This window comes from Manganibacter manganicus (genome assembly GCF_002075885.1).
In the GTDB taxonomy this organism is placed as follows: domain Bacteria; phylum Pseudomonadota; class Alphaproteobacteria; order Rhizobiales; family Rhizobiaceae; genus Mesorhizobium; species Mesorhizobium manganicum.
The window spans coordinates 1-57671 of sequence record NZ_MDET01000019.1; the positions used below are offsets into that span (position 1 = coordinate 1).

General features: G+C 60.6%; 49 protein-coding genes and 1 tRNA gene (1 of these 50 running past the window's edge). 27 read left to right on the top strand and 23 right to left on the bottom strand.

Going from position 1 to position 57671, the window contains the following annotated elements; all coding sequences use genetic code 11:
- A partial coding sequence (locus BFN67_RS12920; protein ID WP_139789142.1) for an ATP-binding protein occupies positions 1-466 on the top strand: 466 nt, incomplete at its 5' end.
- A 48-nt stretch (positions 467-514) separates the two neighbouring features.
- Here the strand turns inward: BFN67_RS12920 and BFN67_RS12925 are convergent.
- The 6 genes from BFN67_RS12925 to BFN67_RS12950 all read right to left on the bottom strand — a co-directional run bounded on the left by BFN67_RS12925 (position 515) and on the right by BFN67_RS12950 (position 7443).
- Positions 515-1159, bottom strand: a complete 645-nt coding sequence (locus tag BFN67_RS12925) for a Wzz/FepE/Etk N-terminal domain-containing protein (RefSeq protein ID WP_158083513.1) — start codon at positions 1157-1159, stop codon at positions 515-517.
- A 54-nt stretch (positions 1160-1213) separates the two neighbouring features.
- A complete protein-coding gene (locus tag BFN67_RS12930) occupies positions 1214-2536 on the bottom strand; it encodes a nucleotide sugar dehydrogenase (protein WP_280951332.1) in 1323 nt (440 codons plus the stop codon).
- A 165-nt stretch (positions 2537-2701) separates the two neighbouring features.
- Complete coding sequence (locus BFN67_RS12935) at positions 2702-4051, bottom strand: UDP-glucose dehydrogenase family protein (RefSeq protein WP_080919986.1); 1350 nt, start codon at positions 4049-4051, stop codon at positions 2702-2704.
- A gap of 13 nt (positions 4052-4064) precedes the next feature.
- The gene (locus BFN67_RS12940; RefSeq protein WP_080919987.1) at positions 4065-5207 is read right to left on the bottom strand and encodes a DegT/DnrJ/EryC1/StrS family aminotransferase; all 1143 of its coding nucleotides are present in this window, start codon (positions 5205-5207) and stop codon (positions 4065-4067) included.
- 100 nt (positions 5208-5307) lie between these two features.
- A complete protein-coding gene (locus tag BFN67_RS12945; RefSeq protein ID WP_080919988.1) occupies positions 5308-6231 on the bottom strand; it encodes a carbohydrate kinase family protein in 924 nt (307 codons plus the stop codon).
- Positions 6232-6267: 36 nt separating this feature from the next.
- Positions 6268-7443 carry an ROK family transcriptional regulator gene (locus tag BFN67_RS12950; RefSeq protein ID WP_425349781.1) on the bottom strand — a complete coding sequence of 392 codons (1176 nt, stop codon included), beginning with the start codon at positions 7441-7443 and terminating at the stop codon, positions 6268-6270.
- A gap of 250 nt (positions 7444-7693) precedes the next feature.
- Here BFN67_RS12950 and BFN67_RS12955 point away from each other — a divergent pair, with 250 nt between their 5' ends.
- The 10 genes from BFN67_RS12955 (at position 7694) to bglA (ending at position 23804) form a co-directional block, all read left to right on the top strand.
- Positions 7694-8722, top strand: a complete 1029-nt coding sequence (locus tag BFN67_RS12955) for a sugar ABC transporter substrate-binding protein (protein ID WP_080919990.1) — start codon at positions 7694-7696, stop codon at positions 8720-8722.
- A 297-nt stretch (positions 8723-9019) separates the two neighbouring features.
- Entirely contained in the window at positions 9020-10093 is a 1074-nt protein-coding gene (locus BFN67_RS12960) for an ABC transporter permease (RefSeq protein ID WP_080919991.1), read from the top strand.
- Positions 10090-10875 carry an ATP-binding cassette domain-containing protein gene (locus BFN67_RS12965; protein WP_080919992.1) on the top strand — a complete coding sequence of 262 codons (786 nt, stop codon included), beginning with the start codon at positions 10090-10092 and terminating at the stop codon, positions 10873-10875. Before BFN67_RS12960 ends, BFN67_RS12965 begins: the two co-directional genes overlap by 4 nt.
- Positions 10876-11010: 135 nt before the next feature.
- Complete coding sequence (locus BFN67_RS12970) at positions 11011-13470, top strand: glycogen/starch/alpha-glucan phosphorylase (RefSeq protein ID WP_080919993.1); 2460 nt, start codon at positions 11011-11013, stop codon at positions 13468-13470.
- Between the two features lie 50 nt (positions 13471-13520).
- Positions 13521-15734, top strand: coding sequence for a 1,4-alpha-glucan branching protein GlgB (gene glgB, locus BFN67_RS12975; RefSeq protein WP_080919994.1), 2214 nt, complete (start codon positions 13521-13523; stop codon positions 15732-15734).
- A 27-nt stretch (positions 15735-15761) separates the two neighbouring features.
- Positions 15762-17027: a glucose-1-phosphate adenylyltransferase gene (glgC, locus tag BFN67_RS12980; RefSeq protein WP_080919995.1), complete on the top strand. Its 1266-nt coding sequence runs from the start codon at positions 15762-15764 to the stop codon at positions 17025-17027.
- 5 nt (positions 17028-17032) lie between these two features.
- Entirely contained in the window at positions 17033-18484 is a 1452-nt protein-coding gene (glgA, locus tag BFN67_RS12985; protein WP_080919996.1) for a glycogen synthase GlgA, read from the top strand.
- A complete protein-coding gene (locus BFN67_RS12990) occupies positions 18481-20109 on the top strand; it encodes an alpha-D-glucose phosphate-specific phosphoglucomutase (RefSeq protein WP_080919997.1) in 1629 nt (542 codons plus the stop codon). Before glgA ends, BFN67_RS12990 begins: the two co-directional genes overlap by 4 nt.
- Before the next feature lie 52 nt (positions 20110-20161).
- A complete protein-coding gene (gene glgX, locus BFN67_RS12995; RefSeq protein ID WP_080919998.1) occupies positions 20162-22165 on the top strand; it encodes a glycogen debranching protein GlgX in 2004 nt (667 codons plus the stop codon).
- A complete protein-coding gene (gene bglA, locus BFN67_RS13000) occupies positions 22152-23804 on the top strand; it encodes a beta-galactosidase BglA (protein WP_080919999.1) in 1653 nt (550 codons plus the stop codon). The genes glgX and bglA overlap by 14 nt, the downstream gene beginning before the upstream one ends.
- Here the strand turns inward: bglA and BFN67_RS13005 are convergent.
- The 3 genes from BFN67_RS13005 to BFN67_RS13015 form a co-directional block, all read right to left on the bottom strand.
- On the bottom strand, positions 23764-25527 hold the full coding sequence (locus BFN67_RS13005; protein ID WP_080920000.1) for a TadG family pilus assembly protein: 1764 nt from the start codon (positions 25525-25527) through the stop codon (positions 23764-23766). The two genes, bglA and BFN67_RS13005, sit on opposite strands and share 41 nt — an antisense overlap.
- Positions 25527-25985, bottom strand: a complete 459-nt coding sequence (locus tag BFN67_RS13010) for a TadE/TadG family type IV pilus assembly protein (RefSeq protein WP_245295252.1) — start codon at positions 25983-25985, stop codon at positions 25527-25529. The genes BFN67_RS13005 and BFN67_RS13010 overlap by 1 nt, the downstream gene beginning before the upstream one ends.
- A gap of 480 nt (positions 25986-26465) precedes the next feature.
- Positions 26466-26542: transfer RNA gene (locus BFN67_RS13015), tRNA-Pro, on the bottom strand.
- A gap of 205 nt (positions 26543-26747) precedes the next feature.
- Here BFN67_RS13015 and BFN67_RS13020 point away from each other — a divergent pair.
- Positions 26748-28268 carry a phosphomannomutase/phosphoglucomutase gene (locus BFN67_RS13020; protein WP_080920001.1) on the top strand — a complete coding sequence of 507 codons (1521 nt, stop codon included), beginning with the start codon at positions 26748-26750 and terminating at the stop codon, positions 28266-28268.
- 15 nt (positions 28269-28283) lie between these two features.
- The gene (locus tag BFN67_RS13025) at positions 28284-30539 is read left to right on the top strand and encodes a mannose-1-phosphate guanylyltransferase/mannose-6-phosphate isomerase (RefSeq protein WP_080920002.1); all 2256 of its coding nucleotides are present in this window, start codon (positions 28284-28286) and stop codon (positions 30537-30539) included.
- 52 nt (positions 30540-30591) lie between these two features.
- Here BFN67_RS13025 and betB read toward each other — a convergent pair whose 3' ends face one another.
- Genes betB through betI form a run of 5 tightly spaced genes read right to left on the bottom strand, consistent with a single transcriptional unit; the run spans position 30592 to position 36504 of the window.
- Complete coding sequence (gene betB, locus BFN67_RS13030) at positions 30592-32055, bottom strand: betaine-aldehyde dehydrogenase (protein ID WP_080920049.1); 1464 nt, start codon at positions 32053-32055, stop codon at positions 30592-30594.
- Positions 32056-32089: 34 nt separating this feature from the next.
- Complete coding sequence (gene betA / locus BFN67_RS13035) at positions 32090-33751, bottom strand: choline dehydrogenase (RefSeq protein WP_080920003.1); 1662 nt, start codon at positions 33749-33751, stop codon at positions 32090-32092.
- Positions 33748-34386, bottom strand: coding sequence for a glutathione S-transferase family protein (locus BFN67_RS13040; protein WP_080920004.1), 639 nt, complete (start codon positions 34384-34386; stop codon positions 33748-33750). Before BFN67_RS13040 ends, betA begins: the two co-directional genes overlap by 4 nt.
- A 1-nt stretch (position 34387) precedes the next feature.
- Positions 34388-35917 carry a choline-sulfatase gene (gene betC / locus BFN67_RS13045; RefSeq protein ID WP_080920005.1) on the bottom strand — a complete coding sequence of 510 codons (1530 nt, stop codon included), beginning with the start codon at positions 35915-35917 and terminating at the stop codon, positions 34388-34390.
- Positions 35914-36504 (bottom strand): choline-binding transcriptional repressor BetI, encoded by a 591-nt coding sequence (betI, locus tag BFN67_RS13050; RefSeq protein ID WP_080920006.1) that lies wholly within the window; start codon positions 36502-36504, stop codon positions 35914-35916. The genes betC and betI overlap by 4 nt, the downstream gene beginning before the upstream one ends.
- A 184-nt stretch (positions 36505-36688) precedes the next feature.
- On the opposite strand from betI, the gene BFN67_RS13055 reads away from it, so the two are divergent.
- The 4 genes from BFN67_RS13055 (at position 36689) to greA (ending at position 39707) form a co-directional block, all read left to right on the top strand.
- Entirely contained in the window at positions 36689-37852 is a 1164-nt protein-coding gene (locus tag BFN67_RS13055; protein ID WP_080920007.1) for an acetyl-CoA acetyltransferase, read from the top strand.
- Between the two features lie 25 nt (positions 37853-37877).
- Entirely contained in the window at positions 37878-38891 is a 1014-nt protein-coding gene (locus BFN67_RS13060; RefSeq protein ID WP_080920008.1) for an asparaginase, read from the top strand.
- Between the two features lie 34 nt (positions 38892-38925).
- Positions 38926-39093 carry a hypothetical protein gene (locus BFN67_RS24350; RefSeq protein WP_158083514.1) on the top strand — a complete coding sequence of 56 codons (168 nt, stop codon included), beginning with the start codon at positions 38926-38928 and terminating at the stop codon, positions 39091-39093.
- A 140-nt stretch (positions 39094-39233) separates the two neighbouring features.
- Positions 39234-39707, top strand: a complete 474-nt coding sequence (greA, locus tag BFN67_RS13065) for a transcription elongation factor GreA (protein WP_080920009.1) — start codon at positions 39234-39236, stop codon at positions 39705-39707.
- Positions 39708-39895: 188 nt separating this feature from the next.
- On the opposite strand, the gene BFN67_RS13070 is transcribed toward greA, so the two are convergent.
- Positions 39896-40333 (bottom strand): MarR family winged helix-turn-helix transcriptional regulator, encoded by a 438-nt coding sequence (locus BFN67_RS13070; protein WP_080920010.1) that lies wholly within the window; start codon positions 40331-40333, stop codon positions 39896-39898.
- A gap of 124 nt (positions 40334-40457) precedes the next feature.
- On the opposite strand from BFN67_RS13070, the gene BFN67_RS13075 reads away from it, so the two are divergent.
- On the top strand, positions 40458-40880 hold the full coding sequence (locus BFN67_RS13075) for an organic hydroperoxide resistance protein (RefSeq protein ID WP_080920011.1): 423 nt from the start codon (positions 40458-40460) through the stop codon (positions 40878-40880).
- Positions 40881-40946: 66 nt separating this feature from the next.
- Entirely contained in the window at positions 40947-41438 is a 492-nt protein-coding gene (locus tag BFN67_RS13080) for a hypothetical protein (protein ID WP_080920012.1), read from the top strand.
- A gap of 84 nt (positions 41439-41522) precedes the next feature.
- On the opposite strand, the gene scpA is transcribed toward BFN67_RS13080, so the two are convergent.
- Positions 41523-43640 (bottom strand): methylmalonyl-CoA mutase, encoded by a 2118-nt coding sequence (gene scpA / locus BFN67_RS13085; RefSeq protein ID WP_080920013.1) that lies wholly within the window; start codon positions 43638-43640, stop codon positions 41523-41525.
- A complete protein-coding gene (locus tag BFN67_RS13090; RefSeq protein ID WP_080920014.1) occupies positions 43637-45121 on the bottom strand; it encodes a methylmalonyl-CoA mutase subunit beta in 1485 nt (494 codons plus the stop codon). Before BFN67_RS13090 ends, scpA begins: the two co-directional genes overlap by 4 nt.
- A 166-nt stretch (positions 45122-45287) precedes the next feature.
- On the opposite strand from BFN67_RS13090, the gene BFN67_RS13095 reads away from it, so the two are divergent.
- Entirely contained in the window at positions 45288-46793 is a 1506-nt protein-coding gene (locus BFN67_RS13095) for a helicase HerA-like C-terminal domain-containing protein (protein ID WP_080920050.1), read from the top strand.
- Positions 46794-46988: 195 nt separating this feature from the next.
- Here BFN67_RS13095 and BFN67_RS13100 read toward each other — a convergent pair whose 3' ends face one another.
- Both BFN67_RS13100 and BFN67_RS13105 read right to left on the bottom strand, forming a co-directional pair.
- Positions 46989-47777: a L,D-transpeptidase gene (locus BFN67_RS13100; RefSeq protein ID WP_080920015.1), complete on the bottom strand. Its 789-nt coding sequence runs from the start codon at positions 47775-47777 to the stop codon at positions 46989-46991.
- 273 nt (positions 47778-48050) lie between these two features.
- Positions 48051-48716 (bottom strand): haloacid dehalogenase type II, encoded by a 666-nt coding sequence (locus tag BFN67_RS13105; RefSeq protein ID WP_080920051.1) that lies wholly within the window; start codon positions 48714-48716, stop codon positions 48051-48053.
- 163 nt (positions 48717-48879) lie between these two features.
- Between BFN67_RS13105 and BFN67_RS13110 the strand changes: the two genes are divergently transcribed.
- The 4 genes from BFN67_RS13110 (at position 48880) to BFN67_RS13125 (ending at position 52116) form a co-directional block, all read left to right on the top strand.
- On the top strand, positions 48880-49764 hold the full coding sequence (locus BFN67_RS13110; protein WP_080920052.1) for a branched-chain amino acid aminotransferase: 885 nt from the start codon (positions 48880-48882) through the stop codon (positions 49762-49764).
- A gap of 102 nt (positions 49765-49866) precedes the next feature.
- A complete protein-coding gene (locus BFN67_RS13115) occupies positions 49867-50469 on the top strand; it encodes a superoxide dismutase (protein ID WP_080920016.1) in 603 nt (200 codons plus the stop codon).
- Positions 50470-50730: 261 nt separating this feature from the next.
- On the top strand, positions 50731-51168 hold the full coding sequence (locus BFN67_RS13120) for a c-type cytochrome (protein ID WP_080920053.1): 438 nt from the start codon (positions 50731-50733) through the stop codon (positions 51166-51168).
- A 9-nt stretch (positions 51169-51177) separates the two neighbouring features.
- Positions 51178-52116: a c-type cytochrome gene (locus BFN67_RS13125; RefSeq protein ID WP_080920017.1), complete on the top strand. Its 939-nt coding sequence runs from the start codon at positions 51178-51180 to the stop codon at positions 52114-52116.
- A gap of 60 nt (positions 52117-52176) precedes the next feature.
- Here BFN67_RS13125 and BFN67_RS13130 read toward each other — a convergent pair whose 3' ends face one another.
- Complete coding sequence (locus tag BFN67_RS13130) at positions 52177-54276, bottom strand: S9 family peptidase (protein ID WP_080920054.1); 2100 nt, start codon at positions 54274-54276, stop codon at positions 52177-52179.
- A gap of 463 nt (positions 54277-54739) precedes the next feature.
- Between BFN67_RS13130 and BFN67_RS13135 the strand changes: the two genes are divergently transcribed.
- Positions 54740-55165, top strand: coding sequence for a Ros/MucR family transcriptional regulator (locus BFN67_RS13135; RefSeq protein ID WP_080920018.1), 426 nt, complete (start codon positions 54740-54742; stop codon positions 55163-55165).
- A gap of 30 nt (positions 55166-55195) precedes the next feature.
- On the opposite strand, the gene BFN67_RS24875 is transcribed toward BFN67_RS13135, so the two are convergent.
- Positions 55196-55546, bottom strand: a complete 351-nt coding sequence (locus BFN67_RS24875; protein WP_245295253.1) for a cytoplasmic protein — start codon at positions 55544-55546, stop codon at positions 55196-55198.
- Positions 55547-55755: 209 nt separating this feature from the next.
- On the opposite strand from BFN67_RS24875, the gene BFN67_RS13145 reads away from it, so the two are divergent.
- Both BFN67_RS13145 and BFN67_RS13150 read left to right on the top strand, forming a co-directional pair.
- On the top strand, positions 55756-56172 hold the full coding sequence (locus BFN67_RS13145) for a helix-turn-helix domain-containing protein (RefSeq protein WP_245295254.1): 417 nt from the start codon (positions 55756-55758) through the stop codon (positions 56170-56172).
- An 8-nt stretch (positions 56173-56180) separates the two neighbouring features.
- Positions 56181-56969 (top strand): DUF6456 domain-containing protein, encoded by a 789-nt coding sequence (locus BFN67_RS13150; RefSeq protein ID WP_080920019.1) that lies wholly within the window; start codon positions 56181-56183, stop codon positions 56967-56969.
- A gap of 9 nt (positions 56970-56978) precedes the next feature.
- Here the strand turns inward: BFN67_RS13150 and BFN67_RS13155 are convergent, their stop codons facing one another.
- Positions 56979-57407 carry a SufE family protein gene (locus BFN67_RS13155; protein ID WP_080920057.1) on the bottom strand — a complete coding sequence of 143 codons (429 nt, stop codon included), beginning with the start codon at positions 57405-57407 and terminating at the stop codon, positions 56979-56981.
- A 144-nt stretch (positions 57408-57551) separates the two neighbouring features.
- A protein-coding gene (locus BFN67_RS13160; RefSeq protein WP_158083515.1) for a DUF5330 domain-containing protein crosses the window boundary here: on the bottom strand, positions 57552-57671 show its final stretch. 288 nt of this gene lie beyond the right edge of the window; only the last 120 of its 408 coding nucleotides appear in the window; its start codon lies off the right edge, out of view; the stop codon is at positions 57552-57554.

Sequence of the window (57671 nt, forward strand, 5' to 3'; positions counted from 1 at the left end):
ATGGATCGAGCGCCGCGAGAACGTCATCGCGCTCGGTCCCAGCGGCACGGGCAAGACCCATGTCGCGCTCGGCCTCGGCCTGGCGGCGTGTCAGAAGGGCCTTCCCGTCGGCTTCATTACCGCTGCCGCCCTGGTCAGCGAGATGATGGAGGCCCGCGACGAACGGCGTCTGCTACGCTTCCAGAAGCAGACGGCTGGCTACAAGCTCCTCATCATCGATGAGCTCGGCTTCGTGCCGCTCTCCAAGACCGGGGCAGAATTGCTGTTCGAGCTGATCTCGCAACGCTACGAGCGCGGTGCGACCCTGATCACCAGCAATCTTCCTTTTGACGAATGGACGGAAACGCTGGGGTCGGAACGCCTGACCGGCGCTCTGCTCGACCGCATCACCCACCACGTCAACATTCTCGAGATGAACGGCGATAGCTACCGTCTCGCTCAAAGCCGCGCCCGAAAGGCTGGCTGAAACCCTCACAAAAATCGCCGACGCCGCAAGCGGGAAACTCTGGTCGGGCTACGCCCTCCCGACGTTCCCCACTTGCGGCGCGAAGTGGCCTACTTTTGCGCCGCCCAATGGCCTGATTTTGCTCCGCCGTTGACACTTGAGGGATTGTGCAAGGTCGACACTCGCCTGTTTGAGGCTGGAGGATACGAAATTGCCGAGTGCCTCCCTGTTCTCGGCGCGTACCCGCATCGTGAAACCGGGATTCTTTTCGCTCGGATCTGCAAACACGATGCTGCGCACAAATGCCAGGGCATCGTCCTGTCCAGGCTGCGTACCTTTGCCAGTTTTCAGAATTTGGCTCTGTTCGGCGATCTCGAGCAGATGCGCCGGATTTTGCAGGTACCGGGTGAATTCTTTGAACAGATCGTCGCGGGAGTAGGGGAATGCCGCCTTTACGCCGGCATCCTGTTCGTTTTGATTTTCACCGGCAGAGGGGAGCGCGGTCGATGTCGCCAGTTCGATATAGCCCGCATATTGCGATTGCCTGAGCGGGAAGACAGTCGCAACCGATTCATAGCTGCGCGGGACGACGGCATACAGAATGATGCCGACAACCAGTGCGAATAGCATGGTAGCAAGAATCGTCCATCTTCCCTTCCACAGGACGGCTACAACCGCCAGAAGATCGATTTCCCGGTCGTTGGCACTTTCCAAACCGCGTTGCTCCAACTTGTTGAAATTATACTAAAAGGCGGTGGGGCCGGGAGATCAGGCCGATACGACATGCTCGTGTAGCGTGCGATATTTGCCGCGTGTGTCGATTACAAGGCGCGCGTGCTCAAGAATCATGTCGTATGGAAAGCTGGAATGATCGGTGAGCAGAACGACGCAGTCATATGACGCCAGGGTTTCTGGAGTAAGTTGCACCGACGTCATATCGAAGCGATGTTCACGCATCTTGGGAAAGACTGGAACATTCGGATCGCAGTAGTCGAGATGGGCCCCCTTGGCGCGCAGGAGTTCCATGACCATCACCGAGGGTGATTCCCGCATGTCATCGACATCGCGTTTGTAGGCAATGCCAAGAGCCAGCACACGGCTGCCTTTCAACGATTTGTTCCGCTGATTAAGGGCATCGATGACCTTTTCGAGGACCCATTGCGGCATATCGCGATTGATCTCGCCGGCCAATTCGATGAAATGGGTATTCAGACCATATTCCCGCGCCTTCCATGTCAGGTAGAAGGGATCGATCGGGATACAATGGCCGCCGAGACCGGGGCCGGGATAGTAAGGCGTGAAGCCGAAAGGCTTGGTCGCGGCTGCATCGATGACCTCGAAAATATCGATTCCCATCCTGTCGGCGATGATCTTCATCTCGTTGACCAGGCCGATATTGACGGCGCGTTGAATATTTTCCAGCAGTTTCGTCAGTTCGGCCGCGCGTGTCGAACTGACGGGGACGACCCTGTCGATAACCTGGCCATACAGCGCAAGCCCGACATCGAGACAAGGCTTGGTGTGACCGCCGCAGACTTTCGGAATGGTGCGCGTAGTAAAATCCTTATTGCCCGGATCCTCGCGCTCGGGAGAGTAGACGAGGAAGAAGTTTTTGCCGACCTCCAGGCCACGCGATTGCACGCGCGGCAAAAGCTCTTCTTCGGTCGTGCCGGGATAGGTTGTGCTTTCCAGCGAAAGCACCTGGCCCTCACGCAGATATGGAACGACGGAATCGACCGTGTCGATCACGAAGCTCAGGTCCGGTTCGCGATGTTTATTAAGCGGCGTCGGGACACACACGATAAGCGCATCGACCTCCGATGCGCGCGAGAAGTCCGTTGTCGGCTCAAAGCCGCTGTCGATTGCAGCGCCGATCCTGACGTCGGAAATATGATCGATATAGCTGCGCTTGCCAGCAAGTGCGTCAACTTTCGACTGGTCGATGTCAAAACCGATGACCTTGTAGCCGACCTCGTTGAAACGCAGGACAAGAGGCAATCCCACGTAACCGAGCCCCAGAATGCCTATGCGAGCCGTCCTGTTCTTGAGTGCGGCGATCAATTCATCGCCGGAATTGGTATGTGTATCCAAACTATTGCCTCCGTGGGAGCGGTGATTCTAGGGCTGGATGGCCATGGGCTATCAGCGTGTCCTTTGTGTGGACTTTGTCACTAACGAAACGAAGTGCCCCTCGATTCCAATGCATTGCACCCTGACCGTGGTGATAGGCCTTCTGAGGCGTGATTTCGGCTCATGCTAACCGCCGTCACTGGCGGTGCGTCCAACGCTGTAATAGGACCACCCGTCGGCCTTCATTCTGGCGGGTGAATAAAGATTGCGGCCGTCGATGACGACTTTGCGTGCAAGACGACTCTGCATTTCTTGGAAATCCGGCGCACGGAATTGCTGCCATTCGGTGCAGACGATCAGCGCCTCAGCGCGGTTGAGTGCATCGTATTTGTCCTCGACCAGTTTGAGGTCGGCGCGTTCGCCGTAGATTCGATGCGCTTCATCCATGGCGACAGGGTCGTAGGCCTGCACATTCGCCCCAGCCCGCCATAGCGCTTCCATCAACGTACGACTTGGTGCTTCGCGCATGTCGTTGGTGTTCGGTTTGAAGGACAGGCCCCAAACCGTAAACGTCTTGCCCCGAAGATGCTCGGCACCGCCGAAATGCCGTATGAGCTTGGCAAAAAGCGTGGTCTTCTGGCGATTGTTGACGTTCTCGATGGCCTCCAGCAACTCCGCACGATGTCCGAGCGAATTGGCCAGTTTTGCCAGGGCCCGCACGTCCTTGGGGAAGCAGGAGCCGCCATAGCCTGCTCCCGGATAGATGAAATGATAACCGATGCGCGGGTCCGAACCGATGCCCTTGCGCACATCTTCAATATCGGCGCCGACCAGTTCCGCGACGTTGGCGATCTCGTTCATCACGCTGATCTTTGCGGCCAGCATGATGTTGGCCGCGTATTTGGTGAGTTCGGCGGACTCGACATCCATAAAGACGATGCGTTCGCGAGACCGGTTGAACGGCTCATAGAGTTCTTGCATCAGCGCGCGAGCTTTGGCTCCCGCTGCGCCGACGATGATGCGATCCGGCTTGAGGAAGTCGCTGACCGCGGCACCTTCCTTGAGAAATTCCGGATTCGAAATCACGTCAAAGGATGGTGTCTCCGATGTGCCGCGTGCCTTGAGCGCGGCGGTGATCCGCTCTGCTACTTTGTTGGAGGTGCCAACCGGAACCGTCGATTTGGTGATGATTGCGCGATAACCCCGCATTGAGGCGGCGATCGCGTCGGCGACGTCGAACACATAATGAAGGTCGGCGCTGCCGTCCTCCCCCGGCGGGGTACCAACTGCGATCATCTGGATCGCGCCATGCCGGACTGCTTTGGCCGCATCGGTCGTAAAGGAAAGATGACCGGCTTCGATATTGCGCTCGACGATCTCCTGCAGCCCCGGTTCCCAGATCGGCAGGATGCCTTTTCTGAGGTTGTCGATCTTGGCCTCGTCCACATCCATGCAGATGACCGAATGGCCGACCTCGGCCAGGCAGGCTCCCGTCACCAATCCGACATAGCCGGTTCCGAATACGCTGACCTTCATGACGCCCCTCCACTCAGCCAGCCGCGTGATGTGCGGAATTCGAGCCGATATAGTTGCGGATTGTCTCGATAATGCGGTCCTGATCGGCCTCGCTGAGATAGGGGTGCATCGGCAGGCAAAGGATTCGTTCCGGCAACCCTTCCGAGACGGCAAGTCCGGTCGGTGTGCGCGGATAGCGATTATACGCAGTCTGCGCATGCAGCGGTTTGACGTAATAGATGACGGACGGGATGCCTTTTTCCTGAAGATGCGCCTTCAAGCCGTCCCGTTTCGGGGTTTCAATGGCATATTGCGCCCAGGCTGAGCGCCCATGGTCCGGGTTGGCGGCGGCCGTGACGATATCGCTGAGACCCTTGGCGTAACGGTCGGCGACTTTGCGCCGCGCCTCCATTTCGTCTTCGAGTATGGCCAGTTTCTCGATCAGGATCGCCGCCTGCAATGTATCGAGCCGTGAATTGATGCCGACGCGGATGTTATCGTATTGCGTTTCGCCCTTGCCGTGAAAGGCAAAGGAGCGCAGCTTTTCCGCCATCTCGGCGTCATTGGTGAACATGGCGCCGCCATCGCCATAGCAGCCCAGCGGTTTGGCCGGGTAGAAACTGGTGCCGGCAACGTCGCCGAATGCGCCGCATCTGGAACTCTCTGCCTGACCGCCGATCGACTGTGCGGCATCTTCGATTACCAGAAGGCCTTCGCGCTTGGCGATCGCCATGATCGCCTGATAGTCCGCCGCAAGACCAAACAGATCGACGGGGATAATCGCTTTCGGCTGCAACCGGCCCTCCTGCCTAACCATGGCAATCGCCGCTTCCAGGCTGTCAGTGTCGATGTTGTAGGTCTGCGGACCGACATCGACGAACACCGGCTCAGCCTTGGTCAGAGCCACCACTTCGGCAGTTGCCGCGAAAGTGAAACTAGGCACGAAAACCGCGTCGCCGGGACCGATACCGGCGGCAAGCAGGGGCAGCAGCAGCGCGTCGGTGCCATTGGCGCAAGCCACCACATGCTTGACGCCGACATAGGCTGCCAGTTTCTGCTCGAATTCCGTGACCTGCGGCCCCAGAATGTAGCGGCCGTCGTCCACAACATGCTCCATTGCCGCTTTCAGCCGATCGCGGATTCGTTCGCGCTGCGCACCAAGATCGATGAATTGCATGTCATGCCTTAAGGTCGTTCGAAGGATAATGGCTGGTATCAGACTTGTAGCGGTCGGAAAAGATACGCCTTCCGGAGGCTTTGACCTGAAATGTTGCCATTCAGGCGATCTCATCGCGCCAAGGAGGATTGGCGCCGGCCCGCGAAACGGTTACCGCGGCGGCCTTGATGCCAAGGTGGAGCGCCTGACGTATAGCTGTTTCGCTCAAATTGGTGATCGCTTCTTTCGTCAGCAGTCCCTGCTCGTGCAGCGAGGCGAGCAGCCCGCCATTGAATGTGTCACCGGCCCCGACCGTATCCACGACCTTTACAGGCAGCGGCGTTATGGTGACGGTGTGCTTGTGGCTATAGGCCGTCGCGCCTTTACCACCGCGGGTAATCACGATCAGGCTGGGGCCGCGTTTCAGCCAGTCTTGCACGAATGTTTCCTGCGCTGTGGAACTGTCCAGCCAGGAGAGATCCTCATCCGACAGTTTCACGATGTCGGCCATGGCCATCATATTGTGGATACGCTGCCTGTGCTTTTCCTTGTCGGGAATGAAGTTCGGGCGGATGTTGGGATCGAGCATGATGACGCGACTTTGATGTTCGCGCCGCATGAATTCCTCGTATGTGCCGCCAGCTGGTTCCGAGATCAGGCTGATCGCGCCGAACAGCATGGCCGTCACGTCGCTGTCCAGCAAGGGGAGATTAACAGGTTCCAGCATGCGGCCGGCGGTGTTCTCGTCATAGAATACATAGCTGGCGTGACCATCACTCAATTGCACGAAGGCGAGCGTCGTCGGCCGTTCCGAAATATGTGCATAACCTGTATCGACCTTGCTGGCCCCCAGGACCTGCGCCAGTTTCGCGCCGAAAAGGTCACGCGAGAGTCCGGAGAAAAAGCCTGTCGGCGCACCGAGTCGGCCAAGTGCGATCGCGGTATTGAACACGGCGCCGCCGGCATAAGGCGCAAAGGCGGGTTCCCCAGCGGGAGTTTCGCGCGGCAACATATCGATCAGCGCCTCGCCGCAACACAGGATCATGTTAGGTTCTTTCCTTGAGAATAGACATTAATGGCATCAAACATTTGTCGGGAGGGACATCGCGCCGACGAGATATCGCTCCGACAGGGGCAGGCTTGCCGCGCCCATGGCACGCGCATTGACGCCGATCGTGCCCTCGCGCACGGTTGGCAGGTTGAGGCCCTCGGCGTCAATCCTGGGAAGTGCATGTGAAACCGCTTCGACCAACCGTTGCCGTATCGCCGCCGGCATCCAGCCGTCGATGACGGCCGCCTCGAAGTCGATGACCGAGGCCGCCGAGACAATGGCGTAGGCGAGGGCGGTTCCCGCCTTCTCGACCCATATGTCGAGTTCGGGGCCAAGATCACCCCAGTCCTGGGGTGATGACCACAGGGGGGAGGCGTCGCGGTCTGCGGCATCGAGTGCCTTTTCCAGCACAGTGATGGAAGCCAGGTCGATCAACTGCACCGGGGCGCCATTCGGACCCGGTACAGGCATCGAGCCCAGTGCTCCGGCATTGCCGGTCGGGCCGCTGTAAAGCCGGCCGTCGAGCACGATTCCGCCGCCGGCGAAGGCGCCAATATAAAAATAGACGAAGTCGCGCAGATCGTTGCTCTTGCCGAAGACCAGTTCGGCGCCGCATGCCGAGGTGGCGTCATTATCGAGATAGACCGGGAAATCGCAGAGCGCCTGAATGTCGGAGCGGATATCGCGGTGGCGCCACTCATCCATGACCATGCGCGGTGCGCCTGCCGCGTCGGCCCAATTCCACAATTGAAACGGCATGGCGATTCCAAGCCCGGCAATGCGACTATCCTGCTCAGGCGTAAGGGCGGTGCGTAATTCCCTGATCGACGATGCGACGAAATCGACGGCGGTGCCGGGATCGGGATAGCGGTAGGGCAGGCGGTGCGTCGAACGTATGCCGCCGACGAAATCGATTAATACGAGTTCGGCGCTGCGTCGGCCGATCTTGAGCCCAATGAAGTAGGCGCCGTCCGGGTTGAGCGCCATGGGGATTGATGGTTGGCCGACACGTCCACGCTGTGGCGGCCGGCGAAGCAGGAATCCGTCTTTCTCCAGTTGGCGCATAATGACCGAGACGGTCTGCGCCGAAAGCCGCGTCATGCGTGCAATGTCGGATTTGGCGAGGCTGCCATGCCGACGCACCAGCGAAAGCACCAGCCGCTCATTGTGTTCGCGCATGCCGCTTTGGTTGGTGCCGCGGTGCATAGGGCTGGGTTCGGGCTCTGTTGAGCCGCGCTTGAAAGCGCTGTTTTGCACCGAATCCTCCCCCGGCCGTCTAGCCGGCCTCATGCCAAAACTGCGGGATCGATGCAATTGTGTCAATAATAAATAAGAGTGAGTTATTTATTGACAGCTTACGAAGTCTGTTATCTCTTTGCGGCCTGCCTGTGCGGGAGGAAACCGGTTCGGCCGGATCGACAAGCAGCATCGGGCGCATCGTCACTGGGAGGATTTCATGGGAAAATGGACGTTCTTGAAGGTCGCCACTATCGGTCTGGCCGTTTATGGCACGACGGCGACTACATCCTATGCCGCCGACATTGTCGGGCTGATCACCAAGACCGAAGGCAACCCGTTCTTCGTCAAGATGCGGGAAGGGGCCCAGGCTAAGGCCAAGGAACTGGACCTCGATCTGCGCACTTTTGCCGGCAAGTTCGACGGCGACAATGAGAGCCAGGTCGCGGCGATCGAGAATCTGATTTCGGCTGGCGCGAAAGGTTTCGCCATTGTGCCGAGCGACTCGGCCGCCATCGTGCCGACCATCAAGAAGGCGCGTGATGCCGGGCTTCTGGTCATCGACCTCGATACGCCGACCGAACCCATGGATGCGGTCGATGCCACGTTCGCCACCGATAATTTCAAGGCTGGTGAACTGATCGGAGAATGGGCGAAGGGCACGCTCGGCGACAAGGCCAAGGATGCCAAGATCGCCTTTCTCGACCTCGCGACCAACCAGCCGACCGTCGACTATCTGCGCGACCAAGGCTTCATGAAGGGCTTCGGCATCGACATCAAGGACCCGAAGAAATATGGCGACGAGGACGATGCGCGCATCTGCGGCCATGAGATGACCGGCGGCGCCGAGGACGGTGGACGCACGGCGATGGAAACATTGCTGCAGAAATGCCCCGATGTGAACGTCATGTACACGATCAACGAACCGGCTGCCGCCGGCGGTTATCAGGCACTCAAGGCTGCCGGCAAGGATGACGGTTCGGTGCTCGTTGTCTCGATCGATGGCGGCTGCCCGGGTGTGAAGAATGTTCAGGCAGGAGTCATTGGTGCGACCTCGCAGCAATACCCCCTGAAAATGGCCGCGATGGCGATGGAGGCGATAGCGACCTTCGTTAAAACGGGGGAGAAGCCGAAACCGACCGAAGGCAAGGAGTTTACCGATACCGGAGCCACGCTGGTTACCGAGAAGCCAGTCGAAGGTGTGCCTTCGATCGATACGAAGGAGGGGCTGAAACTGTGCTGGGGGTGAGAAACCGGTTCGCGTAGCGAATTCATCGTGCCGGTGGCACGATGAAAGGCTTCGAACGCCGGGGAGTTGCCGAAGGCAGCGGGCCCCCGGCCGGGAAAGCGGTCCGCGTAGCGGACGAAAAGCCCCAAAATGGGCTTTTCGAGCGACGAACGGTGAACGGCGGCATGCGAGCCGGCCAACTTCGAACCGTAAAGATTCGATCCGCCTTTGGGCGGATCGGATTTTCGACAGACGCAGGCTTGCGGCCTAACTGGCGACGTGTTCGCACGATCGAAAATTCTGGTGTAGGGGACACTGATGAGCGACGACGCAACCGGATCGGCTCTGGCGGAACGGGGACTCTCTGGCGAGGACCAGGCAGCCAGTTTCGAAGAGGAGCGGCGTTCGGGGTTGCGCTGGGTGCAGCGTTTCCTGCATGAATATCCAACCGCTGTTCCCTTCATCGTGCTTGTCGTTGGCGTGCTGATCTTCTCGGTCGTGGTGGGCGGCCGGTTCTTCGCGCCCTTCAACCTGTCGCTGGTGCTTCAGCAGGTCACCATCATAGCGGTGCTCGGCATCGCGCAGACGCTGGTGATCCTAACCGCGGGTATCGACTTGTCGGTCGGGGCGATCATGGTGCTGTCCTCCATCGTCATGGGGCGTATGGCCGTCGTCTGGGGGCTCCCGCCCGAAATCAGCTTCGTGTGCGGCCTGGCGGCAGGCACTGTCTGCGGCTTCATCAACGGCGTGCTGGTCGCTCAGATCAAGCTGCCGCCCTTCATCGTGACATTGGGCACATGGAGCATTTTTGGCTCCATGGTCATCTTCGTCTCGAATTCCGAGACGATCCGCGCGCAGGATATCGAGTCGGCCGCGCCAATCCTGCAATGGCTCGGCCATACCATCCGGCTGAGCGGTGGAGCGGTCCTGACCTATGGCGCTATCGCACTTATCATCATTTCGGTGATCGTCTGGTATATGCTGAACCGCACGGCCTTCGGCCGTCATGTCTATGCAACCGGCGATGATCCGGAGGCTGCGCGGCTTGCCGGCATCAATACCGCGCGCACGCTGATTGCCGTCTATACGCTGGCAGGCTTCATCTGCGCGCTGGCGAGTTGGGTATTGATAGGCCGCATAGGCGCAGCAAGTCCTCTCGGCAATCAGACCGCCAATCTCGACGCCATCACGGCCGTTGTCATCGGTGGCACATCGCTGTTCGGCGGTCGCGGCTCTCTCGTCGGCACGCTGATCGGGGCGCTGATCGTCGGCGTCTTCCGCAACGGCCTGGCGCTCGCCGGCTTTGCATCTCTCTGGCAGGAATTCACCGTCGGCATTCTCATCATTCTGGCCGTAACCATCGACCAGTGGATCAGGAAATTATCGGCATGAGCACGACAACGCCAATCCTCGAAGCAAAAGGTCTTTCCAAACGCTATGGGCGTGTCGTGGCATTGGATAATACCGATTTCGACCTGATGCCGAACGAGATCCTGGCGGTCATCGGCGACAATGGCGCCGGCAAATCGACGCTTATCAAGGCGCTGTGCGGTGCTGTCATTCCCGATAGCGGCCAGATATTCCTTGACGGCAAGCAGGTACATTTCCGCTCGCCCATGGAGGCGCGCATGGCTGGCATCGAGACGGTCTATCAGAACCTCGCTCTGTCGCCGGCGCTCTCCATTGCCGACAATCTGTTCCTTGGTCGCGAATTGCGCAAACCGGGCTGGACGGGGCAGGTGCTGCGCCGTCTCGACCGGGCGCGCATGGCCAAGCTTGCCAGAGAAAAACTGTCCGAACTCGGCTTGATGACCATCCAGAACATCAACCAGTCGGTCGAGACACTTTCAGGCGGCCAGCGGCAGGGCGTGGCGGTGGCGCGCGCCGCCGCATTCGGTAGTCGCGTCGTCATCATGGACGAGCCGACGGCAGCACTTGGCGTCAAGGAAAGCCGGCGCGTGCTGGAACTGATGCAGGACGTCAAAAGGCGCGGCCTGCCGATCGTGCTGATCTCGCACAACATGCCGCATGTGTTCGAAGTGGCCGATCGCATCCACATTCACCGGTTGGGCCGTCGGCTGACCGTTATCGACCCAAAGCAATATACCATGTCCGACGCCGTGGCTTTCATGACCGGGGCCAAGGAACCCCCGGCACAGCCCATGGCGGCTTGAAAGCGCCGAATTTTCCCGTCAAACGAACGGAAATGGACTAAATCGATTGAAAATCGTGTCATTCAGCGCCATGAAAAAGCGGAATGATGGGATGATGAACATCCCCGCGATACCAAAAGGCAGCCGAGATCACACGTGCAATCCCGCTCCATTCAGCCACTTCCGGAAAATCCGGAACCTCAACGCCTCGCGGATGAAATTTTGCAGGCATTGCGCTACCGCTTGGGCAAGGACACCACTGTCGCCACCCCGCATGACTGGCTGACCGCCTCCATCAAGGTGGTGCGCGACCGCATCATCGACCACTGGATGAAGGGGACCAAGGAGACCTACGAGCAGCAGGAAAAGCGGGTCTACTATTTGTCGCTGGAATTCCTGATCGGCCGCCTGATGCGCGATGCCTTCTGCAATCTCGGATTGATGGAGGCGATGCGTGAAGCGCTCGCGTCGCTCGATGTCGATATCGACCTGATCGCCAGGCTTGAACCGGACGCGGCACTCGGCAATGGCGGTCTTGGCCGGTTGGCCGCCTGCTTCATGGAATCTATGGCTACGCTCGACATTCCCGCCCATGGCTACGGCATCCGCTACGTCAACGGCATGTTTCGGCAGGAAATCCAGGACGGTTGGCAGGTGGAACTGCCGGAAACCTGGCTTGACCATGGAAATCCGTGGGAGTTCGAGCGCCGTGAGCGCTCCTTCGAGGTGGGATTCTGTGGTTTCGTCGAATCGCCGTCTGATGGCGAGGGCGACGCGCCCGGCCGTCATATCTGGAAGCCGACGGAGCGTGTCCTGGCGGTGGCCTACGATACGCCGGTGGTCGGTTGGCGTGCCAATCGCGTCAATACGCTGAGGCTCTGGTCCGGCATGCCGGTCGATCCGATTCTGCTCGACAAATTCAACGCCGGCGATCATATCGGCGCGCTGGCCGAGAGCAACAAGGCCGATGCGTTGTCGCGCGTGCTCTACCCTGCCGATTCCCATCAGGCGGGACAGGAACTCAGGCTGCGGCAGGAATATTTCTTCTCCTCGGCCTCGCTGCAGGACATTTTGCAGCGGCATGTGAGCCAGTATGGCGAAATCGCCTCCCTCCCGGACAAGGCGGCAATCCATCTCAATGACACGCACCCGGCTGTGGCCGTGCCGGAACTGATGCGGCTTTTGATGGACGAGCATGACATGCCGTTCGCGCTGGCATGGGACATGACCCGCCGCACCTTCGCCTACACCAATCACACATTGTTGCCCGAGGCGCTGGAAAGCTGGCCGGTGCCGTTGTTCGAACGGCTTTTGCCGCGCCATATGCAGATCGTCTATGCCATCAATGCGGCTGTGCTGCTTGAAGCGCGGCAAGGCGGGCATTTCAACGATCAGCAGATTGCCAACATTTCGCTGATCCAGGAAAACGGCGAACGCCGCCTGCGCATGGGCAATCTCGCCTTTGTCGGCTCGCATTCGGTCAACGGCGTCTCGATGTTGCATACGGAACTGATGAAGGAGACGGTCTTTGCCGACCTGCATCGGCTCTATCCGGACCGTATCAACAACAAGACCAACGGGATTACGCCGCGCCGCTGGCTGCTTCAGTGCAATCCCGGGCTGACGACGCTTGCGCGCGAGGCGATCGGTGATGCCTTCCTTGACGACATCGCGGCGATCCGCGCGCTCGATCCGTTGGCCGACGACGCTACGTTCCGTGAGAAATTTGCGGCGGTCAAACGGCAGAACAAGGAGCGCCTCGCCCGTCTCGTTGCTGAACGATTGGGCATCAGGATAGACCCTGCCGCCCTGTTCGACGTTCAGATCAAGCGCATTCACGAATACAAGCGGCAGTTGCTCAACATTTTGGAGGCCGTGGCGCTCTACGACCAGATCCGGTCGCACCCCGAACGCGATTGGGTGCCGCGCGTGAAGTTTCTGGGCGGCAAGGCTGCGCCCAGCTATCACAATGCCAAACTCATCATCAAACTTGCGAATGATGTGGCCAGGGTCGTCAATCGCGATCCTGCGGTGCGCGGCCTTTTGAAGATCGTCTTCGTGCCGAACTATAATGTCAGCGCCGCTGAAATCCTGATCCCTGCCGCCGACCTGTCAGAGCAGATTTCCACTGCCGGAATGGAGGCGTCCGGCACGGGCAACATGAAGTTTGCGCTTAACGGTGCGCTGACCATCGGCACTCTGGACGGCGCCAATGTCGAAATCAGGGAGCATGTCGGGCCGGAAAACATCTTTATCTTCGGCCTGACCGCCGATGAAGTGGCCGAGCGGCGCAAGGGCGACGCCCAGTCGCGCGCAACCATCGAAGGCTCGCGTGAGTTGTCTCAGGCGATCGCGGCTGTTTCGTCCGGCGTATTTTCGCCGGACGATCCGTCACGTTATCGCGAGTTGATGAATGGGCTTTATCAGCATGACTGGTTCATGGTCGCCGCTGATTTCGAAGCTTATGCCGCTGCACAGCGCGACGTCGACGCCAAATGGCGTGACAGCGCGGCGTGGTATGCAAGCGCCGTCCGCAATGTGGCGCGGGTTGGCTGGTTCTCCTCCGACCGCACGATCCGCGAATATGCGAAAGACATCTGGAACGTGCCGGTTTGATGTGATTGCATGAGGATGGAAATGCCGCCCGATGGGAGAGGAGGAGCCGCTTGACGAAAAAGCCGCGTGCGATCGCTGCGGACGTCCGGCCCGAAGGTCTGGCGACGCATGAAGATATCGTCGCAATCGTCAACGGCACGCACCGTAATCCCTTTGCTATTCTGGGCATGCAGCAGGCTGGTGCCGGTTTTGTCGCCCGTTGCTTCGTCCCGCATGCCGAGGCAGTCACCGCCTACACGCTTGCCGGCAAGAAGGCCGGCGAACTCGCCCGCCGTGCCGATGCAGGTTTTTTCGAGGGCAGGCTGTCCATCCGCAAACGCCAGCCGCTACGGTACCATGCAAGCAATGCCGGCGGCGACTGGTGGCTGGCCGATCCCTATTCCTTCGGCCCGGTGCTGGGCCCGATGGACGACTACTACATCGCCGAAGGTTCGCACCTGCGGCTTTTCGACAAGCTCGGCGCCCATCTGATCAACCATGAGGGCGTGAATGGAACCCATTTTGCCGTCTGGGCGCCCAATGCCAAGCGGGTATCCGTGGTGGGGGATTTCAACGAATGGGACGGCCGCCGTCATCCCATGCGTTTCAGGCAGGATACCGGTATCTGGGAAATCTTCCTGCCCGATGTCGGCGCGGACCGAGCCTATAAATACGAGGTGATAGGGGCGGGCGGGATACGCCTGCCGCTCAAGGCCGATCCTTTCGCGTTCCGGTCGGAGTTGAGACCGGCGACGGCCTCCGTCACGGCGGCCGCTTTGGCGCACGAATGGGGCGATGCCGTACATCGCGACTTCTGGAAAAGCGCCGATGCGCGGCGCCAGCCGGTCGCGATCTACGAGGTCCATGCCGGTTCATGGCAGCGGCATGACGACGGCTCGTTCCTTGCCTGGGACGAACTGGCCGAGCGGTTGATCCCCTACGTGATCGATATGGGCTTCACCCATATCGAATTCCTGCCGATCTCCGAATATCCCTATGACCCGTCCTGGGGCTATCAGACCACCGGGCTTTATGCGCCGACGGCCCGTTTCGGCGACCCCGAAGGCTTCGCCCGCTTTGTCGATGGTGCCCACCGTGCCGGTATCGGCGTCATCCTCGACTGGGTGCCGGCGCATTTCCCGGTCGATGAACATGGGTTGATCCGCTTCGACGGCACGGCCCTTTACGAGCACGCCGACAGCCGCAAGGGTTTTCACCCGGATTGGAACACCGCCATCTACAATTTCGGCCGCCGCGAGGTCGTCTCCTTCCTGGTCAACAACGCGCTCTATTGGGCCGAGAAATACCATGTCGACGGGCTGCGCGTGGATGCGGTCGCTTCCATGCTCTACCTCGATTATTCGCGAAAAGCGGGCGAATGGCTGCCCAACGAAAAGGGCGGACGTGAGAACCTCGAGGCCGTCGCCTTCCTGCAGAAGATGAACAAGGAGCTTTACGGCCATCATCCCGGCGTCATGACGATTGCCGAGGAATCGACCTCATGGCCCAAGGTCTCGCAGCCCGTGCACGAGGGCGGGCTCGGTTTCGGCTTCAAGTGGAATATGGGGTTTATGCACGATACGCTGGCTTACTTTGCCCGCGAGCCCGTCCACCGCAAGCACCATCACGACGAACTGACCTTCGGTCTGATGTACGCGTTTTCCGAGAATTTCGTGTTGCCGCTTTCCCATGACGAGGTGGTGCACGGCAAGGGCTCGCTGATTGCCAAGATGGCCGGCGACGACTGGCAGAAATTTGCGACCCTGCGCGCATATTACGCCTTCATGTGGGGCTATCCCGGCAAGAAACTGCTGTTCATGGGGCAGGAGTTCGCGCAACGGCGCGAGTGGAGCGAGGATAGAACGCTTGACTGGAATATGCTCGACCATGCGCCGCATCGCGGCGTGCGGGATGTGGTGCGCGACCTCAACACTCTTTATCGTTCGCGCCCGGCGCTGCATGCCCGCGACTGCGAGCCGGAGGGTTTTTCGTGGTTGATCGTGGACGACAGGCAGAATTCGGTTTTCGCCTGGCTGCGCATGGCGCCAGCGGCTAATTCGATTGCCGTGATATGCAATTTCACACCGGTGCCGCGGGAAGACTATCGCGTGCCGTTGCCGCATACCGGCCGCTGGCAGGAGATCATCAATACTGACGCTGCCGACTATGGCGGCTCGGGCGAAGGCAATGGCGGGTTCGTCGAAGCATGCGAAGAGAATGGCAAGGCCGTGGCTACGATGCTTTTGCCGCCGCTCGCTACGATTATGCTGGAATTCGTCGCGTAATGAGTGACGTTTCGTTGGGAGGCTGAAATGTTGGATCCAAGAAGAACCCAGCCGCTGGCGCGCGACGCGATGGCCTATGTTCTGGCCGGCGGGCGTGGCAGCCGCCTGAAGGAACTGACCGATCGCCGCGCCAAGCCTGCGGTCTATTTCGGCGGCAAGACCCGCATCATCGATTTCGCGCTGTCCAATGCGCTGAACTCAGGTATCCGCCGTCTCGGCGTCGCCACCCAGTACAAGGCGCATTCGCTGATCCGGCATTTGCAACGGGGTTGGGGTTTCTTGCGGCCGGAGCGCAATGAAAGCTTCGATATCCTGCCGGCCAGCCAGCGCGTTTCAGAAACGCAATGGTATGAAGGCACTGCCGACGCCGTTTACCAGAACATCGATATCATCGAGAGCTATGGTCCCGAATATATGGTGATCCTGGCCGGCGACCACATCTACAAGATGGACTACGAGTTGATGCTGCGCCAGCATGTCGATGCCAATGCAGACGTCACCGTTGGTTGTCTCGAAGTGCCGCGCATGGAGGCAAGCGGCTTCGGCGTCATGCATGTCGACAAGAAGGACAACATCATCTCCTTCATCGAGAAACCGGCCGATCCGCCGGGCATGCCCGACAAGCCCGATTTCGCCCTGGCCTCGATGGGCATCTATGTCTTCAGGACCAAATTCCTGATGGATCTTCTGCGCAAGGATGCCGCCACCCCCGATTCCAGCCGCGACTTCGGCAAGGATATCATTCCTGACGTGGTCAAGAACGGCAAGGCGATCGCGCATCGCTTCGGCAAGTCCTGCGTGCGCTCGTCTCAGGAGGCAAAGCCCTATTGGCGCGATGTCGGCACGGTCGATGCCTATTGGGAGGCCAATATCGATCTCACCGATGTGACCCCCGAACTCGACCTTTACGATCGCGACTGGCCGATCTGGACCTATGCCGAATTGCGGCCGCCGGCAAAGTTCGTGCACGATCTGGAAGGGCGCCGGGGCGAGGCCATTTCTTCTCTGGTTTCGGGCGATTGCATTGTCTCCGGAGCCTCATTACGCCGCAGCCTGATCTTTACCGGCGCACGCATCAATTCCTATTCGCGGCTGGAAGAGGTGGTGATGCTTCCCGATTGCCATATCGGCCGTAACACCCGGCTGAAACGCGTGGTGCTCGACCACGGTGTTCATGTCCCGGAAGGGCTGGTGGTGGGCGAAGATCCGAAACTGGATGCCAAACGCTTTCGCGTTTCGGAAAAAGGCATTTGCCTCATCACCCAGCAGATGATCGACCGGCTGGGGGCCTGACCTGAATGCACGTCCTTTCCGTCACGCCGGAAATATTTCCGCTTATCAAGACCGGCGGCCTTGCAGATGTGGCCGGCGCTCTGCCGATTGCCTTGGCGGGGCGGGGCGTGACGATACGCTCGCTGATCCCCGCCTATCCGCAGATCAGGGAGATATTCCGCCGGAAAAAGGCCGTACTGCAATATGGCCGGCTGTTTGGCGGCAAGGCTTCCGTTCATGCCGTCGAGGCCAATGGGCTTGATCTTCTGGCGCTCGATGCGCCGCATCTGTTCGACCGCCCCGGCGGGCCGTACGGCGATGCGACTGGCGCAGACTGGCCGGACAACTGGCGGCGCTTTGCGGCGCTGAGCCAAGTGGGCGCCGACATCGCCGGCGGCGCGATAGCCGGTTATATGCCTGAACTCGTCCATGCGCATGACTGGCAGACGGCGATGGCGCCGGCCTATATGCGCTACGGCAAGGCCTTTGCCACGCCCTCTGTGATGACGGTGCATAACCTTGCCTTTCAGGGCCGGTTCGGCGCCGGCATCTTTGGCGAACTCGGCCTGCCAGCTGAGGCGATGAGCCTCGACGGGGTCGAATATTACGGCGGCGTTGGCTTTCTCAAGGCAGGGCTCCAGGCGGCATCGGCCATCACCACCGTCAGCCCGACCTATGCGCAGGAAATCCGTACGCCCACCTATGGCATGGGGCTGGATGGGCTGATCGATCTGCGCGCCGACGATCTCCACGGCATCGTCAACGGCATTGATGTGGATACCTGGAACCCGGCAACTGACAACAATCTCGCCGCTACCTACGACGCCAGGTCGTTAAAAAAGCGCAGGGTTAACAGACTGGCCGTGGAAAAGCATTTCGGGCTTGACCATGACAACTCGCCGCTGGTGTGCGTCGTCAGCCGGCTGACGTGGCAAAAGGGGGTGGACATATTGGTCGCCGCGGCCGATGGCGTTATTGCCAGCGGTGTGCGGCTTGCCTTCCTCGGTGCGGGTGATACAGCGCTTGAAGGTGCTGTGCTTGCGCTTGCCGCGCGCCATCGTGGCAGGATCGGCGCCGTCATCGGTTATGACGAGGGCCTGTCGCATCTCATGCAGGGTGGCTGCGATGCGATCGTCATCCCTTCGCGTTTCGAGCCCTGCGGCCTCACGCAACTGTACGGGTTGCGCTATGGTTGTGTGCCGGTGGTGGCGCGCACCGGCGGCCTTGCCGATACGGTGATCGACGCCAATGAGGCGGCACTTTCTGCCGGCGTCGCGACCGGTTTCCTGTTTGCGCCCGACAGCGGCGACGCGTTACTCCACGCCATGCGGCGCGTGGCCACGGTCCATGGCAACCCAGCGCAATGGGCGTCGATGCAGCGGCAGGGCATGAAAGCCGATCTATCCTGGGATCGAAGTGCGGAAAGATACGTTGAGCTTTATCGCTCGCTCATTGCAAGAAGGCCCTCCGATAAATGACACGCATTATCGCTACCAAACCTTATGACGACCAGAAGCCCGGAACATCCGGCCTGCGCAAGAAGGTGCCGGTCTTCCAGCAGGAAAATTATGCCGAGAACTTCATCCAGTCGATCTTCGATGCGCTGGACGGCTACAAGGGCAAGACACTGGTGCTTGGTGGCGATGGCCGCTTCTATAACCGCGAGGTCATCCAGAAGGTTCTGGCAATTGCTGCCGCCAATGGCTTCGGCAAGGTCATGGTCGGGCAGGGCGGCATCCTGTCCACGCCGGCGGCCTCCAATGTCATTCGCAAATACAAGGCTTTTGGCGGCATCATCCTTTCGGCCAGCCACAATCCCGGCGGCCCGCATGAGGATTTCGGCATCAAGTACAATATCGACAATGGCGGCCCGGCACCGGAAAAGATCACCGATGCGATCTTCGCCAAATCGAAGACGATCAAGGAGTACAAGATCGCTGACATTGGCGAGATCGACATTGACAGGATCGGCACGGTAGAGGCCGGCGGCATGACCATCGAGGTCATCGATTCCGTAAAGGACTATGCCGAGCTGATGGAAAGCCTTTTCGATTTCAAGGCGTTGCAAAAGCTTTTTGAATCGGGTTTCCGCATGCGTTTCGATTCCATGCACGCCGTCACCGGGCCTTATGCCAAGGAGATTTTCGAGCATCGACTGGGAGCGGCCGAGGGCACCTGCCGAAACTTCAAGCCGTTACCGGATTTCGGCCGCCACCATCCCGACCCGAACCTCGTTCATTGCAAACATCTCTATGACGAGATGATGAAGCCGGATGCGCCTGATTTCGGCGCAGCTTCCGATGGCGATGGCGATCGCAATCTTATCATCGGCAAGGGCATCTTTATCACGCCATCGGATTCGCTGGCCATGTTGTGTGCCAACGCCACCGTCGCGCCGGCATATGCCAACGGTCTTGCCGGCATCGCCCGTTCCATGCCGACCAGCCGCGCCGCCGATCGTGTCGCCGAAAAGCTTGGCATCGGCATATATGAGACGCCGACCGGCTGGAAGTTCTTCGGCAATCTGCTCGACGCCGGCAAGGCGACGATCTGCGGTGAGGAAAGCGCCGGCACCGGTTCAAATCATATCCGCGAAAAGGACGGGCTGTGGGCCGTGCTTCTGTGGCTCTCAATTCTGGCGGTGCGCAGCGAAAGCGTTCAACAGGTGGCCACAAAGCATTGGGCGGAGTTTGGCCGCAATTATTATTCGCGCCACGATTACGAAGGCGTGGATAGCGGCCGCGCCCATGCGTTGATGGAGGAACTTGGCGGCAAACTTGCCTCGCTGGCCGGCACAAGCGTGCGCGGCCTCAAGATCGAGAAGGCGGACGATTTCGCCTATCACGACCCCGTCGATGGCTCAGTCAGTGAGCATCAGGGGATTCGGGTGCATTTCGAGGGTGGCTCGCGCGTCGTCTTCCGGCTTTCGGGCACCGGCACGGAGGGCGCGACGTTGCGCGTCTATATCGAGCATTACGAACCTCCTACGGGAAAATTGGACAAGGACACCCAAAAGGCGCTGGCCGATCTGATAGCTGCCGCCGACGATATTGCGGGCATTGCCAGGCACACCGGCCGCGACAAGCCGAGCGTGATTACGTGAGGGGTGAGCCGGCATCTGTCCCACCCGTGAAGAACGGCGAGGCGGGCTGTAGATGACGACTCTTGGCGCTTCCATCGTACGTGGAGGCGTTCGCTTCGCCGCTTGGTCTGGCACGGCCAGCCGCCTCTGGGTCAGCCTGTTCGACGAAAATGGGGACCGCGAGATCGAGCGGCTTTTGCTTGAGCAGCAAGGCGATGGCATCCATGCGCTGACGGTCAAAGACCGTGGCGCCGGATCACGCTACGGCCTGCGCGCCGATGGCGATTATGCACCGGGGCAGGGGCTTTGGTTCGATCCTGATAAATTGCTGGTCGATCCCTATGCGCTCGCCATCGACCGGCCCTACATTTACGACGAACGGCTTGCCGCCCGACGCGGCGAAGGCGGCGATACCGCACCTTTGATGCCGAAGGCGATCGTGCAGCACTTGCCGCAACCGCCCGCTCGGCAGCCTCCACGCTTCCTGCCCGGCGGATTGATCTATGAGATCGCCGTGCGCAGCTTTTCCATGCGTCACCCCGATATTCCGGAACTGGATCGCGGTACGCTGCGTGCATTGGCACATCCAGTAATCATCGATCATTTGAAAGGGATTGGCGTTTCGGCCGTGGAACTGATGCCACTCACTGCCTGGATCGATGAACGGCATCTGCCGCCGCTCGGCTTACGCAATGCGTGGGGCTACAACCCCGTGACCTTCATGGCGCTGGACCCGCGCCTCGCGCCGGGCGGGCTGGCGGATCTGCGCAATGTTGTCGATGTCCTGCATAAAGCCGGCATCGCCACCATTCTCGATCTCGTCTTCAATCATACCGGCGAGAGCGACGAACTCGGTCCGACGCTCTCGCTGCGCGGGCTGGATAGCCGCGCCTATTATCGCCATGATGAACTCGGTCAACTGGTCAACGATACCGGCACCGGCAACACGCTGGCTTGCGATCATCCGGCCGTACAAGAGTTTATCCTCGATAGCCTGCGCCACTTCGTTATTCATGCCGGCGTGGATGGCTTTCGCTTTGATCTTGCACCAGTTTTGGGTCGTGTCGACGGGGTTTTCGATGCCGATGCGCCGCTGTTTGCGGCCATGCGCGCCGATCCGGTTCTTTCCGACCGCGTATTGATTGCCGAGCCATGGGATATTGGCCCGCACGGCTATCAACTTGGGTGTTTCTCCCCGCCGTTTCTGGAATGGAACGACAAATATCGCGACGATCTGCGCCGCTTCTGGCGCGGCGATATGGGCATGGTGGGAACGCTTGCCACACGTCTTGCCGGTTCATCCGACATATTCGGTCGCATTGGCGTGCGGCAAAGTCGCACCGTCAATTTCATCGCCGCGCATGACGGCATGACGCTGGCCGACCTGTCGCGTTACGAACGCAAGCATAACGAGGCCAATGGCGAGAAGAACCGCGATGGCCACAATGAGAACCTGTCATGGAACAATGGCATCGAAGGGGAAACGACCGATGCCAAGGTCAACGCCCAGCGTGTTATCGATAGCCGCGCCTTGCTGGCGACCCTGTTTGCCTCGCGCGGCACGATCCTGCTCACCGCCGGCGACGAATTTGGCCGAACCCAGCGCGGCAACAACAATGCCTATGCACAGGATAACGGCACCACATGGCTGGATTGGTCTGGACGCGACCGAGCGCTGGAAGCCCATGTGATCGCGCTTTCCGGCTTGCGGCAACGGATGCAGGCCCTGTCGGAAACGGCCTTCCTTTCCGGAGAGCCGCCGCCCGGTGAGGATTATCCGGACGTTGCGTGGTTCACCGAAACCGGCATGCCGATGGACGAGGCAGCATGGAACGATTTGGAGCGGCGCCGTCTCGTCATGGTGCTGGCGCATGGAACGGAAGCGGGTAGTAGATTGGCCGTGCTGATCAATGGCGACCGCCGCGCCTGCCGCTATTCCTTGCCGGAGCGTCGAGGCTGGCATTGGGTTCCGGCACAGGCTGACCGGGTGCAGATTGAATTGACGCCGGACGCTGATAACCCGCTGCCGGGCCGCAGCGTCGCCTTCATGGTCGAGGAAGAAGATGCAGCACGATAGCAATTGGTGGCGCGGCGCGGTCATCTACCAGATCTATCCGCGTTCCTTTCAGGATACGACCGGTGACGGCAGTGGCGATCTTCGCGGTATCTCCCAGCGTCTCGGCCATGTCGCCGCCCTTGGCGCGGATGCGGTATGGCTCTCGCCTTTCTTCAAATCGCCGATGGCCGACATGGGCTATGACGTGTCGGACTACTGCGCCGTCGATCCGATATTCGGCACGCTGGCGGATTTCGACGCCTTGCTGGCCGAGGCGCACAAACTCGGCCTCAAGGTCATCATAGATCAGGTTCTGGCGCACACGTCGGACCGGCATGAATGGTTCGTCGAAAGCAGGACGAGCCGCGACAATTCCAAGGCCGATTGGTATGTCTGGGCCGATGCGAAGCCGGACGGCACGGCGCCCAACAATTGGCTTTCGGTTTTTGGCGGGCAGGCATGGGAGTGGGAGTCCACGCGCCGGCAATATTACCTGCATAATTTTCTTGCCTCCCAACCGGCGCTCAATTTCCATAACCGCAAAGTGCAGGATGCAGTGCTCGACAGCGTGCGCTTCTGGCTGGAACGCGGCGTCGACGGCTTTCGCCTCGACACGGTGAATTATTATTTTCAGGATCGACGGCTACGATCCAATCCACCGCTGGGCGCTACAGCCTGGCTTGAGAGCGAAACCAACCCCTATAACTTCCAACAACATCTGTTCGATAAATCGCTGCCGGAGAACATCGATTTTCTAAAGCGTTTCAGAGCGTTGCTGGATGAATATGATTCAAGGGCTTCAGTCGGCGAAGTGGGAGATGAGGAGCGCTCGCTTGAAACGCTTGCCGCCTATACGTCGGGTCGCGACAAACTCGACATGGCCTATACATTCGATCTGCTCGGGCCGAAGTTTTCCGCCGCCCATATCCACAAATGCGTCAGCGCCTTCGAGGCGGCGGCGCCGGATGGCTGGGTTTGCTGGGCATTCTCCAACCACGATGTTATGCGCCATGCCAGCCGCTGGACGCCGCCCGGCGGAGACAGACAAGCAGTTGCCAGGTTCTGCATAAGCCTGCTTTCCTGCCTGCGCGGTTCGATTTGTCTTTACCAGGGCGAGGAACTCGGCTTGAGCGAGGCCGATCTGGCATTTGAAGACTTGCGCGACCTTTACGGCATACGTTTCTGGCCCGGCTTCAAGGGACGTGATGGCTGCCGCACGCCCATGCCCTGGGAAGGCAGCACCCCCAATGCCGGGTTCACAACAGGAAAGCCGTGGCTGCCGGTTCCTCCTGAACATCGTGCCTCGGCTGTCGATGTTCAACTTGGCGATGCCTCCTCGGTGCTGGCGCATTACAAGGCGGCCCTTGCCTTTCGCCGCACACATCCGGCGCTGGTTCGCGGGGCGATCCGCCTGTTGGACGACGATGCCGACGTGCTGGCTTTCGTTCGCGAAGGGGAAGGTGAAAAACTGCTTTGTGTGTTCAATTTTTCTGAAACACAAAAGCAATGGCCCCTGCCTGACGGCTTGCGGCCGCAGGCGGCGTTGGAAGGCTCTGCGCGGTTAACTGTGCAATCGCTTGTCCTGCCCCCATTGGGAGACTTTGTCGGGCGTCTTTCGCTCACAGAACCAGCACGGAGCGGCCGCACGTTGCCCCGGTGACACGTATATCGACCTCGCCGAGGCCAACGCCCAACCCCTCCAGAACGCGGTTCAGAAGACCGTCGATGGGTTTCGTTAGCGTGCCAAGTATGTCCACGACCGGCCCTTTGAGAACGCCGAGCAAGGCGCTGACGAGCTTAAGATCGAGATTGAGCAGTTTGACGTCGAGAGTAAGGCCGGAGATCAACGAACTTGTCAGGGACTGAGTGAAATTGCTTGTCTTGATCGTCTTCGTTGTGCCGAATTCATTATAGCTGAATGTCACCGAAATCGGCGCTTGATCGCCAAGGTCGGGATAGGCCGAACCGATGAGCTGCACCAGCGGCAGATGGAGGAAGAGAAGATTGACGCTGGCTGTCGCAATGACCGCGTCATGGAACGTTTGTTGTCTGGTGAAGTCGGCGAAGCCGGCGCTGTCATTGTCGGCAAGGGCTGCCGAGACGACCCCCGGCCTGACTGCAAGAGTCACGCGCGGCCGATCAAGGTGGCCTGCCGGGCAACTGATGTCGGTGAGTTTCGCCTCGCCATAGGCGACCTCGACATTGAGCGGCAGATGGATGCCCAGAAGCTTGTAACCGATGGGCAGGCTGGCGCCGCCGACATCGACATCGGCGGTCAGACGGAGGCGTGTCTGCGCCGTGCGTACGATGGCGCCTTCTTCGCCGATTGTCACCCACGAAGAGGATTGCGGTGGCTCGCCGATGGCAAGCTTGAGTTGGATATTGCTCAGTCCGGGAATGGAATTGTTGAGATCGAGCGCCATCTGATTGTTGCCATTGGCCAGCGCCGCGGCCACGGTCAGCATCTGCAATGCGCTGGCGGCTATATCCAGGCCGGGCGGCTTCTGGCCGACCTTCAATTGAGCGGCCGAGCCGAAATCGATGATCTGCTTCAGCGGCAGTTCAACGCTGCTATGGCTGCCGGCAATCATCGCTTGCAGGGCCGCCTTGCTCGTACCATCCAGGTCGGGAATATCCGCCATGGCATTGACGATCTGCGTGATCGTTGCGTCCGCCGCCAGCACGTCCGAATAGGTTCCGCCCGTCAGGTCGAGTTTCACCGCCAACTGGTCGAGGAATTCCAGCACGTCGATATCCGTTTTGAGCAGCGCGTCGTAATCCATGGCGCTCAGCGACACCTTGGTGCCCAAAAGGCCGCCGAGCAGGGCATTCAGCAAGGGGCTCTTGGTCGTGTCGACCGATACGAGACGTGAGCCGATCGAAAACGCGGCCTGTGCCGAGGTTCGGGCGACCGCCGTCGTGCCGATAGTAGGCGGTGCCATGATGCCGGCACCGAAGAACAGGCTGCCCTTCTTGCGCAGTGTTACCCTGACGGCATTGAAGGGTTGTTGCCCGGCCTGAAATCTCTCGCTTGCCGCAATCGCGGCGTCGGGTTTGTAGTGGCCGCGGATGACGTTGAGAACGGCGTTATCCGTGGTCGGCTCGACGGTCGTCCCTTCGGGTTCTACTACCGCCGTGATGCCATTGTCGCTGAACGTCGTAACCGCCGCTGTCTCTGCCGCGCCCAGGTTCGCAGCGGCGGTGATGGCGGCCAGATCGGTCAGCGATTGCGCCGACCGCCGCTCGGTGTAGAGCGAACCTTCATCGACCGCAAAGGCAGCGAGAACAATGGCGAATGGGGCACATACCGCCGTCATGACGGCGAAATTGCCTTGCCGTTCGCGAAACAGGCGCTTGCAGACTCGTGAAATCTTGGTGAGCATCACAAACCTCCCATACGGATCGTGGATTTGCGTGCGATGGTCATTGACGGCATCGGCAAGTCGCTGAGCAGGTTCCATATCGGCAGGTTGCGTGCGTCATATTTGATTGCGACGACGAATTGGTTCGGATCAACCATGCTGTCCTCGGCAATGACGATGATCTTGCCGGGATCGACGAAGGCATATGCTCCCGCGTTGTGGCTGATGAAATCGGAAACCAGATTTTGACGGTCGCCTGAATTGAGGCCGGCGATGGCCGTTCGTGCGGCATCGGCCGCCAGTTGCTGAATTGAATGCGCCGCTCCGAAGTAGATGCCGTATGCGCTCATACCCAGGAGCATGAGCAGAAACAGAGGCGCGAGAAACGCAAATTCGACGGCCGAAGTGCCTCTATTGTTTTTTCTTAGAGATGAAAGTTCATCAATAAGAGTATTCGCCCATACAGTAAGCCAATTCAATTTGGCCTCCGAAATGATAGAATCCCTAAGCCGTATCGAGTTTTAGGATTGTCGTTTAAAGATCCATTAAAAATAAAAATGAATGTTGAGGACGAAAGTACAATTGAATTATGTGGGAATTTGTTTTCAAGGCGCCACAGTTCAAATTTTATTCAATTAGAGGTTGAAATTTATTGGTGCTTTTGGAGAGCGCACGGCGCAAGTCGCGCCTGCAATGGCAGTTGCGGCGTCTCCGCCTGCGAACAGGTTCACGGCTGCTCCCGAGGACGTGGAAAATGCGGCCGGCCGTACCGAGTTGGAACAGCCATAGAACACGCCAGAAAGCCGCAGCGTCTCACGTGAGACGCAGCGTCTGATGGATTAACACCATCATTTCAATAGCTTATACCGGTTTTGGGCTCGTCACACGCGTCTCACGAATGTTCCACAATCGTTCACGGTTGAGGCATTGATTTAATTGAGGAATTCGGGATTTCCGGCTGGTCGGAGTGGCAGGATTTGAACCTGCGACCCCATCGTCCCGAACGATGTGCGCTACCAGGCTGCGCTACACTCCGTGACCAGACGGCGGGCTTATAGCTGCCGTGGTGCATTCCTGCAAGCGTCAAAGGTGATATGCTGACAGCAAATCGGTTGCATTATCGGGGTGGCGAGCGAGATGCTTCAATCTCCCGTTAGGCAAGCGCGGCTAAAAGCGGGCTATCTGTGGCGGTCGTCACAAACGCCTGGAACGGGGTGTTTTTGGGTGGGGAGCGTGCAATTTTGACTATGAAGATCGTTGGCGAAATTCGCCCAAACAGCTTCGAATTCGAGACATCCGCGCTCGTCAAGGCATCGGGCTTTCGTGAATATGACGCGCGCTGGTGGTTCGGTTATCCGGGTTCTGAAAAGGTGCCAGAGCTTAACCTTATCGGCATGCAGGCGCTCGGCATGGGGTTGGGCACGCTGATTCGACGCAGTGGCGTTGGGCCGGACATTGTCACGGGCCATGATTTTCGCTCCTATTCGTTGTCGCTCAAACTGGCACTGGTGGCTGGCCTGATGGCGGCTGGCGCGAAGGTGAGGGATATCGGTCTGGCGCTATCGCCGATGGCTTATTTCGCCCAGTTCGCACTCGACCTCCCTTCCGTCGCCATGGTGACGGCCTCGCATAATGAGAATGGCTGGACCGGCGTGAAGATGGGAGCGGCGCGCCCGCTGACCTTCGGGCCGGATGAGATGAATGCGCTCAAGAAGATCGTTCTCAGCGGAGATTTTGATCTGGTTGGTGGTGGTTCCTACGGGTTCGTGCCCGATTTCCGCGCCCGCTATCTGGATGATCTCACACAAGGCAAGCGTATTCATCGAAAGCTGAAGGTGGTGGCAGCTTGCGGCAATGGCACTGCCGGCGCCTTCGCTCCGGAGGCGCTGGAGCGGATCGGTTGTGAAGTGGTGCCGCTCGACGTCGAACTCGACCATAGTTTCCCGCGTTACAACCCCAATCCCGAAGACATGAAGATGCTGCATGCCATCCGCGACAAGGTGCTGGAGACCGGGGCCGATATCGGCCTGGGCTTCGATGGTGACGGCGATCGCTGCGGCGTGGTCGATAATGAGGGCAATGAGATCTTTGCCGACAAGATCGGCGTCATGCTCGCCCGCGATATTTCCGCTCTGCATCCGGGCTCCACCTTTGTGGTGGATGTGAAGTCCACCGGCTTGTTCCAGACCGACCCGGTGTTGAAAGCCAATGGTGCGGTTACCGACTATTGGAAAACCGGCCATTCCTATATCAAGCGGCGCGTGGCGGAACTGGGAGCGATCGCCGGCTTCGAGAAGTCCGGCCATTTCTTCTTCAATCCACCTTTCGGGCGCGGCTATGATGACGGGTTGGTCACTGCCATTGCCATTTGCGCCATGCTCGATCGCAATCCCGGTCGCAGCATGGCTGATCTCTATCGTGACCTGCCACTGACCTATGGGACGCCAACCATGTCGCCGCATTGCGACGACGACAGGAAATATGGTGTGGTGGCGCGTGTTACGACAGATTTCGAGGCGATGAGAGCCAAGGACGAGAGCTTCGGCGGTCAGCGGATCGCCGATCTTGTCACCGTCAATGGTGTGCGCGTAGTGGCTGAGGATGGCACATGGGGGCTGGTTCGCGCATCCTCAAACAAGCCCGAATTGGTTGTGGTGGTGGAAAGCCCAGTCTCAGCCACGCGTCGCCGCGAAATGTTCGATGCGCTCGATGCCGTGCTGCGCCGTTACCCGGAAGTCGGCTCCTACAACCAGACATTCTGAGCGGGGCATTTCGCCATGACGGAGCGCATTGTCAGTTTTGTGATGAGCGGCGGCGTCGGGTCCCGGCTTTGGCCACTGTCACGCGAGGATAACCCCAAGCAGTTTCATGATCTTTCGGGCGACGGTTCGATGCTCGTCAAGACATTGCGCCGCCTTATCTCCCGGCCTGAGGGAGAGACGCCCGTCTTCGTCATTGCCTCGGAGCGCCATGCTTCGCGCATCGGGACAGACCTAGCCGGCCTTGATCTTGCGGGCGGCTCCGCCTTGTTTGAGCCCATGGGGCGCAATACGGCGGCGGCCGTGGCCCTCGCCACCTTGCGCACGCTTTCCAGCTTTGGTGACAGCCTGGTTCTGGTCGTGCCCTCCGACCATGAGATTTCGACAACGCAGCAATTCTGGCAAACGGTGGAGGCTGGCTCGGCTGCAGCTTCCGCCGGGCAGTTGGTCGTGTTTGGAGTCAAACCCACCGGGCCGGAAACGGGATATGGCTATATCGAGGTGGGTAGTAAGACCGACGCCGCGTTCGATGTTGTGAGATTCGTCGAAAAGCCCGATCTGGAGACCGCGCAAGCTTATCTCGATGCTGGCAATTTCTACTGGAATGCAGGCATTTTTCTGTTTCGAGCTAGTGCCATGCGCGCTGCATTCGAGACCTATAGGCCGGACATCTGGGCTGCGACCGAAAGCGCATTCAAGGCGGCGAGGCAGGACCTTTCGGGTCTCTATATGGAGCCCGGTCTTTACGAGAGAATCCCTTCTATCTCCATCGATTATGCGGTGATGGAACAGGCCAGTGGCATTGGCATGGTCCCGGCGGGCTTCCGCTGGAACGATCTTGGCTCATGGCAATCGCTGCTGGAAGTCAGCCCGACGGATGACAAGGGCAATGTCGTGCTTGGCGATGTCGTCGCCATCGATTGTCAAAACTCGTACATTCGCTCCGAGGGACGTCTGCTTTCGGCGGTGGGGTTGAAGGACATCGCCATCGTGTCAACAATCGATGCGACCTTCATCGCACCCGTCAGCCACAGCCAGAACGTGCGCAAGGTGGTCGAGAAACTTGAAAAAAGCGGCCGTCTGGAGACGAAGTTCACGCCCTCGCATGATCGTGTCATTGAAAGTGGTGCATGGCGGCGGCGCGTGCGGCATTGGCTATTTGAGGAGACCATGCCGCTGTGGTCCACGATCGGGGTGGATGAGCTTCATGGCGGTTTCCATGAGGCATTGGGCTTCGATGCCGTACCGCTGCCGAAGCCGAAGCGCATGCGCACCATGGCGCGTCAGGTTTATGCTTTCGCGGTGGCCAAGGCGCATGGGTGGGAAGGGCCGGGGGATAGACTGATCGCCCACGGCATCGAGTTCATGGCGCGCAACGGCCGCACCGACCGAGGCGGCTGGGTCCGGACGCTCAATATAGACGGCAGTGTCGCGGATGCGACGGAAGACGCATACGACCATTCATGCGTTTTGCTGGCGCTGGCCCATGCGCATATGTGCGGCAATCGCGACGCCCTGCGGCTTGGGCAGGAAACTTTCGATTTTCTGGACAGCTATCTGGAGGATGAGCGCCTCACGGGCTTTCTGGAAGCTACGGGGAAAGCGCAGGCCGAGCGGCGCTCCAATCCGCATATGCATCTTCTGGAAGCGTTTCTGGCATGGCACGAAGCGACCGGCGAACGCACCTATCTGCGCCGTGCGGCGCGTGTGGTTGATCTTTTCCGCAGTCATTTCTTCGATGCTGATACCTGGACGCTTGGCGAATATTTTTCGCCAGAATGGAAACATGCGCCGAGTGAGCGGGGCGAATGGACGGAGCCCGGCCATCATTTCGAATGGGCATCGCTGCTGGTTGATTTTGCCGCGCGCAGCGGTCAGAACGATCTCACCGGTTATGCGCGCAAGCTCTATGCCTCGGCCATCGCCAGCGGTTTGAACCGCGCCACCGGCTTGGCCTATGGCGTGGTCAGCCGGCAGGGCATCCCCATTGATACCGTATCGCGAAGCTGGCCGCAGACCGAAGCGATCAAGGCGGCAATCGCGCTGGACGGGGCCGGCGGCCCCGACCTCAAGCCCGAAATCGAGGCGCGAGTGGGGCGGCTGTTCCGCTGGCACATCGACCCGGCTCCGCTCGGCTTGTGGATTGACCGGATCGACGAACGAGGCCGCTCATTGGCCGCCGAGGTTCCAGCCTCGATCTTCTATCATCTCGTCTGTGCCCTGATGCAGTATCTCGATGTGGACGGCGACGAGCAACGACCGCCAAAACGCTAAGACAGCGCCTTAGCGTATAAGTCCGATTCAGATCATGAATGGCGCGATGGAGTCAGTAGGGACTATCGACGTTTCCCGTCTCGACATAAACCGACTTCACCTGCGAATAGTGGCCGAGGGCTTCCAGCGCGTTTTCCCGGCCGATACCAGACTGCTTATAGCCGCCGAAGGGCATTTCCACCGGCGTGAGATTGTAAGCATTGATCCAACATGTGCCAGCCTGCAATTGCGAGATGACGCGATGCGCGCGTGGCAGGTCTCTGGTGAAGACGCCGGCGGCAAGGCCGAATTCGGTGGCGTTGGCGCGCTCGATCACCTCGTCCTCATGATCGAAGGAAAGCACGCTCATCACTGGGCCAAAAATTTCTTCGCGTGCGATGCGCATGTCGTCACGTACACCGGCAAAGACAGTCGGTTCGACGAAACAGCCTTCTTCGAAACCCTGCAATGAGGGCACGTTGCCGCCGCAGGCCAATTTGGCGCCTTCCTCGCGCCCGATCCTGATGTAATCCGTCACCTTCTGGTGCTGCGCCTTGTTGACCAGCGGACCCATCTGGGTTTCAGGATCGAGCGGGTCGCCAATGCGGATTTTCTTCGTACGCTCGATGAGCCGTTCGACAAAACGGTCGTGCAGGCCCTTCTGGACAAAGACGCGTGTGCCGTTTGAGCAGACCTGGCCGGTGGAGTAGAAATTGCCGAGCATCGCTCCGCCAATTGCGTTTTCGAGATCGGCGTCGTCGAAAATGATCAGCGGCGACTTGCCGCCCAGTTCCATGGTGGCGTGCTTCATCTTCGAGCCGGCAAGGGCCAGCACCCGGCGGCCGGTCGGCACCGAACCTGTGACGGAAACCTTCGCGACGGCATCGTGTTCGACCAGCGCCGCGCCGACATCGCCATAGCCCTGCACGACGTTGAATAGCCCGTCGGGCAGACCGGCCTCGGTATAGATTTCGGCCAGGGCTAGCGCCGAAAGCGGCGTGTTTTCGGAGGGTTTAAACACCATGGCGTTGCCCATGGCGAGTGCCGGCGCGGATTTCCAGCCAGCGATCTGGATGGGATAGTTCCAGGCGCCGATGCCTACGCAAACGCCAAGCGCCTCGTGCCGCGTATAGGCGAACGGTCCGCCAAGATCGATGAAATCACCGTTGTAGGCGGCGATGGCGCCGGCAAAATATTCAAGGCAGTCAGCCGCCGAAGGCGCATCGGCGGCCAGTGTTTCCTGGATCGCCTTGCCGGTGTCCAGCGTTTCCAGCTTGGCAAGGTCGTCGTTGCGGGCTCGCAGCAGGTCGGCGGCACGACGCAATATGCGGCCGCGCTCCACCGGCTTCATCCCTGCCCAGGCGCCCTGGGCGGCTCGCGCGGCTTCGACAGCAAGTTCGATCACGTTGGGCGTGGCCGAATGGAGTGTGGCGATCGTCTCGCCCGTGGCGGGATAGATCACGGGCAGCGCCGCGCCCTGTTCGTCTTCCACGAAGCGGCCGTTGATATAATGCGAGGCTTCGGGTTGCGCGCGCATGGTCATCTCCGGGTTTGGTCGTTCAAGATTTAGCTCAGCGATCCGAAACCTGCCAGCGCGGGTTGATCCATGGTTCCTGATTGGAGGGCGGCAAAGGCGTGCGGCCGAGGATGTGGTCCGATGCCTTTTCGCCGGTCATGATCGACGGGCCGTTGAGATTGCCGTTGGTGATACGTGGGAAGATGGAGGAGTCGGCGAGACGCAATCCCTCGACGCCGATCACCCTGCATTCCGGATCGACCACGGCGTTCGGGTCGTCCTTGCGGCCCATGCGGCAGGTGCCACAGGGGTGGAACGCGCTTTCCACATTGTTGCGGATGAATTCGTCCAGATCCGCGTCGCTTTGCACATGGCTGCCGGGCGAAATTTCTTCTCCACGGTAAGGGTCGAAGGCAGTCTGGCCGAAGATGTCGCGGGTGAGCCGAATGCAGTGTCGAAAATCTGCCCAATCCTCCGGATGCGACATATAGTTGAAGCGAATGGAGGGCTTTTCCCTCGGATCGGAAGAGCGCAGCGTTACCGAACCGCGCGACTTCGAGCGCATCGGGCCGACATGGGCCTGGAAACCGTGCGACTTCGCCGCCGACCTGCCATCATAACGCACGGCCCCGGGAATGAAATGGTACTGGATGTCAGGATAGTCTACTCCGGCTCTCGAGCGCACAAAGGCGGCCGCCTCGAAATGGTTGGTGGTGCCGAGTCCGCTTTTGAAAAAGAGCCAGCGTGCGCCGATCAGCGCCTTGGAGTAAGGATTGAGAACGGAATTCAGCGTGACCGGCTTCGTTGATTCCTGCTGGATATAAAGCTCCAGGTGGTCTTGCAGGTTTTGTCCGACGCCAGGCCGGTCAGCGATCACGTTGACGCCATTTTCCCGCAGATGCTCAGCGGGGCCGATCCCCGACAGCATCAGGATTTTCGGAGAGTTGATGGAGGAAGCGGCGATAATGACTTCATGCCGTGCCTTGACCATCTGGACCTGTCCTCGAGCCTCGATCTCTACGCCGGTGGCGCGTTGATTCTCGACCATCACGCGCCGCGCGAAGCCTTTGATGAGGCGTACGTTTTTCCGCTTCAGCGCAGGGCGAAGATAGGCATTGGCTGCGGACCAGCGCCGACCCTGGAAGATGGTCTGCTCCATCGGGCCGAAGCCTTCCTGCTTGGAGCCGTTATAATCGTCGGTCAGTTCGAATCCGGCTTGTTTGCCAGCCTCCACAAAAGCCGTGTAAAGCGGATTGACGCGGGTGCCCCGCTGCACATGCAGGGGGCCGCGTGTGCCGCGCCAGCCTTCCTCGCCGCCATGCGAATGTTCCATGCGCTTGAAATAGGGAAGCACGTTGGCATAGCCCCAACCGGTCGCACCCTGTTCGGCCCAGTGATCGAAGTCGCGCGCATGGCCACGTACATAGACCATGCCATTAATGGACGATGAGCCGCCGATGACCTTGCCACGCGGCGTAACCAGAGAGCGTCCGCCGAGATGCGGCTCCGGTTCACTGGAAAAACCCCAGTCGTAACGCGCCATGTTCATGGGAATGGAGAGGGCCGAAGGCATCTGGATGAGCGGCCCGGCATCGGTTCCGCCATATTCGATGACAATGACGGAATGCTTGCCGTCTTCCGAAAGCCGGTAGGCCATGGCCGAACCGGCCGAACCGGAGCCGATGATGACGAAATCTGCTTCGAGAGCGGAACTCATTTGGCCCTCATGAAGTCGTAGGAGATCATGACATGGCGCGCATAAGCGGGCCGCTCGGTCAGCCGGCCATAATAGGCCTCGAGATGGGGAAGGGCAGGCCGTTCAATCTCCAGCGTGAAATAGCGGTAGAGCAGCACGCCAACGACGACGTCGGCAAAGCAAGGCTCATTGCCGCCGAGATAAGCGCCCGCGGGCAACCGGCCGTCGAGCACGCGCATCACCTTACCCAGATTTGCAATACCCTTCGCGAGCGCGGCCTCGTCGCGTTCGCCAGGCTTGTTGCGCATCATCGGCTGGAACACATGAGTCAGGAAGGCGGGAACCAGTGTTGTCTTGGTCCAGTCGCTCCATTGGTCGAGTTTGGCCCGCTTGAGCGGGTCAGTGGGCCAGAACCGCTCCGAGCCGTAGCGAGCGGCGAGATAGCGCACGATCGAGGCGCTTTCCCAAAGATACTCGTCGCCATCGCGCAGCACCGGTATCAAGCGGTTGGGGTTCATGGCGGAAAATTCAGGCGTGTCGAGCCCGCCGAACGGGCCGCCGACATCGATGCGCTCATGCTCAAGGCCGAGTTCCGCCAGTGCCCACATGACGGTCTGCACGTTGGAGGATGTGGTCCTTCCCCAGACGGTGATCATCTTATTCTCCCCTCGGAAAGCGTTTGTCCGCTTCGAGTGTGTCGAGGTTCATGTGGTTGCGCATGTAGCGTTCCGAAGCCTGCCTGAGCGGCTGGAAATCCCACGGGAAATAGGCGCCGTTGCGAAGCGCGGGATAGACCACCCAGCGCCGCGCCTGGCTCTGGCGCACCGCCTCGTCGAAGGCAGTCATGTTCCAGCGGGCGTGTACTTTTTCCATGAAACCGGCAACGAGCGCGGCATTGGCCGGTTCGGCTGCGAGATTGGCGAGCTCCAGCGGATCTGATTCCAGATCAAAGAGTTGTGGAGGATCGATCTCACAATGCACGAACTTGTATTTGCCCTCGCGCATCGCCACCAGCGGCGCATAGGAGCCTTCGGCCGCATATTCCATCAGTGCCGGCTCGCTGCGCGGATGACCTTCCATCTGCGGCTTCAACGACTGGCCATCGGTCCACGGCATGATGTCGGCAATGTCGATACCCGCGAGTTCGCAGAGCGTTGGGCAGATGTCGAGATTGGAGGTCGGTGCGTCGATCAGGAGCGGCACAATGCCCTTGCCGGCAACCATCAGCGGCACGCGCGCCGAGCCCTCGAAGAAACTCATCTTGAACCACAGGCCGCGCTCACCCAGCATGTCGCCATGGTCGGAACAGAAGACGATGACGGTATCGTCCAGCATCCGCGTACGTTCGAGTACCGAGATCAGTTCGCCGACCTTGTCGTCGAGATAGGAGATATTGGCAAAATAGCCGCGGCGCGAGCGGCGCACCTGCTCGGGCGTGATGTCGAAACTGTCGTAATCGCTGGCCAGATAAAGGCGCTGCGAATGGGCGTCCTGCTTTTCCTTCTCGATGAAGCCGACTTCCGGCTCCAGTGCTGCGCAATTCTCGTAGAGGTCCCAATATTGGCGCCGCGCCACATAGGGGTCATGCGGATGGGTGAAGGAGGCGGTGAGGCACCATGGACGACGCTGACCATCGTCCGGGACGCGCGCGAAATCGTAGAGCTTCTGGGCCGCGTGGAACGCGACCTCGTCGTCATATTCCATCTGGTTGGAAATCTCGGCGACGCCTGCACCGGTAACCGAGCCCAGATTGTGATACCACCAGTCGATGCGCTCACCCGGCTTGCGGTAATCCGGTGTCCAGCCGAAATCGGCAGGGTAGATATCGGTCGTCAGCCGTTCCTCGAAGCCATGCAACTGGTCGGGGCCGACGAAGTGCATCTTGCCCGAAAGAGCGGTGTGGTAGCCGGCAGCGCGAAGGTGGTGGGCGAAGGTGGGAATCGATGAGGCGAATTCTGCCGCGTTGTCATAGACCTCGGTGCGCGAGGGCAGTTGCCCGCTCATGAAGGAAGCGCGGCCCGGCGCGCAAAGCGGCGAGGCGGTGTAATTGTTGCGGAAGCGGGCGGAGCGCGCCGCCAGCGCCTTGAGATTCGGCGCGTGCAGAAATTCGGCCGGTCCGTCCGGAAACAGTTTTCCGTTCAACTGATCGACCATAATGATCAATATATTGGGTCGGCGAGTGGTCATTCTGTCTCCTGCGGCCCAAGTCTTGTTTCGAGATAGGCTTCAATAAGTGTGATGGCGGTGGCGGCGTCCGGCACGCCGTCCTTCAGCGCGCGGCGGATATAGAAACCGTCGATGAGGGCAGCGGTGGTTTCGGCGACCTCGTCGGATTCCGCGCGGGAAAGCAGGCCGCATAGGCCGCTCATCAGGTTGGAATGCAGTCGTCGCGCGTAGATGCGCAAAAGGCGCCTGAGCGGGTCGGATCTCTGTGCCTCGACGTAAAAGGCGAGCCAGGCCGCGATGGTCTCGGGCTGGAACTGGACTTCGGAAAAGCTGACGGCGACGACTGCCGACACCCGTTGGCGCGGCGAAGAGGTGGCGTGCAGCGCCCGGACAAGATCGACGTTCAGTTCCGCCAGCAGATGCCGCATCGTCGCCTGCAGCAATTCGTCCTTGGCACCGAAATAATGATGGGCGAGCGCCGACGACACGCCGGCGCGGCCGGCAATATCCGACATGGTAACGTCGAGCGTGCCGCGTTCGCCGATCGCCGAGATAGCGGCGTCGATCAGGGCGCGGCGGCGCAGCGGCTCCATTCCAAGTTTAGGCATTGAGCTTCTCCCTCCGTGAGCTTATTTTTTATTGACTGGTCAATCAATGATAATTTTCTGATCCAGAAAACTGGCTTGAAATGGTGCTTTACGCCACCGGCGCGCGCGCCCATGGTGACAACAGCCGCCGGGCCGCTCATAAGGGTCGCCAACCGGTTGAGTTTGCTCCCGAAGGAGAATTGTCATGACTGCATGTATTGTCGGTTGGGCGCACTCGCGCTTCGGCAAGCTCGAAGGCGAGACGCTTGAAGGCCTCATCACCAACGTGGCCACAGAAGCACTCGACCACGCCGGTATCGGCCCTGACGATGTGGACGAGATCGTGCTTGGCCATTTCAACGCCGGTTTCTCGGCGCAGGATTTCACGGCAAGCCTCGTGCTGCAGGCCGATGACCGGCTGCGCTTCAAGCCGGCCACGCGCGTGGAAAATGCCTGCGCTACCGGTTCGGCAGCGGTGCGGCAGGGCATCCGTGCCGTCGGTGCCGGTTCACGCATCGTGCTGGTGGTTGGCGCCGAGCAGATGACGACGACACCCGGCCCGGAGATCGGCAGAAACCTGCTGAAAGCGTCTTATCTGCCGGAAGATGGCGACACCCCCGGCGGCTTTGCCGGCGTCTTCGGCAAGATCGCCCAGGCCTATTTCCAGCGTTATGGCGACCAGTCCGATGCCCTGGCGATGATTGCGGCCAAGAACCACAGGAACGGCGTGGAAAACCCTTATGCGCAAATGCGCAAGGATCTCGGCTTCGAGTTCTGCCGGCACGAAAGCGAGAAGAATCCCTTCGTTGCCGGTCCCCTCAAGCGCACCGATTGCTCGCTGGTTTCAGATGGCGCCGCCGCGCTGGTCCTGACGGACGCCGATACGGCGCTCGGTATGCGCCGTGCCGTCGCTTTCCGCGCCAATGAGCATGTGCAGGATTTCCTGCCCATGTCGAAGCGCGATATTCTCAGCTTCGAGGGCTGCGAGCGCGCCTGGGCGCAGGCGCTCGAAAAGGCCGGCGTAACATTGAACGACCTGTCCTTCGTCGAAACGCATGACTGCTTTACCATAGCCGAATTGATCGAATATGAGGCGATGGGCCTGGCCAAGCCGGGTGAGGGGGCGAAGCTGGCGATGGAAGGCTACACCGCCAAGGATGGCAAATTGCCGGTCAACCCGTCGGGCGGGTTGAAGTCCAAGGGCCATCCGATCGGGGCAACAGGGGTTTCGATGCATGTGCTGAGCGCCATGCAACTGACCGGCGAGGCCGGCGGCATCCAGGTGCCTGGTGCGAAGCTCGGCGGCATTTTCAATATGGGCGGTGCTGCCGTCGCCAATTACGTGTCCATTCTGGACCGGATTCGTTGAATGGACATGATGGCGTAATTCGCAAATGACAAATCCGGTTCTGATCGAAGTGCTGCGCGGCAGTATTGTGGAAAGCGCGCATCGCGGCGCGGTCTGCGTCGCCGATGCCGATGGTGGGATTGTCTGGGAGACTGGCGATACAGAGCGCCCGGTTTTTCCGCGCTCGGCGGTCAAGGCTATCCAGGCACTGCCGCTGGTGGAGAGCGGCGCGGCCGATGCCTACGGCTTCGGCCAGCGGGAACTGGCGCTGGCCTGCGCCTCGCATTCGGGTGAGGCCGCGCATGCCGAACTCGCCCGTGCCATGCTGGCGAAAGCCGGGCTCGACGAAAGCGCGCTGGAATGCGGCACTCAATGGCCGACGAACCGCGCGGCAGCCGATATGCTGACGCGTGGCGGCGCAAAGCCATGCGCGCTGCACAACAATTGCTCAGGCAAACATAGCGGCTTTCTATGCACCTGCGTTCATGCAGGTTTCGATCATCATGGCTATGTCGGCGCCGATCATCCCGAACAGGAGATGGTGCGCTCGGCTATGGAAACTGTCACCGAGGCTTCGCACGGGCCGGAAAACCGCGGTACGGACGGTTGCTCGATCCCGACCTATGCCGTGCCGTTGCGCAATCTGGCGCGAGGCTTCGCGCGCATGGTTTCCGGCAATGGCTTGGGGCCGCAACGCGCCAAGGCGGCCGAGCGGTTGCTCAAGGCCTGCATGGCCGAGCCGTTCCTCGTCTCCGGCACAGGCCGGGCCGATATCGCGCTGATGGAAGCTGCACCGGGGCGCATCTTCGCCAAGACTGGGGCCGAGGGCGTCTATTGCGCGGCTTTGCCGGAACTCGGCTATGGTATTGCGCTGAAATGCGACGACGGTGCCACACGCGCCTCGGAAGCGATGATTGCGGCTGTTTTAGCCCGGATGCTGGCGGGAGACGAAGGCGTGGCAGCCACACTGAACACCTTGGCTAACCCGGTGTTTTCCAACTGGAACGGCATCGACGTGGCCAGCTTGCGCCCGACGACGGCTATGCATTCCGAAGGTTGAGATTGCGTGCAACATTGCCGCTGCGCATTGCTGCATGGGCACCGTCTTTGAGGTCGTCCATGGCAATGCCTTTGACCGCTTCATTGGCGATATTATCGCCAATTTGGCTGCTTTCGAAGGTAAATTCCGCGTAAATCGCCGTTTTTCCGCCGCTCAGGCAATTGCTGCCAACAATCCGCGTAATGTTGGGAATGTTGGCTAAAATCGCAATTTTTCGATCATATTGTTGGCAATGGCGACGTCGGCAGGCATGCCGCCGGGCTGTCGGCCCATATTGGCTGGATTTCTCGTACTGTGTCGGGCAGGTTGTGAAGGCCCTGCAACGCGCCTAAGCTGCCAGACATGAGCAGAGCATTCACCCGCGAAGAAGACAATGAAGCCATTGCCGATATTGGCGAGCGGCCGGTCAGCCAGCATCGGAATCTGGTGACTGAACGCGGCCTTGCCCTGATCGAGACCGAACTGGCGGAACTGCGCGAGGCACTTGGCGAGGCTGAACGGCAGGAGGACCGCGAGCGCCTCGCCTCGGTTTCCCGCGACCTGCGCTACTGGACAGCGCGGCGCGAAACCGCCGAACTGTCCGTGCCTGAACCCGGCAGCGACGTCGTGCGTTTCGGCATGGTCGTGACGCTGGAAAACGAGGACGGCAAGACAGTGCATTGGCGCATCGTCGGCGAGGACGAAGCCGACCCTGCCAAGGGCACCATCTCGCATGTCTCGCCGATGGCGCAGGCGCTGTTCGGCAAGGCGGTGGGCGATCTCGTCGGCGTCAACGGCAAGGAATGGGAGATCGTCGGGCTGACGACAAAGGGCTGAAAAGTGAGTCCCCGATCAGAATCTGGCGCGATGTGAACGGAGCCAGTCGGCAAACGACCCCACCGCCGCCGTTAGGATTGCTCACGCCGCTGTTCTTTCAAGTCCAGCCTGGCGGCAAAAGACCGCAAGCGGCCTATCCCGATTTGCGCGTCTTCGTCGATCGATTGAGTTGCTTCGGCGGCGGGTGATCACTTCGCCTCCGCGGTCAGGGCGGCACGCAGGCGACGGACTTCCTGATTGAGAGCGATCATCTCTTTTGCCGTCATACCTGCCTTGGCGAAAAGCGTCTCTCCAAGACAGCGGCTCTGCTCACTGAGCGCCTTGCCTTGATCGGTCAGATTGACCCGAACGCTGCGTTCATCCTCGGCGCTGCGGGTCCGACGCACCAATGAAGCTGCTTCAAGGCGCTTGACCAGAGGTGTGATCGTGCTCGGTTCAAGGTCGAGCCGGGCCGCGATCGTGCTGATGCTCAGTCCATCCTTCTCCCACAGGGCGTTCAGCACGAGATACTGCGGATAGGTGATGCCAAGCCCGTCGAGCAGCGGCTTATAGAGCCGGCTGACCGCCAGGGAGGTAGAGTAGAGCGAGAAGCAAAGCTGGTGTTCGAGGGGGATGTTTTGGGCCATAAGCTCACATATCACGCAATTGTTTATCGCGGCAAATAAAAAGCTGGACAGCGAACTGGCGATACGTTAGGCCTAAAATTATTGAGATAAATATTATCGCAATAATTAAAATCAGGAGACCGATATGTCCGTCAATGTTCTGTATAGTACCAAGGCCACATCCACCGGCGGCCGAGATGGCAAATCTCGGATCGAGGGTGGACGGGAGATCGAGCTTTCGACACCCAGGGAATTGGGCGGCAATGGTGGAGAAGGCGCAAACCCCGAACAGCTTTTTGCTGCCGGCTATTCAGCCTGCTTCCTCGGCGCGCTCAAGGCAGTTGCCCCCGGAATGAAGCTCCGGGTTCCACAAGACACCGAGGTCACCGCGACGGTCGGCATCGGGCCGCGCAGCGAAGGAGGCTTCGGTATCACCGCCGCGCTGGCGATTAGCCTGCCAGGCCTTGCTCGTGGCGATGCCGAAAAACTGGTCGAGGCAGCGCATCAGACATGCCCGTACTCCAACGCCACACGTAACAACGTCGATGTCGAACTGACAATCATCTGAGTCTGTCCGACCGATGGAACGTGCCCCGGAGGGCGTGCGCTCCGGGGTGAACGGAAAGGAACGAAAATGTTTGGAATTACACCCCTCGGCTGGCTGCATACGCTGGGCAGCCTGCCGGCCATTCCCGCCGCCGGCTACATGCTTTTCCGCTATGGCCGGATCGTCCCGCGTTCCATCGCCGGCAGGGTATATTTCATCTGCATGGTGATTGGCGGGCTTACGGTTTTTCTGGTGGCCAAGGCACCGGAAACGGCTGCGGTCGGGGCCGTCACCCTGCTGGTTCTTCTGGCCGGCTACACGGTCGGACGGATTCAGGTCCTGGGCCGCGTCCGCTGGTATCTGGAGACGTTTCTCCTGACCCTCACGGTTTTCCTGCTGATGGTGCCGACAGTCTCCGAAATATTGCGTCGCGTTCCCGATGGCCACCCGATCGCGGCGGACCCAGGCTCTCCCATTCTGAAGGGCGCGCTCGCGAGTCTCGTGGCGATGTTGGTTCTCGGTCTTGCCGCGCAGTTTATCTATCTTTTCAAGTTCAAGGTCAGCAAGAGAGCGCGATAAAAAGACTGGCGTCGCAATACACGAAACCCGCCAGTTCCCTTCCTATCCAACCTCGGTCATTCCCGCTTATGGGGCCACGACCCGTTACCCCAGTAACTTGTCGATCAACCTCTCCGCGGCTTCCAGTATGACCGTGCCGGGCGGGAAGATTTCGGCTGCTCCCGCCTGCTTTACCGCCTCGTGATCCTGTGGCGGGATGACACCGCCGGCGACGATGAGGATGTCGTCGCGGCCGAGTTTCCTCAATGCGTCCTTCAGTTCGGGGATCAGGGTCAGATGGCCGGCGACGAGCGAGGACGCGCCGACGATGTGCACGTCGTTCTGGACCGCCAGCCTGGCGATCTCCTCCGGCGTCTGGAACATGGCGCCGACCGTCACGTCGAAACCGAGATCGGCGAAGGCGGTGGCGACGACCTTCTGGCCGCGATCGTGCCCATCCTGGCCCATTTTCGCGATCAGAATCCGTGGTTTGCCGCCGGCCGTCTTCTCGAAGGCGGCAAGCTTTTCCTCCAGCGAGCGGATGCCTGCGCTCTCGCCCAGTTCCTTGCGGTAGACGCCGGAAATCGTCTGTACCGCGGCGGCGTGGCGGCCGAACACCTTTTCCAGCGCCAATGAGATTTCGCCGACGGTCGCCTTGGCGCGCGCCGCGCGAATGGCGAATTCCAGCAGGTTTTCGCCGTTTTGGGCCGCGCCGGTCAGCGCGTCGAGCGCACTCTCCACCGCGCCCACCTCGCGCGTGCCCTTGAGTTGCTGGAGCTTGGCCAATTGCCGCGCCCGCACCTCGGCATTGTCGATCTTGAGCACGTCCACCTCGATGTCGTGCTTCGGCTGGTAGGCGTTGACGCCGACCAGGATTTGCCCGCCGGAATCGATGCGCGCCTGCGTGCGCGCCGCAGCTTCTTCGATGCGCAGCTTGGGAATGCCCTTTTCGACCGCCGCCGCCATGCCGCCGAGCTTCTCCACCTCCTCGATATGCGCCATGGCGCGTTCGGCAAGCTCATGCGTCAGGCGTTCGACATAGGCGGAGCCACCCCACGGGTCGATGATAGCGGTGGTGCCGCTTTCCTTTTGCAGCACGATCTGCGTGTTCCGGGCGATGCGCGCCGAATTGTCGGTGGGCAGCGCCAGCGCCTCGTCGAAGGAGTTGGTGTGCAGCGATTGCGTATGCCCCTGCGTGGCGGCAATGGCCTCGATCATGGTGCGCATGATGTTGTTGTAAGGGTCCTGCGCCGTCAGCGACCAGCCGGACGTCTGGCAATGCGTACGCAGCGAGCGCGAGCGCGGATCTTTCGGCGCAAAGTTCTTCTGCATCAGTTGCGACCAGATCAGCCGCGCCGCCCGCAGCTTGGCGATCTCCATGAAGGTGTTCATGCCGATGGCCCAGAAGAAGGAGAGCCGCGGCGCGAATTTGTCGATATCGAGCCCGGCGGCGACGCCGGCGCGGGCATATTCGATGCCGTCGGCAATGGTGTAGGCCAGTTCCAGGTCGGCCGTCGCGCCGGCTTCCTGCATGTGATAGCCGGAGATCGAGATCGAATTGAACTTCGGCATATGCCGCGAGGTGTAGGAGAAGATGTCCGACACGATCCGCATCGACGGTTTCGGCGGATAGATATAGGTGTTGCGGACCATGAACTCCTTGAGAATGTCGTTCTGGATGGTGCCGGCGAGGTCCTTCTGCGCCACGCCCTGTTCTTCCGCCGCGACGATATAGAGCGCCAGGATCGGCAGCACCGCGCCGTTCATGGTCATCGAAACGGTCATCTCGTCGAGCGGGATGCCGTCGAACAACTGGCGCATGTCGAGAATGGAATCGATGGCGACGCCCGCCATGCCGACATCGCCGGCAACGCGCGGATGGTCCGAATCATAGCCGCGATGGGTGGCGAGATCGAAGGCGATGGACAGGCCTTTCTGGCCGGCGGCAAGGTTGCGCCGGTAAAAGGCGTTGGAATCCTCCGCCGTCGAGAAACCGGCATATTGGCGGATCGTCCACGGCTTTTGCACATACATGGTCGGGTAGGGGCCGCGAATATAGGGCGCGACGCCGGGATAGGTGTCAAGATTGGAAAGCCCCGCGAGATCGGAATCGCCATAAAGCCGTTTGATGGCGATGCCCTCGGGTGTCTGCCATGTGCCTTCCGCCCTGACCGGCAATGGCCTGGGCGACGACCACGCAATGTCGCTGAAATCGGGGATCATTGCTGGAACTCCCTCGGCCGCGCCTCGCCCGAATCCGCCTCGAAAATCGCGCTGATGCGCGCCGGCGGCAACGCTTCGCAAAATACCGTGCCGTCGGTGGGGGCAGGGTGGCGCTCCGCCGGCAGCGTCTCGACCGCCCGTTCGGCCTTCAGCGGGTAGAGCGTGGTGCCGACAATCGCCTTCTCGCCGCTGCGGTAGGCGGCTTCGCGCTGGTGTCTGGCCTCGGTGATGCGGCGCTGGATGTGCCCGTAATGCAGGCTGGCGAGAACGCCGCCTTCGGCCTCGATCGCCTGGAATTCCGCCCATGCCTTTTCGCACAGGGCTTCCGTCAGCGCCTCGACGCCGCCTGCGCCGTGTGCGGGGTCGAGAACATGGCCGATATGGCTTTCCCTGGCCATGATGAGCTGGGTGTTGCGGGCGACGCGCCGGGCAAAGCCCGCCGGCAGACCGTGGGCGATGGTGTGCGGCAGCACGGAAATCGTGTCGGCGCCGCCGGTCGCGGCGGCGAAGCAGGCAATGGTGTTGCGCAATATGTTGGTTTCGCTGTCGGCCTTCGTCATCATGCGGAAGGAGGTTTCTGCGTGGATATTGGCGGCGGCGGGCTCGATCGAGCAGCTTTCCTGCGCGCGCGCCCACAGCCGGCGCATGGCCCTGATCTTGGCTATGGAAAGGAACTGGTCCTGATCGACGCTGAGCGCGAAGCCGATATGCGGCGCGGCATAAATCAGCGCCTGCCGGGCTTCCTCGAACAGCCTGAGATGCGCCACCGCCGAGGCCAGCATGATGCCCAGTTCCTGCGCCTCGGTGGCGCCGGCATTGTGGAATACGCGCCCGTCGGCCTCCAGCAGAACGCCGGGCATTCCCATGGCGAAGAAATGCGCCAACGACTGCGGCATCGAGGCCTGCAAGGCTTCGATCGACATGCGCAACCGGCCGGAGGACGCGAAGGTCGCGGCCGGGTCGATGCCGAAGGAGATGCTGAGCTTGGCCGGGTCGGCCCGCCGCTGGGTGAGCAGCGCCACCAGCCAGTCGGCCATGGCGCGGCTGGACGGATGCACGTCGACGCGCAGATGCACCTGGTTCAGCGGCACGCCGGCCAAAACCTTTTCCAGCGTCGCAGCGCCATTCGGCAGGCCATAGCCGAAGCCGTTGGGCGCGCCGTCGAACACCAGCGCCAGGCCGGTCGCGCCCTGCGCGATGTCCTCGGCGGCCTGTGCCGCCGCCCGCTCCGGGTCTGGGTCGTCGATGCGCTGGCAGATCGCCCAGGATCGTGCCGTATCGGCGCGGATATTGGCCTGGGCGCCCTGCGCGCGCGGATAAAGCGGTTGGATGGCGATGCCGTCGTCGGTATGCGAAGTCAATGTGTCGGCCGGAGCGCCGGACAGCGCCTTTTCCACCAAAGCGAGCCAGCGCGCCCGCCCGCTATCCGGGCTTTGCCCCTCGACCCGTTCCTCGTCGTCGCTCAAGGCTTCCGCGCCCATTCGCCATCCTCGTCTGCCAGCCGCAGTTTGTCGGGCTCACTCTAGGGTTCCCGGTGCCGTACCGCAATGCAACAGATGGCGGATGCGGCACCCGCCGCTTTGATTTTCCCGTCATGCCTCTATAGATTTGATCCACCTGTAGAATATGGAGAGGCGTGAACCGCAGATGGCCAGTAACGACAGCATCTTTCTCGGCGCCAGCCGCAAACCGGATGACAGCTACCAGCGCCCCGAGCATCTTCTGCTGCGCTACGGCAACCGGCACGGGCTGGTGACGGGCGCTACCGGCACCGGCAAGACGGTCTCGTTGCAGATCATGGCCGAGGCGTTTTCCAACGCCGGCGTGCCGGTGTTCTGCGCCGACATCAAGGGCGACCTCTCGGGTATCGCCATGCCCGGCACGGCCGATGAGCCGCTGGTCAAGCGCGCCGCGCAGATCAAGCTCGATCCCTATACGTTCGAGCAGTTTCCGGTCGTCTTCTGGGACCTGTTCGGCGAACAGGGGCACCCGATCCGCGCCACGATTTCCGAAATGGGGCCGCTGCTTCTATCGCGGCTGATGGACCTGACCGAAGCGCAGGAGGGCGTGATGAACATCGCCTTCCGCATCGCCGACGAGGAAGGCCTGCTGTTGCTCGACATGAAGGATCTGCAGGCGCTGCTGGCCAGCCTGGCCGAACGCTCGACAGAGGTTTCGGCGCGCTACGGCAATGTCAGCAAGCAGTCGGTGGGGGCGATCCAACGCTCGTTGCTGATCCTGGAGCAGCAGGGCGGGGCGCATTTCTTCGGCGAGCCGGCGCTGCGCATTGCCGACCTGATGCGCACCGGCCGCGACGGGCGAGGCATCATCAACGTGCTGGCGGCCGACAAACTGATGGCGAGCCCGCGCCTTTACGCGACGTTCCTTCTGTGGCTGATGTCGGAGCTGTTCGAGGAATTGCCCGAGATCGGCGATCCCGACAAACCGAAACTGGTGTTCTTCTTCGACGAGGCCCATCTCCTGTTCGACGACGCGCCCAAGGCGTTGATCGAGCGCATCGAGCGCACCGTGCGGTTGATCCGCTCCAAGGGCGTCGGCGTCTATTTCGTCACGCAAAACCCGATCGATGTGCCGGAGACGGTGCTGGCGCAGCTTGGCAACCGCGTCCAGCATGCGCTTCGCGCCTACACCCCGCGCGAGCAGCAGGCGGTCAAGACGGCGGCTGAGACCTTCCGCCCCAATCCCGATTTCGATTGCGCCAAGGCGATCACCCAGCTCGGCACCGGCGAGGCTCTGGTGTCGACGCTGGAGGCCAAGGGCGTGCCCTCTGTCGTGCAGCGCACGCTGATCCGCCCGCCCTCGTCGCGGCTTGGGCCGATCACGCCGCAGGAGCGGCAGAAGATCATGCAGGATAGCCCTGTCGCCGGGCAGTATGATCAGGCCGCGGATCGCGAATCCGCTTTCGAAATGCTGCAAAAGAAGGCCAAGGCCGCGGCTGAAGCGGCCGGTGAGGCCAAGCAGGCCAAGGAGGATGACGGTTCCGGCTGGACCATACCGGGCTTCGGCGGCGGTTCGTCCGGCCGGCAAAGTGTCGCCGAAGCGACGGTCAAATCGGTGATGCGTTCGGTCGGCACGGCGCTCGGCCGGGCCATCGTGCGCGGCATATTGGGCAGCTTTTCCAAAGGGCGCTAAAGCCTGATCCCGAAAAGTTGCAGACTTTTCGGATAAGATCATGCGTGGGGAAAGCCGCCTGATCCCGAAAAGTTGCAGACTTTTCGGATAAGATCATGCGACAAAAAGAACTTGCGGCGCCCTTTGTCTTTCCAGTTGAAAACGTGGCGCTCTGGTGGGCAGGGCGCTGTGTTCGCAGCGCCCTGCCGGTCAGGATCAGAACCAGCCGTAGTTCGACGGCGCGCCATTGTCGATCGGCATGCCTTGCTCGACAGGGCCGAGATTTTCCGCCATCGGCTGCCCGACGCCGGCGGTGACGATCACCGGCGTCTTGGCCGGCACGCGGCTGTAGAGATCGATGATGTCCTGGTTGATCAGGCGCACGCAGCCGGATGAGACGGATTTGCCGATCGACCACCATTCCGGCGAACCGTGCAGGCGGTAGAGCGTATCCTCGCCGTTCTGGAACAGATAGAGCGCGCGCGCGCCGAGCGGATTGTCGAGCCCCGGAGGCATGCCGCCATTAGCGGCGCTGTATTTCTGCAATTCCGGCTGCCGTGCGATCATCTCCGCCGGCGGCGTCCATTTCGGCCATTGGCGCTTGTATTGCACGATGGCGTCGCCCGACCATGCGAAACCGGCGCGGCCAAGTCCGACGCCGTAGCGGATCGCCTGGCCATTCTCGCGCACCAGATAAAGATGGTGGCCATTGGTATCGACCACGATGGTTCCGGGCCGCGCGCCGGTCGGGTCGGGCACGATCTGGCGCAGGAACTGCTTGTCGATCTTGCGGAACGGCACGGCCGGAATGTCGTAGCCATTGTCGAGCACCGGGCCATACATCGTTTCGTAGCCGCCGAGTTCCGGCTCGACCGGTTCGATCTGCGGCGGCGGGCTGTTCACCGTGGTGCAGGCCGAAACCGCAGCGGAGGCAACGCCAAGAGCTGCCGTGTTGAGGAAAGCGCGCCGGCTGAGCACGGGTGAGGACAGGGGAGATTTCAACATGATGGCCTTTTCCAGAGCATTTCCAGCAAAACTGCGATGCGGTTTTGCGTTCCCAAATGCGTAAAAACAAATAGATGGAGCAGTTCTGACGATTCTGTTTTCAGTAGTCCCGCTCCGGTCGTCGGTATCGGTAGAAGAAGTGAACGCGCGAACCGCGCATGAGTTTCCCCGATAGGATGCAGCGATAGGCGGCGCCAATTCTGGCCTTAAGGTGGACAAACGGAGGCATGGCTGCGAAAGCGCCACACCTGTTGCGATTTGGTAACAGTCGGCTCAGCCGGCGCTCACCAGGCCTTCGAGCGATGGCAGGATGAGATTGGGGGCAAGATCGCCATACTCTTCCGGCTGGCCGCTGCGGTTGATCCACACCGTCTGGAAGCCCGCCTTTGCAGCTCCCGCCACGTCCCAGCGGTTGGACGACTGGAAGGAGATCGCCTTGGGATAGAGCCGCCAGGCGTTGGTGACGATTTCATAGACGGCCGGATCGGTCTTGAAACGGCCCACCGCATCGACCGAAAACACATCGTCGATGATGTGGTCCAGTGCGGCGGATTTGACAGCCGATTCAAGCATTTGCGGCGTGCCGTTGGATAGGATGGCAAGCTTTGCGCCGCCCGATTTCAGCGCCTTGAGAACGCCCGGCACTTCCGGATAGCAGTCGAGATGCCGATAGGCTTCGAGCAGTTGCGGACGCAGCGCCGGATCGGCTGAGGGGACCTTGGCGAAGGCGAAATCGAGCGCCTGCTCGGTCAGTTGCCAGAAGTCGGCATAGGCGCCCATCAGCGTGCGCACCCAGGAATATTCAAGCTGCTTTGCCCGCCAGATTTCCGAAAGCAAAGGCCCGTCCGGACCGATGGCGCCGGCATGGCGGCGTACCGCCGCGTGCACGTCGAACAGGGTTCCGTAGGCATCGAAGACGAAGGCTGAAGCATTTTGCATGACGCATTTGTGATGCCCGCGTGAGGCGAACGCAAGCCCCGATCGCCATTCGGCCGTTTGGTCGAGGGCTGTCGTGCGGGCTGGCCTCAACAAATCCGCGCCGATGACGATTGACGCCGCGCCGCAAAGATTTTCCAATAGGGCGATTCAGATGGAAGCTGCGATGACCTTGGCAAAAGCCGCCCTTTCGACGACATGGACCTTTGTGGATGGCGATTGGCATGAGGGCAATGTCGCGGTCGTCGGGCCGCGCAGCCATGTCATGTGGCTGGGATCGAGCGTGTTTGACGGCGCGCGCTGGTTCGAGGGCGTCGCGCCCGACCTCGACCTGCACGCCGCGCGCGTCAACCAATCGGCGATCGCGCTTGGCCTGAAACCGACGGCGAGCCCCGAGGAGATTGTCGGGCTGACGCTTGACGGGCTGAAGAAATTCGATGGCCAGACGCCGGTCTATATCCGGCCGATGTATTGGGCCGAGCATGGCGGCTATATGGGCGTTCCGGCCGATCCCGCCTCGACCCGCTTTTGCCTGTGCCTCTACGAATCGCCGATGGACCCGCCATCGGGCTTTTCCGTCAGTGTCTCGCCGTTCCGCCGCCCGACGCTGGAAACCATGCCGACCAACGCCAAGGCCGGCTGTCTCTATCCCAACAATGCCCGCGCCATCATGGAAGCCAGGCTGCGCGGCTTCGACAATGCGCTGGTTCTGGACATGCTGGGCAATGTCGCGGAGACGGGCGCGTCCAACGTCTTCATCGTCAAGGACGGCCATGTCTTTACGCCGGCGGCCAACGGCACCTTCCTGTCGGGCATCACGCGCGCCCGTACCATAGCGTTGCTCGACGACTACGGTTTCCGCACCACCGAAAAGGCGCTGACGGTGCGCGACTTCCTCGAAGCCGACGAGATTTTCTCCACCGGCAACCATTCCAAGATCGTGCCGGTCACCCGCATCGAAGAGCGCGAATTGCAGGCCGGGCCGGTGGCCCGCAAGGCGCGCGAGCTTTATTGGGAGTGGGCGCATTCGACGCCTGTCGCCCGAGCCTGAAAAAGAGCAAAAGGTTTCCGCGTTCCATGGTTGCTCAAGCCGGAACGGGACCTATGTTAGAACAGTACTGATGCCGAATTTTTCCATGAGGGAGTAATATCCATGGCTTTCGAACTACCCGCCCTGCCTTACGATTACGAGGCGTTGCAGCCTTATATGTCGAAGGAGACGCTGGAATATCACCATGACAAGCACCACAAGGCCTATGTCGACAACGGCAACAAGCTGGCCGCCGAAGCAGGGATGGAAGGCAAGTCGCTGGAAGACATCATCAAGGAATCCTTCGGCAAGAATCCCGGCCTGTTCAACAATGCCGCCCAGCACTACAACCACGTCCATTTCTGGAAGTGGATGAGGAAAGGCGGCGGCGGCAACAAGCTGCCGGGCAAGTTGCAGAAGGCCTTCGATTCCGACCTCGGCGGCTATGACAAGTTCAAGGCCGATTTCGCCGCCGCCGGCGCGACGCAGTTCGGTTCGGGCTGGGCCTGGGTGGCCGTCAAGGACGGCAAGCTCCATGTCGGCAAGACGCCGAATGGCGAGAATCCGCTGGTCCATGGCGCGAAGCCGATCCTCGGCGTCGACGTATGGGAACACTCCTATTACATCGACTACCGCAATGCGCGGCCGAAATATCTCGAGGCCTTCATCGATAATCTCATCAACTGGGATTACGTGCTCGAATGTTACGAAAAGGCGACCGCCTGATCTAGAGCATCGGACCGAAAAGTGGAATCCGGTTTTCGGGTTGTTCCGATGCTCCATCAAAGTGTTAGAGCGTCCTTTGTGCGTTCAATTGAACGCACGGCGCTCTAATGGTGAAAACCCCGGTTCGCCGGGGTTTCTCTTGTCTATCCGGTCATGGTCAAATTCATTTCACACAAGCGTGACAGGAAATTGCCGGAGATTTCCGTCACCTTCGTCCCGCTTATGACATCAAACGATTTTCCCCTGCACTGGAGCTCTGGAATGAAGAAGCTTGTCCTCGCCATTTCCCTGCTTTCGTTCGCCGCTTCGACCGCCTTTGCCGACACGATTCTCGACCGGCAGGAATATATGAAGGAGCGCGGCAAACTGGTTAAGCAGATGGGCCAGATGGCCAAGGGCGAAACCGATTTCGACGCCGCCGCCGTGCTTACGGCGTTGAAGGGCCTTGAGGCCAATGCCGAGAAATTCGATGCCGAGGCCATGTTCCCGGAAGGCAGCCTGGAGGGGGACACCACCGCCTCGCCGAAGATCTGGGAGGATTTTTCCGGCTTCAAGGCAGCGGAGGAGAAATATCTCGACGCCGTCAAGGGCGCGGTCGCGGCACCGCCAGGCGATCTCGATGCGCTCAAGGCCACGATGGGCACCATCGGCGGCGAATGTGGAGCCTGCCACAAGGCCTATCGTATCAAGAAAAGCTGATTTCGGCTCATGGCCTGGCTGAAGAAACTGGCCGGCACGGCGGCAGTCGTCGTGGCCGGCTGCGCGGTTGCGGGCTGGGTGCTGTCGGCGCCGGTCAAGCTCGATCGTGATACGCTGGCGCAACTCGGTCCCGGCGATGCCGCGAAGGGCGAGCGCATCTTTAACGCCGGCGGTTGCACCTCATGCCATGCCAAGCCGGGCGCCAAAGACGACGAACGGCTGCAACTCGGCGGCGGACTGGAACTCAAGACCGCCTTCGGCACCTTCGTCGCGCCCAATATCTCGCAGGACGAGAATGACGGAATTGGCGCCTGGTCGATAGCGGATTTCGCCAACGCCATGTTGAAGGGCGTCGGCCCTTCGGGCGAAAACCTGTACCCGGCTTTTCCCTATCCGTCCTATGCGCGCATGAAGCCGTCCGACGTCGCCGACCTCTATGTCTTCATGCAGACATTGCCCGCCGTTTCGGGCAAAGCGCCGCCCCACAAACTGGGCTTTCCCTTCAACATTCGCCGTGGCGTCGGCTTATGGAAGCGGCTCTACCTCAGCGACAAGCCGGTGATCGAATTTGCCGCCGGCACGCCGGATGTGGTTCTTGCCGGCCGCTATCTGGTCGAAGGGCCGGGGCATTGCGGCGAATGTCACACGCCACGCGATGCGGGCGGCGGCAGCAGAAAAGGCGAATGGCTGGCCGGCGCCGTTGCCGCCGAGGGCGAGGGGATCATACCCAACATCACCACCGGTCCGGGCGGCATCGAAGACTGGTCGGCCGCCGACATCGCCAGCTATCTCGAAACCGGCTTCACGCCGGACTTCGACACGGTCGGCGGCGCGATGGTGGATGTGCAGGAAAACATGGCCAGGCTGACGCCGGACGACCGCGCGGCGATCGCCGCCTATCTCAAGGCCATCCCGCCTCATCCGAACGGCTATCCGGCACGGAAATGAAAGATGGCGGCCGGCCAGAGGGGGTAAAAAGCCGACAGTATCCCGCCTCTCATTTCAAATCTACGCCTTGCCCGCCACTTTCAGCGCGAAGGCGTAGGTGTAGGCAATTTCTTCCAGCCGTGAGAAGCGCCCGGAAGCTCCGGCGTGGCCGGCATCCATATTGATCTTGAACAGCACCGGATTGTCGCCGCTTTTCAATTCGCGCAGCCGCGCCACCCATTTCGCCGGCTCCCAATAGGTCACGCGCGGATCGGTAAGGCCGGCGACCGCCAGGATCGGCGGATAGGCGAGCGCCGCGACATTGTCATAGGGCGAATAGGCGGCGATGATGCGGTAATCCTCCTCCGAGGCGATCGGATTTCCCCATTCCGGCCATTCGGGCGGCGTCAGCGGCAGGCTGGCATCGAGCATGGTGGTCAGCACATCGACGAATGGCACTTCGGCGATAATGCCGCCAAACGCTTGCGGCGCCATATTGGCAATCGCGCCCATCAGCATGCCGCCGGCCGAACCGCCCTGCGCCACGATGCGGTCATGCGCGGTATAGTTCTGCCCAACCAGATGCTTCGCACAGGCGATGAAATCGGTGAAGGTATTGCGCTTCGCCGCCCGCTTGCCATCGTCGTACCAGCCATAGCCCTTGTCCTTGCCGCCGCGCACATGGGCGATGGCATAGACGAAGCCGCGATCGACCAGCGACAGGCAGTTGGTGTTGAAGGCCGCCGGAATGGTGATGCCGTAGGAGCCGTAGCCATAGAGCAGGCAGGGCGCGGTGCCGTCGAGCGGCGTGTCGCGGCGGTAGAGCAGCGAGATCGGCACCAGTTCGCCATCTTCGGCAGGCGCCATCAGCCGCCGCGTCACATAGTCGGCGGGGTTGTGGCCGGAAGGCACTTCCTGCGTCTTGAGAAGCGTGCGCTCGCGCGTGCGCATGTTGTAGTCGTACACCTGCGCCGGCGTGGTCATCGAGGAATAGGAGAAGCGGATCACCTCGGTGTCGTATTCATAGGCACCCGCCAGGCCGAGCGAGAATGCCTCCTCGTCGAACGAGATGGTGTGTTCCTCATCGGTTGTGCGGTCGCGCACGACGATGCGCGGCAGCCCGTCCTTGCGCTCCAGCCGCACCATATGATCCTTGAAGCCGAGCACCGAAAGGATCAGCCGTCCTGGTTCGTGCGCCACCAGTTCGCGCCAGTTCGCGCGCGAGGGATCGGCGACCGGCGCGGTCATGATCTTGAAATCCTTGGCGCCGTCGGCATTGGTCAGGATGAAAAAGACGTCGCCGCCTTCCTCGAGATCGTATTGCAGCCCGGTTTCGCGCGCGCAGACGAGTTTCGGTTCGGCATCGGGCCGGCTGGCGTCGAGAATGCGATACTCCGACGTTTCGTGGTCGTTGATGCCGATGAGCACCCAGCGATTGTCGCGCGTGCCGCCGACACCCATGAAGAAGCCGGGGTCGGTTTCTTCATAGACCAGCCGGTCATTGGCCGGTTCGTCGCCGAGCATGTGAAAAAAAAGTTTCGACGGCCGATGATTGGGGTCGAGCCGCGTATAATAAAAGCCGTCATTGGCGGCATTCCACACACCGCCGCCGCCAGTATCGGACACGCTGTCGGCAAGATCGGTGCCGGCGGCCAGATCGCGCACCTTCAGAGTGAAGAACTCGGAGCCCTTGTCGTCGAAGCTCCACAAAAGACGGGCGTGGTCGGCGGAATGATCGACGCCGCCGAGGCGGAAATAGGCTTTGCCCTCGGCTTCGGCGTCGCCATCGAGCAGGATGACTTCCTCTCCGCCGTCGCGCGGCGTGCGGAAATAACGCGGCTGTTCGCCGCCGAGTCGGAAGGACGAACCATAGGCGTAAGGTCCATCCTTCATCGGCACGGAAGAGTCGTCCTCCTTGATGCGGCCCTTCATTTCGGCAAACAGGGTTTTTTGCAGTCCCTTCGTTTCGGCCATCAACTCTGCCTGATAGGCATTTTCGGCGTCGAGATGGAGGCGGATTTGCGGGTCGAGAAGGGACGGATCGCGAAACACCTCCTGCCAATTGCCGGCCCGCAGCCAGGCAAATTCGTCGCTGCGGGTCACGCCGTGATGTGTGTCCTGCACCGGGCGCTTTTCTGCGCGAGGAGGCGTGGCTGCGGCAAAACTCGTGTTTTTGGTCATCATCTTCCCTGGATTTGCAAATGCCGAATGAGCACGCCTATGCCTAGAGCATCGGACCGAAAAGTGGAAACCGGTTTTCGGATAATCCGATGCGGCGGAAAAGTCGAAGGTGCGCGCCTTGGTTCGGTCACAATTGAGTCGCGTAAAACCTATCCGAGCAAATAGCTTTTGCCGTTCGCCGTGCATCTATAAGCGATTTAACATGTATTCGGGGGACCGAGCGGCGGTTGTGAGGAATTTCCGTCACGCCATTACAAAGAGTTGTAATTCTTTGTCATTGAATCAGGGTAATGGGCGAATGATTCTTTTGTGTTTTGTATAGATCACAAAGAACGAATTGACTTGTTGCTCGACAAGCCTCATTAACGCTCTCATCGAATCCCGCGGCAAGCTTTGGTATGGATCGCACCGTCTCCTCTACCGGGCAATTGTGAACAGTATCTCTCGTTGAGGCCAGAACGACATGGACAATACAGAAACGACCCCGCGAAACAGCGACACGCTGATCGAGCTGACCGCAGATGTGGTTGCGGCCTATGTCAGCAACAATCCGGTTCCGGTTGGTGAATTGCCCAATCTGATCGCCGATATTCATGCCGCGCTCGGGCGGGTCGGCACGCCGGCCGAGCAGCCGGCCGCGGAAAAGCAGAAGCCGGCCGTCAATCCGAAGCGCTCGGTGCACGACGATTATATCGTGTGCCTGGAGGACGGGAAGAAGTTCAAATCGCTCAAGCGTCACCTGATGACGCATTATGATCTGACCCCTGAACAGTACCGCGAAAAATGGGGCCTGGACGCCAATTATCCGATGGTCGCGCCTAATTATGCGGCAGCGCGCTCCAAGCTGGCCAAGAAGATGGGGCTGGGTCGCAAGCCGAAGGCTCGCTGAACGGCGCGGGCCTTCAAGGCCAAGCTCTCTTTATGGCTGTGAGTCGCGGCGCCTTCGGGCGCCGTTTGGTTTTGCGGCCCGCGCGGCGTTCCGCTTCGGTGGAATGCCGGCCGCTTCGCGCAGCATATCCAGCACCTGTTTCAGCGCGATGTGACGGTTGAGATCATAGGTCCAGTGACGGCGCATGCCGCGCAGCCGCTCTCGCTCCAGCGCGCGCGTGATGCGGCCCATCAATTGCAGCCGCACCGTTGGCGCAGCCGCCAGCGCATGGGCGAGATCGACGCCGCATGCCAGTTGCAGTGCCGCGATCCTCGTCGCCATTGCGGCCTCGGCTTGTTTGCGCGCCCCGAAGTTCTTTGCATCCTGCTGGAATTGTCCCATCGAACTGGTCTCCCTTGGTGAGGCCGCCATGATCTGGGCAGTCGGCAAGGGTGTGGATAAGAAGCGTCGATCCTGGTTGGTGAGAAATCAAAATTTTCTTTTTGGAACAAGGAGTTGGGAAATCCCAAAAATAAATAATGTTCCGCTTTTGTTCACAGTTGCGGGCCAGTCGAGTATAAGGAACATATTCCTATCGAGGAGAATGTTTCGTGCCACCTGCCACAGCCATCAGCGAAGACCCACCCAATCACGAAGATCACGCCGAAACGGCGTCGACTGCCCTCCGGCCTGCGCCGAAGCGGCGCGACGAGATGGCGCTCGATAGCTGTGAATGCCTGATCGATATCGGCTCGGCGTTGTTTTCCCTGCCGAGCAAAGATCTGCGCAAGGCCGGCCGCAGCGCCCTGCCGGTGTCGCGGGTGCGCCAGATCATGATGTATGTCGCCCATGTCGTGCTGAAACTGTCGATGATGGAGGTCGGCCGAGGCTTCGGGCGCGACCGCACTACGGTGCTGCATGCCTGCCAGATGATCGAGGACATGCGTGAGGACCCGGATTTCGATCAACTCGTGCTGGTGGTGGAACGCGTCGCGCACGCCGCCTTCCGCGACCGGATCGGTCTTTGAGGAGGAGCATGATGGCGATTGACGACACTGCCATCCGTGTATTGCGCTTCCTGGCCAAAGGGACGGCAACGGTGCAATCGGCGGCCATGCGCGGCAGGGTTCTGCTGGTCTCGGCCGAGCGCGGGGCGCTCGCGCTGCCCGGCGATCTGCTTGACCGGCTGGTGCGAGAGAAACTGCTGGTTCGCTCAAGACTGGAGGTCGCGCTGTCGCCGGAAGGTACGATGCTGGCCGCGCGCCTTGCGACGCACCGCCGGCAGGCCGGGGAGGTCGGGGTGGTGAGCGTCGAGATGGATGGGAAGCCGGTCGCGGCGCTCGCCAATCTTTTGGAATCGCCGCTGGCGCAACTTGTCCGGCGCAGGACGAAGACCGGTGCGCCGTTTTTAACTGCACGCGAATTCGAGGCCGGCGAGCGCCTGCGCGCCGATTATACGCGCGGCAACATCATGCCGCGTATGGGCGCCAATTGGATCGCCAGCGTGGCATCCGGCAAAAGGGCAGGTGGCGACACGGCGGAATTGACGGATGTCGCGCTTGCCGCGCGTCTGCGTGTCGAAAAGGCGATTGCCGCCGTCGGTCCCGAACTTTCGGGCGTGCTGATCGACATTTGCTGCTTCCTGAAAGGCATGGAACTGGTCGAGACGGAGCGCGGCTGGCCGGTGCGTTCGGCTAAGATCGTCCTGAAGACGGCACTGGCGGCTCTTGCACGGCATTATTTTCCACAGGATTCCGTGCATGGTTCGCGGCCCGCCACCCTGCATTGGGGCACGGAGGACTATCGGCCGAAGCTGCGTGCATAAGGTGGATGCTCAGGCGTTCTGCCGGAGCGCCATTCCCGCATCATGGCGGATGCGCCTGACCATGGAGCGCAGCCCGTTCGAGCGCTGTGACGACAAATGCTCGTCGAGCCCAAGCGCTTTCAGCGTGTCTTCTGCATCGGTGGCGACGATCTCGCTGGCTTTGCGGCCGGAATAAAGTGCGAGCACGATGGCGACAAGGCCGCGCACGATATGCGCATCCGAATCGCCCTGGAACGTCACGATCGGGTCCGGCCCGTCACCATATTCGGTTATCAGCCAGACCTGACTGACGCAGCCCGATACCTTGTTTGCCGGCGTGCGCCCGGTATCCGGGAATTCGGACAGATCTTCACCTAGTTCGATGACGTAGCGATAGCGGTCTTCCCACTCGTCGAGCAGGGCGAAGTCGTCGCAAATTGATTGAATGGTCGGGCTCATACGCCGCATATAGGCGCAGCGCGTGCCGGCGTCACGGAAAAAGCCCGCCGCCTTACGGAAAAAGAAGGCACCGCAGGTATCGAGAGGGCAGGCAGGCTGCGGCGACGCTCAAAGCCGATGCGCACCGGTGGAGATGGGAAGACCTCACCTCGCAGCCGGAATATTGACCTCAGCCGGCAATACAGTGGCGGTGCCCGACATCCTGTCGCCCGCAACCCTTTCGCTTGTGGTCGGGCGTTCGATGGCCTCGGCTTCCATCGGCAC

Excerpts from the sequence above, each read along its gene's own strand:
- BFN67_RS13005 (WP_080920000.1), bottom strand. The coding sequence starts at position 25,527 with ATGCTCACCAAGATTTCACGAGTCTGCAAGCGCCTGTTTCGCGAACGG.
- BFN67_RS13025 (WP_080920002.1), top strand. The coding sequence starts at position 28,284 with ATGACGGAGCGCATTGTCAGTTTTGTGATGAGCGGCGGCGTCGGGTCC.
- BFN67_RS13075 (WP_080920011.1), top strand. The coding sequence starts at position 40,458 with ATGTCCGTCAATGTTCTGTATAGTACCAAGGCCACATCCACCGGCGGC.
- BFN67_RS12955 (WP_080919990.1), top strand. The coding sequence starts at position 7,694 with ATGGGAAAATGGACGTTCTTGAAGGTCGCCACTATCGGTCTGGCCGTT.
- BFN67_RS13095 (WP_080920050.1), top strand. The coding sequence starts at position 45,288 with ATGGCCAGTAACGACAGCATCTTTCTCGGCGCCAGCCGCAAACCGGAT.
- BFN67_RS12945 (WP_080919988.1), bottom strand. The coding sequence starts at position 6,231 with ATGATCCTGTGTTGCGGCGAGGCGCTGATCGATATGTTGCCGCGCGAA.
- BFN67_RS13060 (WP_080920008.1), top strand. The coding sequence starts at position 37,878 with ATGACAAATCCGGTTCTGATCGAAGTGCTGCGCGGCAGTATTGTGGAA.
- BFN67_RS13125 (WP_080920017.1), top strand. The coding sequence starts at position 51,178 with ATGGCCTGGCTGAAGAAACTGGCCGGCACGGCGGCAGTCGTCGTGGCC.
- BFN67_RS13070 (WP_080920010.1), bottom strand. The coding sequence starts at position 40,333 with ATGGCCCAAAACATCCCCCTCGAACACCAGCTTTGCTTCTCGCTCTAC.
- BFN67_RS13130 (WP_080920054.1), bottom strand. The coding sequence starts at position 54,276 with ATGACCAAAAACACGAGTTTTGCCGCAGCCACGCCTCCTCGCGCAGAA.
- BFN67_RS12950 (WP_425349781.1), bottom strand. The coding sequence starts at position 7,443 with ATGCACCGCGGCACCAACCAAAGCGGCATGCGCGAACACAATGAGCGG.
- BFN67_RS12960 (WP_080919991.1), top strand. The coding sequence starts at position 9,020 with ATGAGCGACGACGCAACCGGATCGGCTCTGGCGGAACGGGGACTCTCT.
- betA (WP_080920003.1), bottom strand. The coding sequence starts at position 33,751 with ATGAGTTCCGCTCTCGAAGCAGATTTCGTCATCATCGGCTCCGGTTCG.
- BFN67_RS12940 (WP_080919987.1), bottom strand. The coding sequence starts at position 5,207 with ATGCAATTCATCGATCTTGGTGCGCAGCGCGAACGAATCCGCGATCGG.
- BFN67_RS13135 (WP_080920018.1), top strand. The coding sequence starts at position 54,740 with ATGGACAATACAGAAACGACCCCGCGAAACAGCGACACGCTGATCGAG.
- BFN67_RS13110 (WP_080920052.1), top strand. The coding sequence starts at position 48,880 with ATGACCTTGGCAAAAGCCGCCCTTTCGACGACATGGACCTTTGTGGAT.
- betC (WP_080920005.1), bottom strand. The coding sequence starts at position 35,917 with ATGACCACTCGCCGACCCAATATATTGATCATTATGGTCGATCAGTTG.
- BFN67_RS13155 (WP_080920057.1), bottom strand. The coding sequence starts at position 57,407 with ATGAGCCCGACCATTCAATCAATTTGCGACGACTTCGCCCTGCTCGAC.
- scpA (WP_080920013.1), bottom strand. The coding sequence starts at position 43,640 with ATGATCCCCGATTTCAGCGACATTGCGTGGTCGTCGCCCAGGCCATTG.
- betI (WP_080920006.1), bottom strand. The coding sequence starts at position 36,504 with ATGCCTAAACTTGGAATGGAGCCGCTGCGCCGCCGCGCCCTGATCGAC.
- BFN67_RS13105 (WP_080920051.1), bottom strand. The coding sequence starts at position 48,716 with ATGCAAAATGCTTCAGCCTTCGTCTTCGATGCCTACGGAACCCTGTTC.
- BFN67_RS12965 (WP_080919992.1), top strand. The coding sequence starts at position 10,090 with ATGAGCACGACAACGCCAATCCTCGAAGCAAAAGGTCTTTCCAAACGC.
- glgC (WP_080919995.1), top strand. The coding sequence starts at position 15,762 with ATGTTGGATCCAAGAAGAACCCAGCCGCTGGCGCGCGACGCGATGGCC.
- BFN67_RS13120 (WP_080920053.1), top strand. The coding sequence starts at position 50,731 with ATGAAGAAGCTTGTCCTCGCCATTTCCCTGCTTTCGTTCGCCGCTTCG.
- glgA (WP_080919996.1), top strand. The coding sequence starts at position 17,033 with ATGCACGTCCTTTCCGTCACGCCGGAAATATTTCCGCTTATCAAGACC.
- betB (WP_080920049.1), bottom strand. The coding sequence starts at position 32,055 with ATGCGCGCGCAACCCGAAGCCTCGCATTATATCAACGGCCGCTTCGTG.
- BFN67_RS13040 (WP_080920004.1), bottom strand. The coding sequence starts at position 34,386 with ATGATCACCGTCTGGGGAAGGACCACATCCTCCAACGTGCAGACCGTC.
- BFN67_RS13115 (WP_080920016.1), top strand. The coding sequence starts at position 49,867 with ATGGCTTTCGAACTACCCGCCCTGCCTTACGATTACGAGGCGTTGCAG.
- BFN67_RS13090 (WP_080920014.1), bottom strand. The coding sequence starts at position 45,121 with ATGGGCGCGGAAGCCTTGAGCGACGACGAGGAACGGGTCGAGGGGCAA.
- glgX (WP_080919998.1), top strand. The coding sequence starts at position 20,162 with ATGACGACTCTTGGCGCTTCCATCGTACGTGGAGGCGTTCGCTTCGCC.
- bglA (WP_080919999.1), top strand. The coding sequence starts at position 22,152 with ATGCAGCACGATAGCAATTGGTGGCGCGGCGCGGTCATCTACCAGATC.
- greA (WP_080920009.1), top strand. The coding sequence starts at position 39,234 with ATGAGCAGAGCATTCACCCGCGAAGAAGACAATGAAGCCATTGCCGAT.
- BFN67_RS13150 (WP_080920019.1), top strand. The coding sequence starts at position 56,181 with ATGATGGCGATTGACGACACTGCCATCCGTGTATTGCGCTTCCTGGCC.
- BFN67_RS24350 (WP_158083514.1), top strand. The coding sequence starts at position 38,926 with ATGGGCACCGTCTTTGAGGTCGTCCATGGCAATGCCTTTGACCGCTTC.
- BFN67_RS13055 (WP_080920007.1), top strand. The coding sequence starts at position 36,689 with ATGACTGCATGTATTGTCGGTTGGGCGCACTCGCGCTTCGGCAAGCTC.
- BFN67_RS12935 (WP_080919986.1), bottom strand. The coding sequence starts at position 4,051 with ATGAAGGTCAGCGTATTCGGAACCGGCTATGTCGGATTGGTGACGGGA.
- BFN67_RS13080 (WP_080920012.1), top strand. The coding sequence starts at position 40,947 with ATGTTTGGAATTACACCCCTCGGCTGGCTGCATACGCTGGGCAGCCTG.
- BFN67_RS12990 (WP_080919997.1), top strand. The coding sequence starts at position 18,481 with ATGACACGCATTATCGCTACCAAACCTTATGACGACCAGAAGCCCGGA.
- BFN67_RS13100 (WP_080920015.1), bottom strand. The coding sequence starts at position 47,777 with ATGTTGAAATCTCCCCTGTCCTCACCCGTGCTCAGCCGGCGCGCTTTC.
- BFN67_RS24875 (WP_245295253.1), bottom strand. The coding sequence starts at position 55,546 with ATGGGACAATTCCAGCAGGATGCAAAGAACTTCGGGGCGCGCAAACAA.